Here is a 54685-nt window from a genome sequence, read left to right on the forward strand (position 1 = left end):
ATGCCCATCTCATTGCAGGCGTTGAACATGTCCTTCAGCCGCGCGGCACCGTCCAGCAGCGAGTACTGGGTGTGGACGTGCAGGTGCGTGAACGGATCTCGCACTACCGCCCCGATTCAGGAGTCGGCGTCGAGGGTCTGGGCGATTGCCCTGAGCCCTGCCGCCACCTCGGGCGCGGAAGGGGCCCGTTCGGGATCGATCAGCCACTGCTGTGTCAGGCCGGCCACCAGGGCCATATGTACCGACCCAACTGCGCGGGCCAGTTCGACGTTCTTTACACCGTCGATGCCGTGCAGATCCGCCGCCATTTCGGTGCGGGACTGCTCGAATGCGTCGGCGATCTGCTGCCGGATCTCGGGGGAGCGCTCGGCCTGGACGAGCGCCTCGGTACTGGCCACCAGTAGCGGCCGATCGGTGACCTGGGACTCGATAACCCGTGCCCACAACGCCTCTGGTCGTGCCACCGTCTGACTCTCGGGGGATTCTTCCGGGCGGGCGAGGACCTTGTCACCCCACTCCCGCAGTGTCTCCAAGAGCGCCGCATTGAGCAGCGCTTCCTTTGACCCGTAGTGGTAGTTGATCGTTCCGAGAGGAGCCTTGGCCGCAGCAGCGATGTCCCGGGAGGTGGTACGGGCGTACCCCCGCTCCTCCAGGCACTGCTTCGCCCCTGCCATCAGCTGTTCGCGGTGTCCCATGACGTGCAGGGTACGCCCATCTGAACCGATGTTCAAGACGTTCGTTCAGAACACTTGTTCAAAAGTGAACCTCGGTTGTGGTGTCGTATTGGGGGTGTGTCGGCTGTTCCCAGAGCTGCGCGGCCATGCACGAGGTGGACGGGAGCGTCCCGCATGGGGTATCAACCGTGACTTTGTCGATCAGCCGGTTCAGCCAGTCGCGCCCGGAGCTGATGCGGGGCGCCGTGACGGATAGTCCACCCAGGTTCATCGGGCGAGCCACTCGTGCTCGGTCGGGACACCGTGCGCCGTATGGTCCGGCTTCAACAAAGCGTCATCAAGGCGAAGGTTGTCCGCGTCAGGAGAGATGGGTAGGAAGGGGCGCATGACTGGACTTGGCGCTGTGTTCCGGCCTCAACTCCCTTCCGAGTGGCTGCCGGCGGTGGCCCGCACGGCGGACGACGCCGGCCTGGAAGAGCTGTGGCCGTGGGAGGACTGCTTCCTGGAGAGCGGGATCGCCGCGGCGTCGGCCGTGCCGGCACGGACGGAGCGGGTGCGTGTGGGGGCGGGTCACGCTCGGGGTCGGACACGGGGTTCGGGTATGGATGGGGCAGGCAGGCACACAGGTGGAGTCGCCGGTCACGCTGCTGCGCGAGTACCTCGCGGCGCTGCGGGCGCCGCTGCGCGGTGAGACGGTTACCACCAAGGGGCAGTACGTAAAGCTCGACGATGTGACCTGGGGGTGGCCGCCGGCGTCGGCCCGGCGGTGTTCGCAGGGGCGGGCGGCCCTCGGACGCTGCTGCTGTCCGGCGAGGCCGCGGACGGCACCATGCTCACCTGGAGCACCCTGCCGGAGGAAGTGCGGCGGGCCCGCGCGCTCCTGGACCAAGGTCGCGCGGCCGCCGGGCGCACCGAACCACCACGTGACCGTCCACCTCCTCACGGCAACAGGCATCGACGCCGCCGCGTACATTCGGTCCGAACTCGCCCGAACCAACAGGGGCTTCGGAGCTGCAGGGGACGCGGACGCCGTCGCGTAGGCCGAGCGCGTACTTCAGGTCCATGCCGTACCGCACCCGATGCGCCACCGCCCGGTCGGTGAGGTTCTCGGCGAACTGCAACACCGTCACCAGCGCCAGCTGGCCCGGTGACCAGCCCGGCCGCCCTCTGGATCCGAACGCCTCGGCGAACTCGGCGTCCGCGAACAACTCGCCCAGCTCGTCACGGACCCGCATCGCCAACGGGTACGGGCCCCGCGCCGCCACCGCCCGCGCCACCTGCGCGGTCAGCTCAGGCACCTTCGGCCACGGCCTCGGCCGCATCGACATTCCACACACCACCCGCGACCGGGATCGCCAAGACGGCCGCTGCTGTCCCGACCAACGAACTGCCAGCCCCGCCGGGCACGGAATAAGCCAGCAGAATCGTCACCAGCCGCAAACGGCGATGATCTTGCGACGGTGTCATCCGTGTGGGTGAGTCCGAGGCTGTATGGCTGCGGTGGGTGAAGCCTCGCGAGGTACGTACGGACGCGTGAGGCTGCTCAGTCCCGTCACCGACGCAGTGCCGGTGACGGGCTACCAGCCAACTTTCCAAAAGAATTTCTGCAAAAATACTTTTGGAAAGCCTCTGGGTCGTTCTACCCTCCCGTCATGGTCAGCGAAGAACAGAAGCGCGTGCTCGATCCCGAGCAGGATGCAGCAGCCCTGAAGGCCCTTACGCACCCTCTGCGCATCCGGCTGCTGGGGATGCTGCGGCAGGACGGCCCGGCCACCGCGAGTGAACTCGCGGTCAGGACCGGGGAGTCGTCCGCTTCCACCAGTTATCACTTGCGGGTTCTGGCGAAGTACGCGTTCGTTGCCGAGGCCGAGCACCGTGACGGGCGGGAGCGCCGCTGGCAGGCGGTGCACTTCGTGACCTCCTGGAGTAACAAGGCAATGGCAGCCGCGTCGGGCAGCCAGGCCCTGGTCAGCCTGTCACGCAAGGCCCAGATCGAGAACCTGGAGGCGTCTCTCGCCCGGCACGAGGCCGACATCGCCGACGGGCGGCTGGGCCAGGAGTGGGTGGAGCCGTCCGGAATCAACGACCTGATGCCCCGACTGACCCCCGAGTCGCTCACCGAACTCTGGGACGTGCTCGACCGGAAGCTGGAGGAACTGACCGCCCGCGATGCAGAAGATCCGCGCGCCGCGCAAGTCGTATTCCTCACCGCCGGGCTACCCCTGGCACCGCGCGACCCCGGCGCTGAGGCAGAGACCTCTGCCCCTGCGGGCACAGGTGCCGAGAACGCGTCATGACCGGGCCGCTGGACATACGCACCACACGCCGCCGCTACATCACCGTCTGCGTTCTGTTCTGGCTGCCACTGGGACTGAGCATCGCTCCCCTGATCCTGCTGTTCACCGAGCGCGGCATGGCCATGGCGACCATCGCGGGCTTCTTCGCCGCGCACTCCCTCACCGCCGCCGCACTGGAACTGCCCACCGGAGGACTGTCCGACGTCCTCGGACGCCGCGCTGTTCTGGTCTCCGCCGGCCTGCTGAACCTGGCCGCCTTGACCCTCGTGGGCCTGGGCACTGCTCCTTGGCTGCTCGGCCTCGGCATGGCCCTGATGGGCGCGGGCCGTGCCCTGTCCAGCGGCCCGGCCGAAGCCTGGTACGTTGACACCGTCCAGGCGCACTCGGGCCCCGACGCCGAACTGCGCACCGGGCTGGCCCGCGGCGGCTCCGCGACATCTGCCGCGCTCGCCACGGGCACCCTGCTCGGCGGTGCCCTTCCTTGGCTGCTCGGACTCGGCCCCGACCTCGGCGCCCGACTGAGCGAGACAACGTCCGAGCTGGTGCTGCCCCTTTCTGTTCCGATGCTGCTGGGTGCAGCGGTCGAGATCACCTTCGTGCTGTATGTCCTGACCGCTTTGCGGGAGCCGCCCCGGCCGGCAGCTACCCTGCCCGACGTACTCCGAGGCATCCCGGCCACTGTCATGGGCGGACTGCGTCTGGGGGGCCACGACGCGTTGATCCGCCGGGTGCTCCTCAGCGCAGGGGCCGCCGGCAGCGCCCTGGCCGCGATCGAACTGCTCACGCCGGGCCGTGCCGCGGCCCTCACGGGCGCGCCGGAGTCGGGGGCGGTGCTTTTTGCCGCACTCGCCTGCGCCGGATTCATCTGCGCGGGTATCGGCAGCCACCTCGCACCGCTGACCGCCCGGCTTGCGGGCAGTGGCGAGCGTGCGGTCATGGTAAGCCTCGGCGCGAGCGCGAGCGGCCTGCTTCTGCTCGGCGCCACCGCAGCGTTCGCAGGAGTAGGCTCCATGGTCCTCGCTGCCATCGGCTACGGCCTGGTCTACCTCGGGCTTGGCGCGGCAGGGCCGAGCGAGAACGACCTCTTGCATCGCCGTGTCGCAAGTTCGGGCCGGGCCACCGCGCTGTCCGTCCAGTCTCTCGCCCAGCAACTGGTGGGAGCTCTCACCGGCTTGATCATTGGTGTCCTTCCGTCAGGCCCGCTGCCCTGGCTGTTGGGAGGCACCGTGCTGCTTGCAGGAGCTCTCCTGTGGATTCACCGCAGCGGGACCACACCCCGGACTCCGGCGGCAACACCTCAGCCACACACCGTGTCGTCCTCTCCGAGCACCGCTGGCTCCGACCACCATCAGCAGCATGCCGATCAGTAGCGCTGGGACCAACAACCCGAAGATTGCACAAACACACGAGTGACCGAAAGGGTGCCGTGCATGTTCGCGAACGCACAATTCGTTCGCGTGGCGCTCATCTGTCGACCGATTGATGAGCAAGATCAGTAAGCGGCCGCGCGCGGCCGGATCGGTACCGGATCATGCCCATAAAGCGGTGTCAAAAAGCCGACGTACTCAAGAACTTGAGGGGCACCCTTTTCTGTACGATCTGGCGGGTGCAGCCACCCCAGGGCGACGACACCGCCGATCTCCTCGCCCCCGTACCGGCCCCGTAGTCCTAGCTCGGACACCGGGGAGCAACTAACCGACCGGTAGCTTTCAGTGGGTCAGATCTCCCGTTTCTCGTCGTCGTGCGCCTCGTTGGGCTGAACGAGCGAATCCCAGGGTGGGACGACGAAATGGGGCGGGTGTGCGGCAGGAGTGGTCGCCGGAAGACGTGGTGGCGTGCTGGACGCTGGTGGACGGCGACTGGGACCTGGTGGCGAACAAGACCGGTCCGACCCGGCTCGGCTGTGGCTCCGCCCTGAGTGCCAGCGGCGCCGGTCACGAGAACGGTGATCATGTTTCCTCCCGATGGCGGTGTCGAGAAGGGGGTCAGGTGTTGGGCTGGTGGTGGGTACGGCGGGTGGCCGGGTCGTCGGCTAGAAACGGCCCACGGCGATCAAGACCGCGATCGCGAGGTAGACGACGTTGACCGCGACGAGCTTGTACTGGCCGAGGCGGCCGTGGGTGACCATCGCGCCGATCATCAGGGCGATCCAGCAGGTTGCGGTCACTGGGACCATGACCGGTGCTATGCCGAGCGCCTTGGGCAGGACCAGGCCGGCCGCGGCAAGGAGTTCGAGGGCTCCCAGGGCTCTGATGGCGCTGGCGCCGAATCCTGCGGTCCATTCGGCGCCGTGGACGGTGGCGAGCTTCGCCTTCGGGATGAAGGATTTCGTGAGGCCCCCGGTGAGCGCGACCAGGGCGAGCAAGCCGGCGGCGATCCAGAATGCGAGGTTCATGACTCTCCTTGGCTGCGGTCGTTGATGCCGGCCCGGGGTGGATGATCCCGGGCCGGGTGGTGGTGAGCGTGCTGGTCAGTTGGCCATGCCGGCGAACTGGCCGGGCTGGTAGGAGCCTCCGGGGTTGCGCACGATCACGTTGAGCCGGTTGTTGGCGTTGATCATGGCGATCAGGGAGACCAGCGCGGCGATCTGGTCGTCGTCGTAGTGCTTGCGCACCTTGGCCCACGTCTCGTCCGACACCGCCTTGTGGGCGTCGGCGATCCGGGTGCCCTCCTCGGTGAGCGCCAGCGCCGCGCGTTCGGCGTCGGTGAACACCGTGGACTCGCGCCAGGCGGCGACCAGGCTGAGGCGGACCGCGGTCTCGCCGACGGCCGTGGCGTCCTTGGCGTGGTAGTCGACGCAGAAGCCGCAGCCGTTGATCTGGCTGGCGCGCAGCATCACCAGATTCTGGGTGGCCCGGGGCAGCGGCGAGTCGACGATCGCCAGGGCGACGTTGTAGATCCGCTTGGCGATCTTGGCGCCGAGGTCGTTGGCCAACAGATCGAATCGGGGTTCCATGATGTGGGTCCTTACTCGTGAGTCTGGGTATCGCGCGGATCCTTCACGCGGCGTATTGCGGATCGCGGACAACGACCGCCGGCTAGCCGAGGCGGCCAGGCTCGTAGTCGCCGCCGCGCTGCCGGACGATGACGCTCATGCGGTTGGTCGCGTTGATCAGGGCGACGAGCATCACCAGATCGGACAGTTGGTCCTCGTCGTAGTGTTTGACGGCGTCCGCCCAGGCGTCGTCGCTGACGCCGCCGGCGGCGTAGGCGATGTCAGTGCCCTGCTCCGCGAGCTCCAAGGCGGCGCGCTCGGCGTCGGTGAACACCGTGGACTCGCGCCAGGCGGCGACCAGGTTGAGGCGGGTGGCGCTCTCCCCGGCGGCCGCGGCGTTCTTGGTCCACACGTCGGTGGCGTAGCCGTCGCCGTTGATCTGGCTGGCGCGCAGCAGCACCAGCTTCTGGGTCGCGGCGGGCAGGGCCGACTCCTGAAGGATCGTCTTGCTCGCCGCGCCGAACTGGGTGGCGGCTTTGGCTGCGGTCGCGTCCGGGTTGCCGAACAAGCTCAAGCGAGCGGTCATGATGTGTACTCCTTGCATGTTGTCGTGGCGCAATCGACCAGGAGATGCCGGTGGCCCAAGCGGCGTGACAGCGCAGCCGTGTGACCCATGTCACTGTCGGCAGGTGTCACACGACCTGCAGGGCCGGCATCTCGTGTGCGGCAATAGGAAGATCCGGAACGGATGGAGCCGGTGATGAGCGAGCACAGTGACCGAACCATGGGCGGCGACGAGCCGCAGTTGGAAGGCGGGCGTGCCGATCAGGCCACCGAGTCGTTCATCGCCCATCGGAACCTGTTGTTCACCGTCGCCTACGAGATGCTTGGCTCGGCCGCCGACGCCGAGGACGTCCTGCAGGAGACCTGGATGCGGTGGGTGAAGGTCGACCAGGACGCCGTGCAAGACCCGCGCGCGTATCTGGTCCGGGTCACCACCCGCCAGGCACTGATGCGGCTGCGTTCGCTGCGCCGGCGCAAGGAGTCCTACGTCGGTCCCTGGCTGCCCGAGCCGCTGTTGACCGCGCCGGACGTGGCCGAGGATGTCGAGCTGGCCGAGGGCGTCTCGATGGCGATGCTGCTGGTGATGGAGACGCTCAATCCGACCGAGCGCGCGGTGTTCGTGCTGCGGGAGGTGTTCGGTCTGGACTACGACGAGATCGCCGAGACCGTGGACAAGAACACGGTCACCGTCCGGCAGATCGCGCACCGGGCCCGGAACCATGTCGCGGCTCGGCGACCACGTGCTGCCGTGTCCCAGGCCCAGAACCGCGCGGCGCTGCTGGCCTTCCAACGAGCGGTCGAAACAGGTGACCTGCAGAGTCTGCTCGATCAGCTCGCCCCGGATGTGGTGTTCTTGAGCGACGGCGGCGGAGTCGTCCAGGCCGCGCTGGAGCCGATCGTGGGGGCCGATCCGGTCGCTGCCTTGTTGACGGCGGGGCTGGGCAGGATCGCGGGCACCGCGTCGGTGGAGTCGGCGCAGATCAACGGCCACCCGGCACTGATCATGCGGATCGGCGGGCAGGTCGAGGGCGTCCTGGCGGTGCGGACCGAGGGCGGCCTGATCACCGGGCTGTATTTCGTGCGCAATCCCGAGAAGTTGTCGCGTCTGGAGCAGGAGACCGCGCTGCGCCGCTGAACTCGCACCTCAAGTGGTGGGGAGCCCCGCTGCCCGAAGTACACCTTGTGGAAAATGAGGGATTTGATGATCGACGTGATCGTTGCCGGCGCCGGACCGACCGGCTTGATGCTGGCCGCCGAGTTGCGGCTGCACGGCGTGCATGTGCTCCTGTTGGAGAAGGACGCGGAGCCGACCAGGCAGGTCCGTGCGCTCGGTCTGCACGTGCGCAGCATCGAGGTGATGGACCAGCGCGGTCTGCTGGACCGGTTCCTCGCACTCGGCAAGCAGTACCCGATTGGTGGTCTTTTCGCCGGCATCCGAAAGTCGCCGCCGGAGCGGCTGGACACCGCACACCCCTACATCCTCGGCATCCCGCAGACCGCCACCGAGCGCCTGCTGACCGAGCACGCCACCGAGCTCGGCACCGAGATGCAGCGCGGCTGCGAACTGGTCGGGTTGAGCCAGGACGACCACGGGGTGACCGCCGAGCTGGCCGACGGCACCCGGTTGCGCGCGCGTTACCTCGTCGGCTGCGACGGCGGCCGCAGCACCGTGCGCAAGCTGCTCGGGGTCGGCTTCCCCGGTGAGCCTGCCGAAGCCGAGTGGCTGCTGGGCGAAGTAGAGGTGGCCGCCCCGCAGGAGACGCTGACTGCCGTGGCGGCCGAACTCGGCACGGCGGACCTGCGGTTCGGCCCTGCACCCCACGAGGAAGGGGTGTACCGCTTCGTCGTGCGCGCCGAGGAGGTGGCCGAGGACCGCCGCGTCCCGCCGACCCTCGATGAGTTGACCGGGCGGCTACGGGAGATCGCCGGAACCGACTTCGGGGTGCACTCGCCGCGCTTCCTGTCCCGCTTCGGCGACGCCACCCGGCTGGCCGAGCGTTACCGGGTCGGCCGGGTCCTGCTGGCCGGCGACGCGGCGCACATCCACCCACCGCTGGGCGGGCAGGGCCTCAACCTCGGCCTCCAGGACGCGTTCAACCTGGGCTGGAAACTGGCCGCCGAGGTGGACGGCTGGGCGCCCGAAGGGCTGTTGGACAGCTACCACCCCGAACGGCACCCGGTAGCCGCCGCCGTGCTCGACAACACCCGCGCGCAGAGCGAACTGCTCTCCCCCGAGCCGGGCCCCCAGGCCGCGCGCCGCCTGGTGTCGGAACTGATGGACTTCGAGGACGTGAACCGGTACCTGATCGAGAAGATCACCGCGATCGGGGTCCGCTACGACTTCGGCGACGGCCACCCACTGCTCGGCCGCCGGCTGCGCGACGTGCAGTTGAAGCAAGGCCGCCTCTACCAGCTGATGTGCAGTGGCCGAGGGCTGTTGCTCGACCAGACCGGCCGCCTCTCGGTAGCGGGCTGGGCAGACCGGGTCGACCACGTCGCCGACGTCAGCGAGGAACTCGACGTGCCCGCCGTGCTGCTGCGGCCGGACGGCCACGTGGCATGGATCGGGGAAGACCAGCAGGACCTGCTCAGCCGGCTACCCACGTGGTTCGGCGCTGCCGTCAGATGAGCACGCACATCGGGCCCGAAGCCTCCCGAAAGCCCACCAGGCCCGCTGCCGACGGGGCTCAGTCGACCAAATCCAGGTGCGAGACGAGCCGGGCGGCAGATAGCTTCGCCCGAATGACAGCCATGCTGAACGATTCCGTCCGGGCGCTGCTCGATGCGCCGATTCCGGCCGTCCTCGCCACGGTCAACCCGGACGGAAGCCCGCAGACGTCGGTGGTCTGGGTCGGCCGCGACGGAGATGACCTGCTCGTACGGGGCCGTGACGAAGCCGGACCGGCCGGCCCGGCTTCGTCACACTGCTGCGGCCTGCGGCATCTCGTCCCCAGGTCCGGCCGTCCAGTTCGCGGCCGCCTGCCTTCGGGGTGCGGCCGCCCCACTGCTTGAAGAAGAACGCCACCTCAGCCTGCTGGCAGGCATCCCGGATCTGCGTCACCCACGCCTCGTCCAGCGGCCGGTGCCCAGGCCCGACTCGCCGCCCGCGATGACCCAGTCGATGCTGGACAGCTCCAAGCCGTCCAGCGGCCCGAGCAACGGCTCGCACGACAAGAACCGCACCGCGGCCGGCACCTGCCGCAGATCGTCCACGCGCGGCAGCTCCCGCCCGCTCTCCACAGAGACACCCATCCACAGGTTCTCCGGCCACTCAAGCCGGTCCGTGACCTGCCGCAGACGCCGCGCCCGCTTGGTGAGCACCTGGTAGGTGTGCTGCGGGGTCTCGGCGATCACCTCGAAAACGCGGCGCACGTACTCGAGCGGCACCCGGGCATGGAACAGGCCGGACATCGAGTTCACGAACACCACGCGCGGGCTTCTCCACCCATACGGCACCTGAAGCGCGTCCGGGTGCAGCGTCAGCCCGAAACCCGGACCCGACGTGCGCGCATCACCATCCACCCGGTATTTCGGCGACCCCATCGCCTTCAATCGCTTCGCCAGCGCCAGCGCGTAGCAGTTGTCGCAGCCGCTGGAGACGCGGTCGCAGCCCGTGGTCGGGTTCCACGTGGCCTCAGTCCACTCGATCGCGCTGCGATCACCCACAGCTGGCCCTCCATCCCCTCGAACCGAGCCCCATCACCGCCGGCACCCGCGGCGGCCCTCCAGTTGCCTTCTCCGAACTACTGGGGTCGTCCCGTACTCAGGTGATGGGATCAGCCCGAGGGGCGGTATGGTGCCGGAGAACGGCCGTGAACGGCAAGGGTGTTAGTTTCTTCCCCGTGGCGGGACACCGGGACGAGACGAGGGCGGCCTACGACGGGGTCGTCGAGCTCTATGCGTCGTTGTTCGCTAATCGGTTGGAGACGCACCCGTTCTCGCGGAACATGATCGGCACCTTCGCCGAGCTGGTGCGCGGTACGGGGAACCCGCGGGCAGCCGACGTCGGGTGCGGGCCTGGACATCTGACGGCCATGCTGCACGACCTGGGGCTGGACGCCTTCGGGCTCGACCTCTCCCCGGGCATGGTCGACCACGCCCGCCGGGCCCATCCGGCGCTGCGGTTCGACGAGGCGCGGATGGAGGCCCTGCCGGTCGAGGACGGCGCGCTCGGCGGCGTGCTGGCCCACTACTCGATGATCCATACCCCGCCTGAGGAATTGCCCCCGCTGCTCGCCGAGCAGGTACGTGTTCTGGCACCAGGGGGCCTGCTCCTGGTCTCGTTCTTCGCGACCGACAAACCGGAGCCGGTCCGCTTCGACCACAAGGTGACACCCGCCTATAGCTGGCCGGTGGACCAGTTCGCCGAGTTGCTGGCCAGGGCCGGGCTCGTCACGTTCGCCCGGCTGCTCCACGACCCGGCCTCCGAGCGAGGCTTCCTCGACGCCCACTTGCTGGCTCGCCGCCGCTAGGGCCTGTGTGATGTCGTGATCAGTCTTGCCGATCCGGGTCCGTACGGAAGGCGGATCCGGATCGGCAAGCTGTCAGAACGGCACGGCGGGGCAGCTGGTGCCCCGTGGTGGGACTGCCAGGTCGGTGAGATAGCTGTCCACGGCGTCCTCCATACACGGGCCGCTGGTGACGCTGCCGTGGCCGTGGCCCTCGTAGGTGAGGAGCACGCCGCTGCGGCCGAGCTGTCGGGCCACCGAGACCGCCCACGGGTAGCCGGTGGCGGGGTCGTGCAGCGCGTTGGACACCAGGATCGGCGGGGCACCGTGTGCGTCCAGGCGGTGCTGCGGGTTGGCGGTCGGCGCGCCCAGACACGCCGCTGCCATGTGTATCGGCAGCAGGTAAGGCAGGTCAGGCGCGGTCGTGTTCATCATGGTGACGAGCGAGGCGTACTCTCGGTAGTCGCGCACTGGCAGGTGCCAGTCCGAACAGAAGACTGGGGTGGCCGGAGGAAGCGGCGCTATCGACGTGGGCGACGCGGGCAGAGGCTTGCTCGCGTCCATCCCCGCGATCACCGTTGCCAGGCCCGCGTATTCGGCCTCGTAGAACTTCCGGAACGCGATCTTGTTGACCAGGTCCGAAGACGACAGCGAGGTGCCCGGCTTCGCCGGGTCCTCCAGCTCGCCGCGCCCGGCCTGGGCCAACAGGCCCTGCCAGACGGCGCGGACGTCGCGGCCGTGCAGCGCGCAGTCCGCGGCACCATCGCACCACTTCACGAACTCCTGGAACGAATCCTCTGCCGTGGCCGCCTCGGACTGCAGGAAGTCACGGGTGGTCGGGACGCTGTGGTCCATGACGCTCTCCAACACCATCGCGCGCACGCGGCGCGGGTAGGTCTCGGCGTACTGCGCCCCGAGCAGCGTGCCGTACGAGCTGCCGTGGAAGGTCAGTTTCCGCTCGCCAAGGGCGGCCCGGAGGGCGTCCAGGTCCCGGACCGTCTGGGCGGTGTCAAGGTGGTCGAACACCGGGCCGGTACGGGCCCGGCAGTCGGCACGGAGCCGCCTGTTGTACGCCATGGTGGCGTCGAAGTCCGCCTGGCTCTTCAGCTCCGGTGACGGCCGCTTGGCAAGCAGGTCACCGGAGCAGGTCACCGGGTTGCTGCCGCCCACGCCGCGCGGGTCGAAGCTGACTATGTCGAACCTGCGGCGGACCTCGGGGCTGAATCGGCTGATACGGCCCACCACCATCTCCACACCCGAGTCGCCCGGCCCGCCGGGGCCGAACACCATCGAGCCGACGCGTGCGCCGGGGTCGGTGGCCTTGCGGCGGGCCACAGCCAGGTCGAGTCTGGGCCCGTTCGGGTGGGCCCAGTCGACCGGCACCGAAAGAGTGGCGCACTCGGCTCCCGGCTTCTCCGGGTCGTCACACGGTGCCCACCGCAGGGCCCCGGTGGCAGACGGCGACGCGTGGACCGCAGGAGCGGCGGCGAGGCCGGTAGTGACGGCCATGGCGGCTCCCACGGCCATGGCCGTGCCCCGCGCGGCGATCCGCCGCAGTGCGGATCTGCCCCTTAACGGCATGGATCCTCCTCGTGAAGAGAGCGGTTGTGTCAGGCGTGCAGACCCGGCCGGGGCACCGTCGTCACGTTAGGTGCACTGTCGCCCCTGTGGCGCCCGTATCAGGGGCTTTTCCGGGTCGGATCGGGGACCGATCAGGGGCGACCGGGGCGCAGAGCGAAAAACGGTCACGCCGACCTCTACAAGGAGAGAAACACCGTCGAACGGCTGATCAACAAGCCATGGCCGCGGCATCGCCACCCGGACGACAAGACCCCAGACAGCTACCTCGCCGACCTACTCCTACGCGCCTCGATGATCTGGATCAAAGTCCTCGCCGGGACCACCCATTGATCACGACTCGATGCGCGCCCCAGAGCGTAGTCCGTGGCCTGGGACAGGGGTGGTGTAAATCATCCGCGCGGATGAAGATCGTCTGAAGCGCCACGTTCCGGTCGAGCGGGAGTAGGTGCTGTTTCGATGGGTGCCTGCGTCCTCTGATCATCGCCAGGCGACAACGGTCCAGGTCACGAAGGCTCCGGCGGTTCGGCAACCGCAGTAGTGCGAGCAACGATCTTCCGGAGCGCCTCCCAGACCACATGCTTCGAGATCTCGAACGACTTCGACCCGCTCACCCAGCTCCTCCCGGCACAGCCGGTTGACCGCCAAGCAGGCCCAGATGATCCCTCCCCTTCGCTCCGCCCGCATTACCGGGCTTCCTCGCTACTACGAGACGGTCCGCCCCCGTGCCCCGCTTCGGTACTCGGCCCCTTGCACTGCTGGGCGCTTGGGATTCTCCCTCCCGCCTCCGCTCGGAGCACGGCCCGGGAACATTCCGGCGGGCCGCCTCGTTGACCCGGGGCCACTGCTTCGATCATGAAACGAGGGAGTACCTTTCCCGTGCCCGAAACCGTTTCCGGTGACGCTGTGACTCCGCTTCCGCCGCTCGCCGCCCAGGCCGAGCGCCTGATCGAACTCGGGGTGCCCGAGCTCGCCGGGATATCCGCCGCCGAGCTGCGGGCCTTCTCCGAGAGCGCCGAGGTCGGGGACGGCGGCGTCCTGCTCGCCGTCCACCCGGACCGGGCCCCCGCCTCCGCCCTCGCACCGCTGCTCCGCCGCGAAGGCAAGCCCGGCTTCGTCGTCCTCGACATGTCCGACGTCGACCAGTTCGTGCCCCACCACGCCGAGTTGCCCGACGCGCCCCTCTACCTCGTCACCGGCCTCGACCGCGGCGACCACATGGCCAACTGGAGCCCGGACGAGGCCCTGCCCGCCCTCACCAAGGAGGACCGCACCCCGCTCGTGCTCACCGAGGGCATCCACTGGCTGCTGCAGCAGCCCGAGGTGCTGGAGCGCAACCACTGCTTCATGACCATCGGTTCGCGGCTGCGCAAGGCCAACGGCACCCTGGACGCCCGCACCCCGGCGATCTGGATCAGCAACGGCACCGGGCGGGACGGCCGCGAGCGGCGTGACGCCCCCAAGGTGGGCTGGTGCTGGTGGAACAACCGGCACACCTGGCTGGGCTTCGGCTCGGCCACCGGCCGCCGCCCCTAGGCCCAAGCCTGTCGCCCTGAGTCCGCCGCACGTCCCGGCCGCAGACAGGCCCTGGCCGTGGACGACACGGACATCTTTTAGCCCGGCTCGGAGCACGGAGGCCCCGCCGACGCCCACGACACCTTCGAGGGCGCCACGATCCCCCGCCGACCGTCAGCCGGCGGGGGACCGTGGCGCCGTATCAGGTGCTGTGCCTGGACATCCGCTTCGCCCAGAGCAGGAGGGAAGGGAGTGCTGATGTCAGTACCAGGCGCTGCATTTCCGGTCAGCGCCAGCCTTGCTCGTACACAGCCTGAGCTTTGTGTCCGACGCTGCGGCGGCGTCGTCCCCCACCCGTAGCCGGCCAGACTGACCTGGGTGCCAGCGCCGGTGGTGACGTTGGACCTGAGTACGGTTCCCGACCAGGCGTCGTTAGAGAACAGCTCCGCTCGGCGGCCGTCTGCTGCTGTGTCCGTCAAGTAGGAGTCGCTGACCACCGCAAAGTAGACCCTGCTTTTGTTGTTTTCCCAGCACAGGGAGCCGCGCAGGCGTCCTTCCGTCGGCCCCGGCAGCAAGATCCGAATCCTCAGCCGGCCGCGGGCCTGTGTCAGTGCATCGCTCCTTCAACGCGACGACGGTCAGCAACGACGACGACCCAGTCCTTGCCAAGGCGCGCGATGAGCCTGTGCCGCAGGCCGGTGCGCTCGCTGGCAGTGGTTGCCGCCCAGATGCCTTCCGGGGTGAGCTCGGGGTGAACCAGCGCCCATTGCAGGCAGGCTGCGGCTATAGGGCGGCGCCGGCAGGTGGCCTTGGCTCGAGCGATCGGGCCCGTACTTCGGGGTCGCTGCTGGTGCCGCGTTCGTAGGCGAAGGTCTGCGGCTGGGTGCGGCATGCGGTCGGGGGCGAGGTCGGCGAGTAGGGGAACAGGATGCGGGCGTCGGCCTGCACCGTCAGGCCGAACCGGCTGTTGCGCGAGATGTTCTCTGTTCCGCAGTCGGTGGTGTAGCGCGCGGACCCGTGCCGTCATCGAGAACAAGGGTGCCTGCCGTCGCCGCCGCGCTCAACGGCCGCCCACGCAAAGCGCTCGGCTGGGAAAGCCCAGCCGAGCGCCTGCATGCATTGCTTGCGGCCTGGTCAACGTGTCGTGACGACTCCTGGAATCCGCCGACGCCGACCAGGTGACCCCTGACGCGATCAGCCTACGTCAGCCGTCGGACTCCGCCGACGGGATGTAGGCGCCCGGCACGTCCTCCGGCGCGAAGATCTTGTCCTCGCCGGGGTACGGCTTCTTCCACCCGTGCGCCTCGTACCACGTGAAGTGGTTCATCTGAGCGGGGTTCGCGAAGTCGGGCACGGCGTTGGGTCCGGTCAGCCGCTGCTTCGACTTCCAGTTGTCCCACTTCGTCGCGACCGCCTGCTTGTCAGCCGGCACCTTCGCCGACGGCGCCGCCGCCGCATCCGGATTCTGCGGCGCCGGGGTGTCCAGGCCGCAGGAAGGCGGGGTCTTCAGACCATCGGTCAGCGAGGTCCGGTTGGGCAGCGCCTTGAAGGGCGTGAAGTCCGCGTTCTGGGTGAACGCCCCACGCATCGGGCTGGCCGCGCTGTCCTTTTGGTTCATCGGGCGGATCCCGAGGATCTGCTCGATGGTGCGGATCATCGTGATCTGCGAGTAGTAGCGGCTGTCGACCTTGCCGTGCTGGGCCCAGGGGCTGATGATCTGGATCGGGGCACGGTGGCCGTCGACGTGGTCGAGGCCGGCCTGGGAGTCGTCCTCGACGACGAAGATCGCCGAGTCCTTCCAGTACTTGCTGTGCGAGATCGTGTCGACGATCTCGCCGACCGCGAGGTCGTTGTCCGCGACCTGAGCGGCCGCGCTCGCCGGACCGCCGGTGTGGTCGCTGGAGAGCCAGAGCATGTTCAGGTTCGCCGGCCCGTTCTTCTCGAAGTCCTGCTTGAAGATCTGGGCCCGGTAGATGTCCGGGACACTGAGGTCGTACTTCGGGAAGCCCGGCACCGACACGTCGTTGAGCGACGGGATCGGCGAGGACGAGACCATGCGGTAGGCGGTGTCCTGCCCGGTTGCCGCCATGTTCTTGGTGTCGCAGTACAGGTTCTGCCAGCTCGCGCCGGACGGCTTGGTCAGGAACTTGTGGAACTGGCCGAAGTCCCGCACGGTCTTGCCCGCCGCCTGCGCACCGCTCCAGATGAAGCCGGTCCGCTGGTGGCCGAGAGCGTCGTCCTGGGTGTCGTAGCTGCGCTTGTACTCACCGGCGGAGGACTCGGTGTACTCCGGGTTGTCGGCCTGCATCAGCCAGTTGTGGCCCTCGGCGGAGTTCGTGCCGATGTCGTACGTGTTGTCGTACAGCCCGAACTGCTTGGCCAGCGCGTGCTGGTTCGGCGTCACGTTCTCGCCGAACTGTGCCAGCTTCGGGTCGCCGTTGCCGCGCGGGTCGTCACCGAAGACCTGGTCGTAGGTCCGGTTCTCCTTGACGATCAGGAAGACGTGCTTGATCGTCGAGGGGTCGCCGAGCCGCAGCGGGACCGGCACCGGCTTCACGTCGCCCTTGCCCTCGGACAGCGTGACCGAGCCGCCGTGCCAGCCGTTCTGGCTGAAGACCTTGCCGGTCTGGGACTTGATGACATCGTCGCTTGGCAGCGTGAACCGCTGCAGGCTCGAGGTCGTGTCGTGGGTGCCGTGCCCGGCGGGGTTGTTGGGGCGACGGGCGTCGATACCGCGGGTGTTGGAGACCACCACCTCGTTGCCGACGGTGGTGATCTCCGCGGGGAAGTAGTCCGTCGGGAGCAGGCCGACGTAGCTGACCGGCTCCTGCGGGGACGTGTACCGGTAGACGGCGACCGCGTTGGCCCGGCCGAGCGTCACCAGCAGGTGACCGTCGTCGGTGAGCGTCACCGCGTTGGGCTCGTAGCCCACCGACGCCTCCGGCCACGGGCGGGTGGCGATGGTCTGCACGACCTTGTTGCTGGCCGTGTCGATGACCGACAGGTCGTCGGTGGCGGTGTTGGTGACGAACAGCGCCCCGTTCTTGGCGTACAGGGCGGTCGGGTGCAGACCGACGTCGATGCTCGTGACGTCGCCATCCGGGTTCGCCAGATCGATGACGCTGACCGTGCCGGTGGTGGTGGCACCGGTGGAGTGATCGGCCGGCACCTGGGTGCCGTACGAGTTGAGCGTGGTGTCGCCGGGCTTCGCCGGACGCCCGCCCTCGTTGCTGACGTAGAGCTTGGTGCCGACCTGGACCATGTCACGCGGGGCGTTGCCCACGGCCCAGCTCTGCTCGATCTCCCCGGTCGTCGCGTTGATGGCGACCACCCGGTTCTGGCCGTTGACCGCGGAGTACACGGTGGAGCCGTCAGGCGAGAACACCGCCTCGCCCACCAGCGCCCGCTTGGGCCCGTCCGCCGGGATCCGGATGAACACCGGGTTGGCGAGGGTGCCGTCCGGGTTCACGGTGAACTTGGTGTAGCCGTCAGTCTGGCCCAGCCACAGCTGCGAACCGTCGGGCGAGTACGTGGGGCCTTCCTGGCCCACGTCGTTGCCGCTGATGCGCAGATCCGCCGACGCGTTGTTGCCGACGAGCTGCTGCACCTTCCAGTTCTTCAGGTTCACGATGGCCAGAGCCATTCCACCGTCGGTGACCGAGGCCGCGACGTGGGTGCCGTCCGGGCTGACCGAGGACGACATGATCTTGCCGTTGTTGATGACGAGGCGCTCGCCGTACGGGGCGATGTACTGGTCGCTGGAGACGACCTGGCCCTGAGCGGTGGTCTGGCCGACCTGGTCGGTGCCGAACTGGTGCGTCTGGGCGAAAGCGGTGCCGGCGGCGGCCACGGCGACAGCGGTGATGCCTGCCGTTGCCAGAGGTATCCGGCGGCCGATGCGTCTACCGAGAAAGTCGAAATGGTCCTTCTCGACACGCTGACGACGGCGTGTTACCTGCATTGAGTTATCCCTTCGGGGTGGTGGGGAGCAGCTCGACGTTGCCGTCGAACTGCCAGAGCGGGTTCGGTGCGTCGCCGGTCGGGGTCCGCACCAGGAAGTAGCCGTTCACTTCCTTCGGTCCGTCGCCATCGGCCACGAACCGCCCGTCTGCGGTGACGTCGAGCTGGTAGATGGGCGACCCTGCGGCCTCGACGCCGGGGAGATGCCAGGAGACGACGCAGCGCCAGTCGTTGCCCGGCCCCTGGGCCGCGACCATGGCGCCGCCCTTGGTGCACGTCGCCGTGGCCTTCAGCTGCTCTTCGGTAACGTCGGGGCGGTCGAGCTGCTTGGTCTGTATGCGATAGAGGTGGGCGAATGCCGTGGCGACCGACCGCTGCACCTTGTCCTGCTCGATCCCGGAGCCGTTGGCCCCGGTCGCCGGGGCGACGACCGCGACCGTCACGGCGACCAACCCGACGAGCGGCAGTACTCCGGCGGTGACCGCACGGCGCCCCGAGAGGGTGTCGGAGGGGAGCGTGCTCTGCAGGCTCACCGCGGCGACGAAGAGCGCCGGCACGATCCAGCAGGCGAGGACCAGCAGGCGGATCCGCCATTGCGAGACCAGCTTGACCAGTTCGAAGCGGTAGCCGCGCGCCACCGGGACGCGGCGGGCGCCGACGGCGTGCTCGTGCGCGGTGGTCGCGGTCATCGGCCGGCCTCCCGCTGTTCGGTGAGGGCGAGGAACGCGGCCTCCAACGGCGATACGAGGGGAGCGAGTTCGCGCAACGCGATGCCCGCGTCCACGAGCCGCACCACCAGTTCGTCGAGGGCGGGCACCGGCGCGCGCTGGACGAGCGCCTCGGCGCCGTGCCGTGCCCCCTGCGTCGTCGACGACCCGGATCCCGGCCGTGCCGTCGGCCAGCCGGCGGGCGGTCTGGGGATCGGAGGTCAGCAACCGGTAGTCGAGTTCACGGTTCTCGACGGCCAGCTTGCTCAGCGGGCCGGAGAAGACGACCCGTCCGGTGGCGAGGATGGTGACCTCGGAGCACAGCGCCTCCAGGTCCTCCATGCGGTGGCTCGACAGCACGACGCAGGTGCCGCCGGTCGCGAGCCGGGTGAGGACACCGTGCACGTGCTTCTTGCCGGCCGGGTCGAGGCCGTTGGCGGGTTCGTCGAGCACGAGCAGCCGGGGCCTGGTGATCAAGGCCGCGGCGAGTCCCAGCCGCTGACGCATCCCGAGGGAGAAGCCGCGGGCCGGTTCGTCGGCGACATCAGTGAGCCCGACCTGGTCAAGTACGTCGTCGATCCCCGTTGTCCGCGCGTCGAGGCCGCGCAGAGCGGCCAGCGCGGCCAGGTTCTGCCTGGCGGTGAGCGAGGGATAGAGACCGGGCCCGTCCACGAACCTGGCCACACCGTCGGGAGCGGCGAGCGCCCGCCCGACCGGCGTCCCCAGAATCTCGAGGGACCCGCTGTCGGGAACGGCCAGGCCCAGCAGGAGACCGAGCAACGTCGTCTTCCCGGCGCCGTTCGGTCCGACCAAGCCGTGGATCTGCCCCAGCGCCACATCCAGATCGACGCCGTCAAGTGCGACGACGTCGCCGAAACACTTGGTGATCCCGCGCGCCCGGATTACGCGGATTGCTTCCATAAGCCCCTTCCTCGAAGCCCTCAAGGAGGTTAGGAAGGCCACACAACACAGGCAGGGACAATCGGTTGACATACATGGAACGGAAGACGGATATCGTGTTCACGCCAAGGCGTCGGCCACTACGAGTGAACGGAGTGGCCGACATCGAGCCTGACTTGGGCAAACGCCTGGACGGTACCGAGTGCGTACGAAGTTCCGTTGGTCCGCCGCGCGCGACAACCGGGCACGCCGGGCTGGCACGGGCTTGTGTCCAGTTCACTCCCTGTCAGACCCATGGATGCGCAACGCAACAGAACTGACGAGACGTCACCACGAGCTCGAGCGTGTGCGGGGCACGGCGCCGGGCCGCAGAGTGCGGGGAACCCCACCTCAGGGTTCCCGCGCTCCGACTGAGGAACGACACCATCCACCAGCACGTGCTGAAGATCCCCAAGGCGGCCTGGGCGCCGGACCGTCGAGTCAGACCGGCATCGTTGTCGGCGGCAAGACCGGCACCGCGCAGCGAGGCGTGAACGTCGCCGACGAAGTGCCGTACGGCTGGTTCGTCTCCTGCGGCAAAAAGCCCGACGGCGCCTCGGTCGCCGTCGCCGTGTTCATCGGCCCCACCGACATGGACATCTACCGCCAGGACATCTCAGGCGGCCGACTCGGCGCTCCCATCGCCCGCAGCGTCATGAAGGCAGTACTGCAGCAGTAGTAGAGGGCTCGCACCAGGCCGGGCATCCAAGGAGGGGGGTGTCTCGTTCCGAGCTCCCCCCAGGGTCCGCGGGCTTTCCTCAGCGCGTGCCTGTCGTCGCAGTGCTGTAGGCGTATAGGGCGACGACGCCGACCACGCAGGCGAGGATCGTCCAGGAGGCGAGGCTCATCCGTTTTCCTTTCTGCCCGGGCCGTTTCGGCTTCTCGGATCGCTTGGTGCGGCCGGGAGCCGCTGGGGCGGGCGGTGCGACGTCGGCGGCGGTCTCGGCGAGCAGGCGGCGGCAGGCCGTGGCGAGCTCGCCGGTGCCGGTACAGAGCGGTACGACAGTCTCCGAACGCGCCGGAGCGGTGGTTCCGCCGTCGAGGATACGGCCCGCACGGAGCAGGATTTCGTCCCTGCGACCCGAGGGGGCGAGACTGATCCAGCGCTGCACATGCTCTCCCCGGATGACCACACCCCCGGCCCGGTCCCGGTATACGGTGTGCTGACGCCAGAGCATGTCTGCTAACTGCGCTGCGATGTGTCTTAGTTGGGCGCTCAAGGCCCGTCCTTCCAGAGCCGTACGTTCAATCGAACGGAAATCGTACTTCGGCCTCTCTGTTTCGCTCGGGCGGCCCAGGGGGGTGATGCGGTCTGCGGCATCTGCCTGCCCCTGCGGCGCAGGAGCCCGCACTGGGGGGAGCAGGCACCCGCGGGAGGTAGGTCCCACGCTTACAGCGCACCGAGGGTCCCTGGCGTCACACATCCAGCCGATCACCGCGAGCACGGCACACGGCGACTCGAGTTCAAAAGCTTGGTGATCTTGTAAGGTCAGGTCGCCACCTGTGACACGCAGGACCCCCGCGCTGGGCGGCGTCCTGCTGCTCACCGGCCCGACACGTGACCCACATCCGCCGTTATCTTGGACAGGTCAGCGACCGGATGGCAGAACACTACGTCCATCTGACCAGCTCCGATCTGGAGAACGTGCTCCAGCATCTGGCACGACCAGACCAAGGTCGGCAACTACGACGCCGCGATCCGCATACCCGAACGCCTCTACGAGAAGCTCGCCGAACGCCGACCGAAGCCGCCCTTGAGCGCGTCCACGAGGCCGTCGCCCGGCTCCGACGCGAGAAAACCCAGGTCAGCGTCGCCGCCGTCGCCCGCCGAGCGGACGTCTCACGCACCTTCCTCTACGACAACGTCGAGGCGAGAGCAGCGGTCGCCGCAGCGATGGCTCAGGTCGGCGAACACCGGTCCCGCACGCTCGCTGAACAGGACGACGAGCGCGAGGCCACCTGGCGCGAACGCGCACTGAACGCCGAGAACGCCCTCAAGACCGCCCACACCGAGATCCTCACCCAAGGCAACCCGGATCGGCGAACTCCTCGGTCGAATACGCGACTTGCAAGCCGAACGGACCGAGGGTGCCATCCAGCGGATCACCACCGAGAACACCACCCTCAAGCAAAGGGTCCGCCAACTGACTGCCGACAACCGCACCCTCGACGAGCGGCTCAAGGCCGCCCGCTCCAACCTCCGCTTCCAGGACCGACGCGTCGCCGACCTCGAAGCCCGCCTCACCGGACCGGAACCACCGGCCTGATCACATCCCGCCGCACCTCATGGCCCGTCCACCGTCCCGGTGGACGGGCCATTCCTGGAGCACAGTCACGCTGTCCCGCAGCGACCGCGGAGGAGTTCCACACCGTCGCCTTCGAGGTCGTTGCAGTACGTCGCGCGTCCGGTCATGGCCATCACCAAGGCCAAGGTGGGGCCGGACACGAGCGGCCCGGAACCGGTCGTGAAGGGGCCGTCATCCGCGACGAGTTTCAGACCACCGATGCGTCCCTTGGCAACGACCACGAGGTCAGAGCCCCGGTAGTACTCGGCCACCTGCGTGAGGACCTCGATCGGGTAGTCGCGACGGATGCCCAGCGGGCTCCGGATGTCTTCTCCGTGCACGATCGTCTCGCCCAGCATGGCGATGGCAGGCAAGGGAGGCTTGGTTCGGCTCGGGACGATACGACGGAATCGCTCAAGGGCCTCGGCCGGAGTTGTGCCCACCTGCTCGGCCAGCCGCATGGCCACCTGCTTGTCGAAGTCGAACCGGCAGCGGATCACCCCCGCCAGCCAGCGCACGGCGTTAAGGCTCGCGCCCGCGGTGAGGTGCGCCAACACCTCACGCACCGTCAAACCGGTGCACAACGACGGCGTCGCCCACTGCTCGTCCGTCAGATCTTCGAGATCGGCCGCCAGCGCCGCTCGCTCAGTGCGGATCAAGGGCCAGACCCCGATCCCGCGGCTGCGGTCTGCTGTCAGTTCCGGATCAGTCATAGGGGAGGGTCTCCTGTCACGGGTCGTGCTCTACATCGCCCCCGGGCCGGAACAGGCGGCCGTCCGGCAGGGACGTTCCTGAAGGAGACTCTTGCTCCGGAGCAAAGTCATCGCCCGCGAGCGACCTTTCCTCCGGCAATCAACCATCGACAAACGTTACTCGCCCACGCTTACGAACCAGACGACCCCGACCCGTTCATGAACCTGGTCGCCCAGGTCATGAGGCAAGAACCCTACGCCAGCGCCAAGCGGGTGTTCTGGATCGTCGACAACGGCTCCTCCCACCGCGGCCAGAAGGCCGCCGACCGGCTGGCCGCTGCGTTCCCGAACGCCGTCATGGTCCACACCCCGGTCCACGCCTCCTGGCTCAACCAGGAGGCGATCTACTTCTCCGTCGTCCAGCGCAAGTTCGTCTCACCCAACGACTTCACCGACCTCACCGAGATCGGGGACCGGCTCCGAGCCTTCGAAGACCGCTACAACGCCACGGCACAGAGCCGTTCCAGTGGAAGTTCACCGCCTCCGACCTGGACGATCTGCTGGCCAGGCTCGACCGGCACAACGCCGATCAACAGGAAGAATCCTCCGCCGCCCAAGCAGCATGATCAACCCCCGAAGGACTTCCAGCGCCGACCACTGAGGCTTCTGAAGGCAGGCGCGGCTCCCGAGCACGGGATGCTCAGGAAGCAACAAAAGCGCTTGCCCTGTCCGCGCTGGTAGCGAACGATCGCATGCTGTGACGATCACTGGAGAAGAGCATGGCTTTGACGGGCCCCGGCCGCTGGCGCTGGTGACTGGCGTCGGCCGCACGGTCGGCATCGGCGCCGGCATTGCCTGCCAACTTGCAGCGTCGGGCTGGAACATCGCCTTCACGTACTGGACCCCCTATGACCAGCGCATGGCCTGGGGAGCCGAACACGGAGCGACTGAGGCAATCACCCAGGAGCTCACCAAGCACGGCGCGGACACTGCGGCTATCGAGGCTGACCTCACAGACCCGAACACACCCACCCGCATCTTCGACGAGGCCGAGCGCCGCCTTGGCGGGATCACAGCCCTTGTGATGTGTCATTGCGAATCGGTCGACTCTGGCCTGCTCGACACCACGGTCGAGAGCTTCGACCGCCACTTCGCCGTCAACGCGCGCGCCACCTGGCTACTGATCCGCGAGTACGGTCGACGTTTCACCGGCGTTCCTGGAACCGGACGCGTCATCAGCCTCACCAGCGACCACACCGTGGGCAATCTTCCCTATGGAGCGAGTAAGGGAGCCTTGGACCGCATCACCATGGCCGCCGCTCGCGAGCTCGCTCACCTCGGCGTCACCGCCAACGTCATCAATCCAGGGCCGGTGGACACCGGCTGGATGTCCGACGAGGTGCGCGAGCATGCACTTCGCCAGACACCGCTCAACCGCATCGGTACCCCGCGAGACACCGCACACCTCGTGGACTTCCTCTGCTCGCCAAAGGGCCAGTGGGTCAACGGACAGCTACTGATGAGCAACGGTGGTTTCGCCTAGGACACCTGCTGATCTCCGTCCAGGTCTCGACGGTGCCGCATCCCGCCTGGAGTGTCGGTGAAGACCGGAACGCCCAGGTCGACCAGCTGGGGACGGCCGTCGACGGGCGCACTCTTGAGGCTGGAGAGCTTGGCCACCGCGGCGTCGAGGCTGACCTGGAGTCCCTCGACTTCGCCGAGCCAGCCGTTGCCGCGGGCCTCGCTGATGCGCTCGCGGAGGTTCTGGATGATCTCGATGAGGCGGGGCCGTTGGCGGGGGTCGATCTGGAGGACCGGGCAGCGGATGCCTGTGTCCGCTGCCCCATGCTGCGTCCCGAGCCCAGCCGGCTTCCGTTGCTGCGCGAGCTGGAGACGAATTTGACTGAGCGCATCGCCGCAGCACGCCAGCAGGTTTGGCTCGGCGAGGTCGCCGGCCTGCAAGAAACTTTGGTCGCACTGCGCGCCAAGACCCAGCATGCCGAACGCCTGGCCGCTGCCGGCATCGCCCACACTCCCGAGCAGCCGGCTTGAGCCGAAAATTCAGGAACCCCACTCAGCGAGTGGCACGAACCACCAGCGACGCGAGCTGCTGGCCCGCTGCCTCGTCCAGCGGTGCGTGGTCGAGCAGCAGTCGGTACCAAAGAACGCCGTAAACGACGTCGACGAGGAGCTCGGGGTCGATGTCGGCGGCGATCTCGCCGCGCGATCGCCCGGTCGAGGAGTTCGCGCAGCGCAGCGCGACGGCTGAAGAGGAAACGGCCCCGGAACGCGACAGCGAGGACCGGATCGAGCAGGGCCTGGGCCATCAGCCCGATCAGGACCGGACGTTGGTCGCGTTGGTGGAACGTGGCGCGCAGGAATGCCGCCAGGTCGGTGGGCAGTGAACCCTGCGGGACCGTGATCCTTGTCTCTGCCAGGTCAAGCATGGCGTCGAGCACGACATCACCCTGGAGGGCCAGCAGAGCGCCGCCGCCAAGGGCAACCACGGCGGTCGGCCGAAGGTCATCGACGACGACATGCTTACCTTCGCCATCGCGCTCAAGGACAAGGGCATCCCCGTCCCAGAGATCGCCCAGAAGCTGGAGATCAAGACCGGCAAGAACGTCGGCAAGCACCCCTCGGTCGCCTCGGTGTACCGGGCGCTCGCCGAAGCCGAGCAGACCGCGCCCGACGTCTCGGCCGACGACGACCTGCCCCGGCGCCCAGCGCGAGTTCGCATCCGCCGCCCCGGCGAACCGGTCACCCCGGAGGAGATCGAGCTGCGCGAACGTCTCATCGCCCAGCGCGCCGAGCTCTACGCCGACGATCTCGAAGAGGCCGGCCGGTGATCCCCGCCCCGCATCGGATGAAGGGCGGCGCGCTGTTGCTCGGTGCCGAAGAATCCGGTCTGCCTGGTCCATTCGGCATCTGGTGCGGCGAGGCCGAAGGGGAGCCGGACGGGTCCGAGTCAGCTGACGCAGGCGATGCCGCGCTGCGGTGCTGAGGTCGAGATTAACCTCACGGTGACCGCTGTACCGATCGTCCTGCGCCGGGCTCAGGCGAGGTGCGGCACGAGCAGGTCGTCGAGGCCGATGCGGTGGTAGAAGGCGGTACGCACCATGTCACCGACGCGGTTGACAGTCTCGGCGCCGTCGTCCACGGGGTCGATGTGGACACGGAAGGGGCGCTGCCCCTTGGGGGTGTCGACGACGCGCACGATCGCGGCGGCGACCTCAGCCGGGTCCGCGTCGGGCGGGGTGATCTCCGCCAGGCGTGCGCCGACCTGCTCCGACAGTCCCGCGTAGCGGGCCTCGTAGGCGTCGGCGACGGTGGTGTCGGCGGGGCGGCCGGAGTGGGCGAAGTGGTTGGTGCCGGAGGTGAATGCACCGGGTACCACAATCGTGGTGTCGATGCCGAAGCGGGCGACCTCGGCGGCGTAGGTGACGGCGAGGGAGTCCATGGCGGCCTTGGCGGCGAAGTAGGGGCCGAGGTAGGGCGGGGTTCCGCCGCTGGTGCTGGTCGAGCCGACCCACACCAGCAGGCCGTCGCCCTGCCGACGCAGGTGGGGCAGTACGGCGCGGTTGACGCGCTGGGTGGAGGCCGCGTTGACGTCGAACACCTCGTGCAGCTGTTCCGGTGTGAATGCCTCCAGCGGGCCCAGGACCATGTGGCCAGCGTTGTGCACGACCACGTCGATCCGGCTCGACTCGGCGACGATCGCGGCGATGGCTGCGTCCACGGACGCCTGGTCGCTGACGTCGAGTTCGACGCTGCGCAGGTCGACGCCGTGTTCGTGGGCGTAGCGGGCGGCCTCGGCGACGGCGGGGCGGTTGCGGCCGGTGGTGTGGCGGATGCCGGCGTAGACGAGGTGGCCGGCGTCGGCGAGGGCGCGTGCGGTCATGGCGCCGAAGCCGCTGGACGCACCGGTGATGAGCACGGTCTTGGACATGCTGTTCACGTTCCTTTCGAGTGTTTGGGAAGGGGTTGGTTGACGGGTGCTCAGATGACGCCGCCGTTGGCGTAGAGGACCTGGCCGTTGACCCAGCGGGCCGGGCCGGCCAGGAAGGAGACGACCTCGGCAATGTCGTCGGGGGTGCCCAGTCGCTCCAGGGGCGACATCTTCGTCAGGTGCTCGACGACAGCGTCCGGCTTGCCGTCCAGGAACAAGGCGGTCGCGGTCGGGCCGGGGGCGACGGCGTTGACGGTGATGTCGCGGCCGCGCAGTTCCTTGGCGAGGATCAGCGTCATGGCGTCGACGGCGCCCTTGGTGGCGGCGTAGGCGGCGTAGTTCGGCAGAGCGATCTTCGTGACCGAGCTGGAGAAGTTGACGATCGCACCGCCGGGGCGGACGCGGCGGGCGGCCTGCTGGCCGACGACGAAGGTGCCGCGCACGTTGATGCGGTGCATCCGGTCGAAGTCGGCGAGGTCGAGTTCGACCATCGGCGCGAGCAGCATGATCCCGGCCGCATGCACCACGACGTCGACGCCGCCGAAGCGCTCCTCGGCCGCGTCGAACAGGGCGGTCACCTCGGTCTCGTCGGCGACGTCTGCCTTGACGGCGATGGCGGTGCCGCCCGCCTTCTCGATCGCCTGCGCCGCCTCCTCGGCGGGGGCCGGGTTGCCTGAGTAGGAGACGACGACGGCCAGGCCGTCGTCGGCCAGGCGCTCGGCGGCAACCCGGCCGATGCCGCCGGACCCACCGGTGACGACGGCGACGCGCGGGGTGACGGTCCTGGTGTTGGTGCTGGTCATGGCAGGACTCCTTTCGGCGGCCGGAGGCGTCCGGCCGGTAATGGACGATGCGTCCATATTAGCGAGATGTAGACGCTGCGTCCATATAAACTGGAGAAGACGCATCGGACCGACCCGAGGAGGCCGCGGTGGCCAGGGCATCGACAGCAAGTTCAAGCACCAGCTCTACCCCGGAGGGCGGCGCACCCGTACGGCGCGGCCGGGGCAGGCGACCGGCCGACGAGGTGCGCCGCGACATCCTCTCCGCCGCCGGCACACTGCTGTTCGACGAAGGCATGACAGGCTTCACCATCGAGCGGGTCGCCACGACGGCGGGCGTCAGCAAGATGTCGATCTACAAGTGGTGGCCCTCAAAGGGCGCGCTCGCCCTCGACGGATACTTCACCGCGGTCGAGAACACGCTCGCTTTCCCCGACACTGGCGACATCGAGGCCGACCTGCTCACCCAGCTGCGCGCTTTCGTCCACCTCACCGCGGACACCCCAGCCGGCCGCATCGTCACCGAACTGGTCGGCGCGGCGCAGACTGACCCAGACCTCGCCACCGCCTTCCGCGAGCACTACTCCGGTCCGCGCCGCCGCCTGGCCGTCGACGTCCTACAACGCGCCCAGCAACGCGGCCAACTGCGGGCCGACGTGGACCCACGCATCGTCGTCGACCAACTCTGGGGCGCCTGCTACCACCGGCTGCTGATCCCCGACGAGCCCGTCACCGAGGAATTCGTGGCCGGACTCATCTCCAACCTGATGCACGGCCTACGACCATAGGCGGGTGGGACTGGGGCGCTTGCGCAAGCCGTTCACCGTGATCAATCTTCGCGCCAACGGCTGTTTGGTGGTCCCCAAGGACCCAAGGCCGTGGTCCGGCACCTTAACGACTCGGTCGGCGATTGAGGTTGGGGCGTGCCGGCCTGGCGGTTCGGCTGGCGGGTGATCAGCAGGCAGACTGCCGGGCGAGCACCAGTTCGGTGCTGTGTGCGGGCCGGGTGGGGCGCCGGGCGGCGCGGTCGGAGACCAGGCCGGCGATGGCCCGGTGGGTTTCGGCGTAGGTCTCGCGGTGTCCGGTGTAGCGCTGCAGTGGCCGCCAGTGGCGCATCTCGGCGTGGGCGTGCTCGGACGACGATGCGGCGGGAGGACTGGCGGCGCCGCATCTCGCGCCAGGCCCGCTTCTCCCCGTCGGGGGCGTCGTCCTTGGGCTTCTTCGGCGGGGCGGTGACCTGGCCGGGGAACTCGCCTGCCAGGCCCCGGTACCCCTCGTCGACCTCGGCTTGCACGCCCGGGTGCAGGCGCAACTGCTCGGCGATGCCTTCGGTGCGCATGGCGGTCTGGTCGTGCATGCGTCCCGGCCGGTCTGCGCCGTTCCACAGGGTGCGGCCCTGGCCGTCGCTGATGGTGGTGGTCTTGATGGTGTTCTGCTTCGCCTTGCCGGAGACGAACGCGCGGCGTCCGGGCCGGTGCGCCCTCGGGCGGCGGACCTGGCTCTCCATGCCGTCGATGCGCAGGGTGACGCCTTCGGCGGCGGCGTAGGCGAACACGTCGGCCAGGGTGCGCAGCCGCAGCCCGGGCCGGTCAGGGACGGCGAAGCCACGCCGGGCGAGCAGGGGGCGGATCTGGCCGATCGCCTCGCTGACGGTGGAGCGGCCGACGCCGTACAGCTCGGCCGGTGCGGCATGCGGCAGGTGCGTGCGCAGGTGGACCAGGGTGAGCACGACGCGGTCGGTGAAGGCCGGCTCCTGTTTCGGGCCGGCCCCCGCCGCCCTCAGCCGCTTACCGCCGCGTCGTTCATGCAGTGCCGCTTCGCGCAAAGAGCGCCACGGATCGGCCAACTCCTCGATCAGATCGCCGAGATGTTGGCGCGAGACGCCGGTGAAGGCAGGATGGGACAAGGCCGCGCGGGCCCACTTCTTGGTCACACTCGAAGAACCCGCGCGGCCGTCCTCATGTCACGGCCGGCCCGCGATCAACTATCGCCGACCGAGTCGTTACGTCACGACGATCTCGTTCACCCTCTACGTCGTCTGCCGACTGGCAGGCAGTTACCGCGCCCGGCGGTGGGGAGCCAGGAGGCCGGCGCCGCAATCCGCCTGACCGACGGGAGCGCCCGCCAGCCGACGGGTGTGCGCGTCCGCACGCACGCGCTGCCGCCCACTCCCCCGAGCTCGTCAGCCGGCCAGCCAATTAGTAATGAGATTCGTTTTCATGTAACGTCCTGCGTGCTCACCGATTCAGGAGGACCCCATGGCCGTGCCCAAGCGCAAGATGTCCCGGAGCAACACCCGCCACCGCCGCGCCCAGTGGAAGGCGGCCACGCCGACGCTCGTGCCGGTCACCGTCGACGGCGTCCCCTACCTGGTGCCCCAGCGGCTGGTGAAGGCGTACGAGCGCGGCCTGCTGCGCCCCGAGGGCTGACCGTTCATGCGCTACGACCGACTGCCCGTCACCGTCCTGTCCGGATTCCTCGGCGCGGGCAAGACAACCCTCCTCAACCACGTGCTCGGCAACCGCGAGGGACTGCGCGTCGCGGTCATCGTCAACGACATGAGCGAGGTCAACATCGACGCCGCCCTGGTGCGCGGCGGCGAAGCCGCACTGTCGCGCACCGAGGAACGCCTGGTCGAGATGACCAACGGCTGCATCTGCTGCACCCTGCGCGACGACCTGCTTCAGGAGGTGGATCGGCTGGCCCGCGAGGGCCGCTTCGACTACCTGCTCATCGAGTCGTCCGGCATCTCCGAACCCATGCCCGTGGCCGCGACCTTCGCCTTCGCCCGCGACGATGGCGCCACCCTCGGCGAGATCGCCCGCCTGGACACCATGGTCACGGTCGTCGACGCCGCGAACTTCCTGCCCGAACTGACAAGCGGCGACGAACTCGTCGAGCGCGGCCTGGACCAGTACGAGGACGACGAACGCACCGTCAGCGACCTGCTGATGGACCAGATCGAGTTCGCCGACGTCATCGTGCTCAACAAACTCGACCTCGTCGACGAGGAGTCGGCGGACCGGCTACGGGCGACGCTCACCCGCCTCAATCCGGTCGCGCGCGTCGTCCCGGCCGTCCACGGCCGCGTGCAGGCCGCAGACGTACTGGGCACTGGGCTGTTCGACCTGGAACGCGCCCAACAGGCCCCCGGCTGGGTGCGGGAGCTCAACGGCGACCACGTCCCCGAGACGGAGGAGTACGGGATCTCCTCGACCGTCTTCCGCTCCGAACTGCCGTTCCACCCCGGCCGACTGTGGACGTTCGTGACCGAGGAACTCGACAGCGGCGCGTACGGGCAGATCCTGCGCTCCAAGGGGTTCTTCACGCTGGCCAGCCGGCCACAGGTGACGGGCCTGTGGTCACAGGCCGGCTCCGTCGCACGCTTCGAGCCCTCCGCCGCCCGCGACACCGACAGCCCGGAAGGCCAGGAACTGGTCTTCATCGGCACTCATCTGCACGCGGACGCACTGCACACGGCACTGGGCGACTGCCTCATGGCCGACGGCGAGAACCTGCCGCCCGTCGACCCGTTCCCCGCCTGGGACACCTACGGCATCGACGACACCTGCGAGCACGAGCATCCCGAGCCCGTGGCGGGCGTCTGAAGACCCCGGGTCGGGCGGCGAACGCAGCCACGGCGCCGCCCGACCCGGTACGGACACCGATCCGCCAGACCGCCATGGGAGAGGACCGGCACGCCCGGAGCCCCGAAGAGACCGGCGCACGGCCTCCGTCGCTACTATGCGGCGCGTCCGTGGTGTCGTACGGCCAAGCGAGTGACGTGAGCGATCAGGAGTACATCGAGAACCGGTACGGGTTCTTCGACACCGTCCGCCTCGCCGTCAGGACGCTCGTGTAGGTCGTCGTCGGCGGTGTCGCGCTCGCCACGATCCTCGCGGTCGTGCTGATCCTCGGCCCGGTGATCGCACTCGACCTCTACACCCCGCCCGTCGCCGCCTGGTGGACGGTGTTCACCGCCGTCGTCGTCCAGGGAGTTCCCTTCCTGCTGCTGGGCACGCTGGTCTCCGCCATCGGCGCCTTCGTGCCCGAGCGCGTCTTCAGCCGTCTGCTGCCGCGCAGGACTGCGCTCGCCGTGCCCGTCGCGGGCGCGGCCGGCGCCGTGCTGCCCGGGTGCGAGTGCGCGTCCGTACCGGTGGCCAGAAGCCTGATGCGGCGCGGGGTAGCCCCGGCCGCAGCGCTCGCGTTCCTGCTGTCCGCGCCCGCGATCAACCCCGTCGTGCTGGTCGCCACGTCCATCGCCTTCCCCGGCCAGCCGCTGATGGTGGCGGCCCGGCACGACCGGCCCGCGCCTCGCCTGGCTGCTCGCCCTCCCCGCCACCGCGCTGCTGCTCTTCCCGCCGCCCGCGCTCGGCTCCTACAGCGCGGGCGGGAGGACGCGCGGCGCGCGGCCCAGGGCGTCGGGACGTTCCCGCCACTGCCGTCCGGCGACCCGGTGGACCTGAGCGTCGCCGCCTTCACCTCCCGGGCGGTCTACGACAGCGATCGCTCGTTGAAGGGCCGTACGGTCCGGCTGACCGGCTTCGTCACGCACGGGGACGACGGCGCGTGGTACATCACCCGGCTCCTGGTCTCGTGCTGCGCGGCCGACGCGACCACGAGCAAGGTGGAGCTCCGCGGCGCGGACGCCCCGGCGACGGACGCGTGGGTGACGGTCACGGGCATCTGGCGCCCCAAGGGCAGGCTGGGCTCCTCGGCGGCCTGGCCCCCGCTGCTGGACGCGAAGGAGGTCAGAGGGGTCGAGGAGCCGTCAAACCCGTACGAGCAGCGTTGACTCAACGCTGTCCCGGCTATCGGGAACTGTAGGGAAGGAGTGCCATCTCGCGTGCGTTCTTGATGGCCTGCCCTATCTGCCGCTGCTGCTGACGCGTCACGCGCGTCACCCGACGGCTGCGGATCTTCCCGCGGTCGGAGATGAACTTCCGCAGCAGTTCGGTGTCCTTGTAGTCGACGTATGTGATGCCAGCGGCGTCCAGCGGGTTGGCTCGCTGCGGCTTGGCGGTCTGCCGCCGGGTGCTTGGGCGACGGGGCATGGTCGGATCCTCTCTCAAGGGGGTGCGGTGGAATGCGCGGACGGTCGCGGTTCAGGACACTGGGTCGAGCAAGTCGTCGAACGCGTGCGGAAGTTGCTTCCAACGATCGGTGCCGGCCGCGTACTCGTCGTCGGTGAGCAGACACGAGTCGAGCAGCGCCTGCAGACCGTCACTGTCCAGACCGGGCGAGGTGAAGGTGAAGTACTGGCAGCGGTCGCCGTGTTCGGGGTGCCAGTCCACCGAGGCGGCCAGGCGGCGTTCGGCGGATACCATCTCCCAGGCGGCATCGGGCAGGGCCGCCAGCCAGGGTCCGGCCGACTCCACGCACAGCGCGCCGCCGGCGGCGTCCCACGACAGCAGGGTGTCGGGGCGGTCCGCCAGCCAGAACCGCCCACGGCTGCGGGCGGCGGCACAGGTCAGGTCCTCCAGCGCCGCGTAGAGGCGCTGCGGGTGGAAGGGGCGTGTCCGCCGCCAGACGAAGGTGCTCACGCCGTGCTCGTCGCACTCCTGCGGCAACAGCGCGCACGCGGGATGCAGGCGAGCGGCGGCCGCGTCCACGTCGAAGCCCGCCAGCAGAGCGGTCTGCAGGGCAGCGCTTCCCACGCGTACCTTTCGTGCGCCCGGCGTGAGCTGGGCGAGCAGCGCGTGGTCGGTCTCGTCGGCGGGCTCGCCGCCCGCAGCGCCCGAGCCGTCCTCGGCGAGTGCGATCACCGTGGGGTATTCCAGTTGCCGGGCGAAGGTGTCGGCGATGGTGCGCTGGTCGGTCGGGGCGGCGGCGAGGCCGACGTCGGCCAGGTCGTCGCCGTTGGACAGGTAGGGCAGGACGAGTGCCGGGTCGACCGCGGTGGCGACCCCGGTCAGCGCCAGCGGTACGCCCGCGGCGGCGATGACCGCGGCCATGCCCTGGGGTTCGACGGAGTCCCACAGTTCCACGACGGCCAGCCGGTGCGTTCCCTCCTCGGCCAGCCGCAGCAGTTCAGGGACGAGGTCCTCGCGCAGCGCGCAGCACGCGCAGTCGTTCACCAGGGGCGCGTCACCGCTGCCCAGCAGGCCGCCGGCATCGCGTACGGTGCGGTGCACCGTACTGTCGACGGCGGACGTCAGGTCGTGGTGCAGCGCGACCGAGCGGGGCACCGTGCGCAGGATTTCCTGGACAGCGGCCCTGCGGGCGTCGGCGTGCAACCCGGCGACGATCGCGACCGGCAGCCGCGCCTGGTCCCTGCTCACTGCCGGCCCTGTCCGCGTCCGTAGCGCCGCTCGAAGCGCTCGACGCGCCCCGCGGTGTCCAGGACCCGCTGGGTGCCGGTGTAGAAGGGATGGCTCGCCGAGGAGATCTCGACGTCGATGACCGGGTAGGTGTTGCCGTCCTCCCACTCGACGGTCTTGTCACTGGTGGCCGTCGACCGGGTGAGGAAGGCGAAGTCGGCGACCCGGTCACGGAAGACGACCGAGCGGTACTCGGGGTGGATTCCGGGCTTCACGGTACTCAGCGCTCCTCACGAAAGTCGACGTGGCGGCCGACGACCGGGTCGTACTTGCGCAACGTCAGCCGGTCGGGGTCGTTACGGCGGTTCTTGCGGGTCACATAGGTGTAGCCGGTGCCAGCGGTGGACCTGAGCTTGATGATCGGACGCAGTTCGTTTCTGGACATGGACACGCACTATACAAGAGATTGGTTTTCATTTTCATCTAGCTGCTACTGTGCTGCCCCGTACCAGGTCGCAATCGCCCGCCCCCCCAAGAAACCGCACACGGGACCACGATCCACACACGAGGAGGAAACATGTCCGCCCACTGCCAACTCACCGATCGACAGCCCGGCTTCGGCCATCACATCTCCCACTCCCACCGGCGCAGCAAGCGCCGCTTCGACCCCAACATCCAGCGCAAGCGCTACTGGCTGCCGAGCGAAGGCCGCCACGTCCTGCTCACCCTCTCCGCCAAGGGCATCAAGACGGTCGACACGATCGGCATCGAAGCCGCGGTGGCCCGCATCCGCGCCCGGGGCGGGAGGGTCTGATGGCGAAGAAGAGCAAGATCGCTAAGAACGAGCAGCGGCGCCTCATCGTGGCCCGCCATGCCGCGCGCCGCGCCGAGCTGAAGGCGATCATCTCGTCACCCCGGGCATCCGACGACGAACGCGCCGCCGCCCAGAGGGAACTGCGCCGGCAGCCCCGCGACGCCAGCGCCACCCGCCTGCGCAACCGTGACTCCGTGGACGGGCGCCCCCGCGGCCACCTGCGCGCCTTCGGCCTGTCCCGCATCCGCGTACGCGAGATGGCCCACGCGGGCGAGCTCCCCGGCGTGACCAAGAGCAGTTGGTGACCCACACCGCTTCCTCGGCCGTCCGGGCACGCCTGGCGTGCCCGGACGCCCATCCCAGAGCGACGGCGAACCGTGCGCACCCCCGAGCAGCGAAGCACCCGACGGAAGCGCTCGCCCGGCGGAGCGCGGGAAGAGCGCTCCTGCCCGCACCAGACCCCGCGTCGCCGCACGTCCCCATCGGCCGCCGCCACCAGTCCGGCGGCCTCCGCGCCGCCCAGCACCCACGCCACCCGCGCCGTGCCGCGGCTCGGCCTGTGCGACCACATCGAAAATGCGACACGAGGGTCCCTACACCTTTATTCCTCGCCTTCCCCACCGCCAGCCGGTAACTGAAACGGTGGAGCACTACGGAGGAAGTGACAGACGATGTACGACGTGATCGTGATCGGCGGGGGGCCCGCGGGTCTCAACGCCGCGCTGGTGTCAGGGCGTCAGCGCAGGCGGGTCCTCCTGCTGGACTCGGGCCGCCCGCGCAACGCGCCCGCGGCGCAGATGCACATGTTTCTCAGCCGTGACGGGTTCCCGCCCGCAGAACTGCGCCGCATAGGCCGGGAGCAGCTCACCGCCTACCCGAACGTGGAACTGCGTGAGGCGACCGTCACGGCCGCCGTGTCCGAGCCGCCGGGGTTCGCCCTGACACTGACGGACGGCGCGGTGGAGCGGACCCGCAAACTGGTCCTCGCCACGGGGCAGGTCGACGTGCTCGACGAGCAACTGGAAGGGCTGTCCGCGCTGTTCGGCCGGGGGGTGTACCACTGCCCGTTCTGCCACGGCTGGGAGACCAGCGGGATGAGCCTGGCCGTCCTGGGGCATGAACTGCCGCAGGTCATGCAGGCCCTGTACGTGGCCGACCGCTTCAGTGACGACGTGGTCGTGTGCACCAACGGACACCCGGTGCCCGAACAGGCCACGGGCAAGCTCGCCGATGCCGGTATCACCGTGGAGGAGACGGCCGTGACCCGGATCGAGGGCGAGGCAGGTGCACTCCGCCTGGTCCTCGCCGACGGCCGGGTCCTCGAACGGCAAGGCGTCTACCATCGGGCGCCCACCCACCAGCACTCCCTGCTGGCCCAGCAGTTGGGGTGCCGGATCCTGCCGGACGGCTGTGTGCGGGTGGACGAGTTTCAGCGCACGTCCGTGCCGGGTGTGTACGCGGCCGGGGACACCGCCCGTCTGGAGGCGTTGCCGGACGCTCTCACCTTCGTGATCACGGGGGCCGCCGACGGCGCCCGTGCCGCGGTCTGGCTGGACCAGGAACTCTTCCGCGAGGACGCCGGCCTGGGCGGCTGACCCCGGAGTGGGGGGGGGGCGGCCCCCCCCCCCCCCCCACTCCACTCACCGTTCGTCCGGTTCCCGCAACGCGGCGGCGAGTCCCGCCACCGTCGGCTGCCGGAGGAAGCGGCGCGGTGTCACCCGCCCCAGTCCCTCCCGGGCGAGTGATGCGAGCATCCGCACGGCGAGCAGCGAGTCGCCGCCGAGCGCGAAGAAGTCGGCGGTGCGCTCGTCTACCGCACAGTCCAGCAGCTTCTGCCAGTGCGCGGCGACGGCCCGTTCCACCTCGTCCCGGGGCGGTCCCGGCTCCGCTCCGTCGGCCGCCGTCGCGGGTACGGACAGGCGTCGTCCGGGTGCCAGCCGGGTCGTCTCCGCCTGCTCACCGTCGACCGCCTCGGGCAGTCCGACCAGGGCGGACCAGCCTCCGTCTGGCCAGCGACTCCACGGTGGCCATGAGATCGCCGAACATACGGTCGACGTCCTTGCCCGCGAACAGTTCCTCCACCAGCCAGAAGGCGACGACGAGTTCGCCACGCAGCTCGAACAGCCGGACCTCCAGGGCCACCTGAGGCGTGCGCAGCTGCTGGTGGTGGCTCAGCAGGTCGATCACTCCGAGCGGTCCGGCCTCCTGCGGCACCTCGCTGCCCAGTGCCGCGTCCACGCCCAGGGTCGACTGGAAGACGACGGGGCCACCGGGCGGTGGGTGCCTCGCCGACGGCCCAGTTCGCGGGAGACCTCCACCCCGGTGATCAGATTGTGGGCGAGCGCGTCGCCGATGTCCTGCTGGGCCCGGGTGGCGAGGTCGGCGAAGACCGGGGCCGGCGGAAGGTCGACGGGCAGCAGCATGGTGGAGGAGAAGGCCCCAACCAGCCTGGACACGTCGGGATGGAGCGGAAGCCGGTTCAGCTGCAGGGTGTTGAGCAGGAAGCGGCGGTGGCCGCAGGCCCGGGCGACGGCCGCGGCGAACGCGGCGAACGCGGCGAACATCGCCGCGGGGTCACGCCGTGTTCGGTGCACAGACGGCGCAGCGCCGACCAGCACTGCGGGTCCAGTACCGCCTGCCGGGTGCCCATCAGGGTGGGGCGCACCCCCCGGGGTCGGCCACCAGCGGCAGGGCCGGCGGCAGGGGGAAGCCGTCGAGCCGGTCCCACCACCAGTCGCGGTCCTGCTCCCACGCCTGTGTGCCGGGCAGGTCCCGCAGGGTCGTCACGTAGTCGCCGTAGTCGATGTCCAGGGGCGCGAGAACGGCGTTGTAGTCGGAGACCAGGGCGAACGCTGGAGGACCAGCCGTCGATGATGAACAGGCTGGTGGAGGAGTGCAGCCGCGCGCGACCGCCAGGCATAAGGGTCAGGCTTATGTCCAGGCCGCAGCTCTGGGACGGGTCGGGGCCCTGGGTGCTCATCTCGTGCCGGATCTCGGCGAGCCGTGCGGCGGCCGTCTCCTCGTCGGCGTCGCGCAGGTCGGTGACCCGCAGGTGCGGTATCGCCTGCGGATCGTCCAGGGGCAGGATGTGCTGCCGGCCGTCGGGCAGGATGCGGGCCCGCAGGACGGCCTGGTGCTCGGCCAGTCTCTCCAGGGCATCCTGCAGCGCTTCGGGGGCTCCTTCAGGCGGCGGATCTCGTCGCGGCCGTGGACGGCGGCCCAGGTGCGGTCCATCAGCGGCACCATTTTCCAGGGAAGATCCTTCACCAGCGCCTGCAGGGTCGGGTGGTTGCCCTTGAGCACGGCGATGTAGTGCGCGTCTTTCTCCTCGACCAGGAACTTCGCGTGGTCGGTCTGGGTGAGCAGGGCGTCGAAGGTCACCACCGCGCCGGTCAGGTCCAGCGGGTCCAGCAGCGGCCGGAACGCGGTGATCTCATTGCTCTTCGCGTCGACCTCGCGCTGGGCGAGCACGATGCCATCGTCGCGCAGAGCGGACAGCAGGTGGACGCAGCGGCCGTCGGCGCAGATCGCGCCGCGCACGGATTTGCCGTCCACCGCGACCGCCGCCCGCACCGGGCGGGACGGCAGGTGTCTGTCCTCGCCGACGGCGCGGCAGGCGTCCGCACTAGCAGTGAGCCAGCCGCCGATCGCCGCGTCGAGCGTGTCGCCGTCGATGCGCTGCAGTACCCGGCGCACGGTCGCCTCGCTGGGCGCCCGGTAGGGCCGGTCCGGATCGCGCAGCGTGGCCCCGCAGCGGAGAAGGAGCCGGTCAGGGGCGTCGGCGGCCCACACTCGGCGATTGCGGTGAGGGACTTTGCTCCGGCCAGGACCGAGCAGGCAGCCAGGGCCAGGACGTACGACAGCGGGTGGCGTCGGCCCCGCGGGCGGCGCGGGTCGGGCAGGCGGCGCAGCTGGTCCAGCAGGTCGGGCAGTTCATCGGAGCGGGCCGGATCGGAACCGGCGAGTTGGCCCAGCCCGGCAGGGATGGGCGATGATGACGCAGCAGGCACGGTCTTCCGTCGTGGTGATCAGCGAACTCGACACTCCATGATCACCGGGAGCCGTGCCTGCGCGTGTGCCTGCCGGTCCATCACGAATCATCACCACGGCCAAGCCTGCATATCAGGCCCATACCGGCCACGTCGGGCCGACCGCGAGAACGACGCAGCCCTGCCCAGGGGACCGCGCCGCTTCGGGAGCCGCGGGCACAAGACAGGGCGTCCGCGAGATCGACAGCGTCACTTCACCTGGGCGACCCCTCCGTGCGCTGTCGATGAGGTCCGCTCGTACTTCCGAGAGAGGCTGCTCCTGGCGCTAGCGCCTGGCGAGGATTCAGCGGAATATCCCTTCTTCAGCGGGTCGGAGTCCTGACCCCAGGGGTGGCACTGAAATCCGGGTACCCCGTCGCGTGGCTGCGCAGGGTGTCCTCACGGGACATCCTCACCCCTGCTCCACCGCCGCAGGGACTGTAGGCCTATCGCGGTCCCGACGATCGCTCGGCGCTGCGACAGGGTGAGCCGGCGGTCGAAGACGATGTGGTAGCTCTGACGCCGGCTTGTCCCTATCGGGGAGACCTTCACCCGCCCCAGTTCGGCCTCCGACTCGTCCCTGATCAGCCACGTCCGCCCGGCCAGTGCCGTCCGATCCAGGCACAGCAGCTCATCCGAACCGGCCACGCGCAACTGCAGCCCCAGGGTGGTCACCAGGGCGTTGCGCGCTTCTGCCGAGCCCACTTCGCGATCGCGGTTGTCCGTGAACAGGAACCGGGTCTTGCCAAAAAGGCGGGCATGGATCGCCACGCGGAGAGCCGTTCGCCACGCCGGATCGACGAGGGTGTACACGGCCCCGCGCCGTCCACTGGTGGAGTACACGTCGGCGAGCCGCGTGTTACCGGTGCCGACAAGGATCCCCACCGCCGGAGCGCCGTGCAGCGGGCCCATGAACGTGGGCGCCGTCTCCTCCGGCTCCAGCAGCACCAACTCAGGCATGTTGAACATGTCCAGCAGCCGATCCGGTCTGCCCTCGTCGGACATCGCCAGCGCCCCCCGTCCCATGCCGCAACTCGGCTGATGTCGCGGATTCGCTACCCGGTCGACCGGGTCACCAACCCCTGTGGCGGTCAGAAGAGGGCCCTGCCGCCCTCGAAGTCCAGCAGGCGTCAGCTGTTCGGGAGAGTGGCGGTGCACCACTATGTGACGCCAAGCGCGATCACGTGGACCCGCACCCCCGAGCCAGCAGGCTCAGCAACACCGCTCCTGCGGCGTGCCCGGGTCCGCCGCACCGCACCACCGCGCTCCAGGCGGTCACCTCCTCCAGCACGACCACCACCGTGCGGTCGTCGCTCTCGGCCGCATTGGTGCTCGGCTCCTTCCGCCGCAGGTCGAACGGGGACTGGGGCTTCGTCCTGGGCGGCAGGGGCTACACGGGCGGCCTGGAGGAGCTCGTCCTCCAGGAGGTCGCCCATGTCTCGTTGCATCGCGTCGGTGACGGCGTCGACCAAGAGCTCCCTGAACACCTGGCGCGCGGGGTTGTGCCCCGGTGCGGCTGCCACGGCGGCGTCGCGTGCCGTGGCGACTGCCTCGCCGGACAGGTGAACCAGTTCCTGTCCGACCCGTACGGTGAAGTCACCGGCGGGGGCTTGGTGGACGCGCAGCAGGCCGGCCAAGGCGTCGGCGAGGTCGGAGCTGCCCTTGAGACGCGCCGTATCGAACGGGTCCACCGTGTCCGTGGATACTCCGGCCAGTTCCGGCAGGTCGCCAGAACGACGTCGTTCTCTCCGAGCGAGGGAAGGACCTGGGAGATGTAGTCGAGGAACGGGGCGTTCTGGCCCACCACCAGGACACCCTCCTCCGCGGCGCGCGGGAACGCGTACAGGACATAGGCCGCCCGGTGCAGGGCGACCACCGTCTTGCCGGTGCCGGGCCCGCCCTGCACCAGGTCACCCCGCGGTGGGCGGAGCGGACGATCTCGTCCTGCTCGGCCTGCAGCGTCGCGACGGCCGCGTGCATCCTGCCCGTACGCCGTGCCGACAGAGCCTCGGTCAACGGGCCGTCCCCCACGACGTCCTCGTCGGTCGGGGCGGTCCCGTCCAGCAGTTCGTCGCTCACCGAGATGACCGTGCGCTCCTCGAGGCGCAGGTGCCGGCGCCGCCGCAGGTCCATCGGGTGGACCGGTGTCGCCTCGTAGAAGGGCCGCGCCGCGTTCGCGCGCCAGTCCACGAGCAGAGGCAGGTCATCCTCCTCCGTATGCAGTCCGATCCGCCCGATGCGCAGGGCCGTGCCATCCGTCCAGTCGATGCGCCCGAAGACCAGCCCCTTTTCGGCGCCCTCCAGCCGGCCGATTTCCTTGGCCAGACTCTCGGCGGCGATTTCTCTCTCGTATGCCTCACCGGCGCTGTCCGCCGGGGCCTTCAGCAGACTCGCTCGGTGTACTCGCGCCTCGGAAAGCCGCTCGGTGAGCAACTCATACAAGGAGGACACATAATCCTGCTCCGATTCAACCGCACGCACAGCGGGATCATTCATTTTCGACAACAGGGGGGCTCCCTCGATTCGAGCCACACCATATGGTCAAAGTTCCCTAAAGATAAGTCTTGACTTGCTTGGTGAAGCTATGCCCCTACGACTGAATCCATGACGGCTGACCGTATGACGTATCATGCATTCCGCCGTTCCGTATATCGCTAATTGCGCTCCCGATGTCTGCCTGCCTTATGGGCGAGCCCGCCCTTGGATGCCGGCGATGTTTTGCCGCGCTCGGGAAAAGGTGCCTCTATGGGCTTCGTCAAGCCGTGACGGGGGCCGGGGACTCGTAGAACGTGCCGTCTCGGAGCATGGCGAAGAGTACATCGATGCGGCGTCGGGCGAGGGCGATCAGGGCTGCGACGTGGTGCTTTCCCTCACGGCGTTTCCTGTCGTAGTAGGCCCGTGACTCCGGTTGTGAGAGTGAGGCGAACGCAGCGAGGTAGAAGGCACGTTTGAGCTGCTTATTGCCTCGCCGGGCGGGGTGTTCGCCGCGGATGGAGGGGCCGGAGGTGCGAGTGACCGGGGCCAGGCCGGCGTAAGCGGCCAGGTGTCCGCAGGAGTTCCTCGATCCGGGTCGCGAGGAGTCTGCGTTGGTCCAACACGGAGCCGAGTGTGGAGACGAGACTGGGGATGATCAGTGCGGCCGCCTCGGTGCCCGGGACGACCACGCTCCCTTGCCACGTCGATGTCGCCGTCACCGGTCACGTACTTGCTCCTGTACTCGCGCTCTTCCCGGCCTCACCTGTGGCATCAGCGTGCCGGCATCCACGTTACGAAGAGACTGCCTCACCCGGTCCGGGATCGGTGCTCGGGCCTCTAATCAGCGGTCTGCCAATGCCTCCGACGCCCGGTGACACCACCTTTTCGATCATCATCGACCGGGGATTCAAGTCATGCCGGGGTCGAAGGCCGGGGGCCTCGTTGCGAGGCCAGGAAGAAGGTAACGGGCTTCTCCAAAGGGGCAAAACGACCAGCTAGCCGACCGGGGCGAGGCGCCCGACGAGGACCGTGAGGAGCGCCGGCGCCGGCGCCGCCGTCGCAAGGCCCGTCTCCGCGCCGCCGAACTGGGCCCCTCCCGCGGCGGGTTGACCAGCAAGGTACACCTGTCGGCGGACCACCGTTGCCGTCCGCTGTCCTTCGTCCTCACGCCCGGCCAAGCCGCCGACAGTCCCCGCTTCACCGCTGTCCTGGAACGCATCAAGGTGCGCGGGCCGGTAGGCCGCCCGCGCACTCGCCCCGACGCGGTCGCCGCGGATAAGGCGCACTCGTCCCGCGCCAACCGCAGGAGCGGACGAAGACCCCGGGTGAGTTCGCAAAACCTCATGAGACGGCCCGATGGCCGCGCTCGATGACCTGACTGAGCAGCCCAGACCCCCGAACCACGGCCATGGCGCCGACCTTTCCGGCCGGGCATCGAATGGGTGGTTGTGAGCGACTCCGCCGACCACGAGCACATCGGGGACGTCAACGACCATAGCTCTGAACATCCGTGAGGCTTCCTCACCCCCAATCTCCACCGCCGCTCGTCGGGTGACGAGATCGAACTCGCGTTCTCGGCTTGGGAATCGGATTGATCACGGTGGTGAGTGATCGTGCTACCTGGCTGTCGCGCACGGAAGGGATCAGTCGACGTCATGCAACAGGCCAGCAACAGGCCGCCGTTGAACCCCGCGACGCTCCCATCGGGCACGGGTCGGGCACGGCGAGGCAGGAAAGGAAGTTCCGGCTCCTGGCGCTCGTATGTCACCCAAAGTTCGCATCTCGACAGAACACTCACGGCGGCCGTTAGCTCGGTGTCGCGTTGCCTGGATGTGGGCATGACGAGTCCTCAGTGGCCACTTACCTCTCACAAGGAGCCGTAGCACGATGTCCAACGCCCGCTTGCGGATCAGTCGCCCTCGGTGGCGTCGACTGGCCACCGCGATCGCCGCAGGCCTCGTCCTGACTTTGGCGTCGCCCGCTGCCGTCATGGCGGATGACACCGCCGCCGAAGCGACTGACCCCGTCCCGGTGCAGCTACTGTCGATCACCGACCTCCACGGCTACTTCGGCGACTACACCACGACGGTGCCGGGCGCCCACGCCGGTGAGGCGACCCAGACCGTCGGCGGCGGCGCCTACCTGGCAGCCCACCTGGACCGTCTCCGCGACCAGGCCGCCCTGCCCGAGAAGAACTCGATCCTGTTCTCGGCTGGGGACGACTTCTCCGGCTGGCCGTTTGAGACTGCCTTCTTCTGGAACGAGCCGACGATCGAGTACCTCAACCACATTGGTCTGCAGTTCTCGACGATCGGGAACCACGAGCTGGACCGCAACCTCGACTACCTCCGCCACATGATGGAGGGCACCTGCAAGGGCCGCCCCGACGGCGACCTGTGCTTCACCGACTCCACCGGGCAGCGGTTCCACGGCGCCGACTACGACTACTACTCGGCCAACGTCGTCGACGGCGCGACCGACAAACTAGTGGTGAGGCCCTATCACATCGAGCAGGTCGGCGACGGCCATGGCGGCACGCTGCCTGTGGGCTTCATCCACGCCACCACGACCACCACGCCCGACGGAGGGCTCTCGTACTGGCCCTCTAACCAGTTGCGGGTTCTGCCGGAGGCGCAGGAGATCAACCGCTACGCGGCTGAGCTGCAGGCCCAGGGCGTGGAGGCCATCGTCGCGGTGGTGCACGAGGGATTCGCGCAGGCCGGCGACTTCTACAACGACTGCACGAACCCTTCTGGACCGATGGTCGAGATGAACAAGCAAATCGCGCCCGCCGTCGACGCCGTCGTCACCGGGCACTGGCATGCCCTCGGCAACTGCATGCTGCCCGACCCGGCAGGCAACCCCCGCCCGGTCGTCGAGGCTGCCAACCACGGCCGCCTCATCAGCGAGATCAACCTGCAGCTGGACCCCGAGACCGGCGACGTCCTGCGCGACCGCACCGTGGCCATCAATCACGCCAACACCCGCACCGTGACGCCGGACCCCGAGGTTCTGCGGATGGCGAAGTACTGGCGCGACCGGCTCGCTGAGCGACGCAACGAACCTGTCGCCGACATCGCTGGCGACCTCGCCCGTACGTCTGCGGACGCGGAGGAGTCGACCCTGGGCAATGCCACCGCCGACGCGTTCCGGTGGGCAGCGCAGAAGGACGGCGGTGCCGACGTCGGGCTCGTGTTGCCGAACACCCTGCTGCGCGACCTTACCTACGCGCCGACGGCGAACCGACCCGCCGACGCCCCGGGCCGCGTCCTCTTCGATGAGATCATGGCCGGGGTGATCCACGAGACCGGTGGTTTCGGCGCGGCACTCACCAGCGGCAAGGTGACCGGCCGCGAACTCAACCAGCTGCTGGAGAGCCAGTGGCAGCAGGGCGCTGGCGGAACCGTCACCTTCCGACCGCTTAGTGTCTCGAACAACGTCAGCTACAGCTACGACCCAAAGGCGCCCGTCGGTCAGCGCGTCAAGCTCCAAGACATCCGTATCGACGGCAAGCGGCTCACACCCAACGCCACCTACCGCGTCGCGGCGCTGTCCAAGGAGTTCGTGCCCAACCAAGCCGCTCCCGGGTTCACCACCCTGCTCGGCGCCCGCAACCAGCACCGGACCGTCTACTCCGGCCCCGACGCGCTGGCCGGCTACCTGCGCGCGCAGGCGCCGCTCACCCCGCCGGCGCTCGACCGGGTCCAGACGAAGCCGTAGCTCGCTCGTGCCGCGCGGGCGTCCAACGCCCGCGCGGCACGGCTCTACGAGCCCCAGTAGGACCAGGCCACTCTTGCATCAGATCGGTTGACCCGCCGGAATGCGCGGGGTCGGATACTTCGTCCGGACGAACGGGGTAAAGGCGCGGCAACTCGTCGAACGGCCTGCCGCCGACCCCGCCCACACCACAGCCCCCCGACGCGGAACCGGCACAGGCAGAGACGTAGGCGACTTTGCGGAGAGCCTCGGTGAGGGGCCCGGTGGACTGGCCGGACGAAGTCGAAGAAACCACAGAGATCCACGACGGGACACTGGCCACATTCCACCGGAAGGCGGGCTAGCGCCCCTGCCACTTCGCTGCTAGTAACTGGTCTGACACGTAAGGCCAGGGACGGGGAGGCGCGCGCACCAGTGAGTCTGCACCGGCGCGTCGCCGACTGCGCGCCCTGATCGAGCGAGGATAGCCATGGCCGATGTTGATCCGCTGGACCCGGTCGCCGCCGACGGCTCGCCCGCGAACGCCTTCGCCACGCACAAGGCGAGAGCGGACGGCATCGCCAGGTTTTTCGCGCTGACCCGGCGCCTCAAGGACATCAAGGCCGAGCAGGCCGGCGAGGACAACACGACGACCCTCATCGCGCACTGCCACATGCTCGCGCTGGATCCGGGTTTCACGCCGCCCGGCGAGGAGCCCAGCGCCACGGCCATGCCCGCCGCGCTGCGTCGGCTCAACCGGGGAAACGGCCTGGTCGGAACCAAGGGCGCCAGCACCGAGCGCGACTACGACATGGCCGTCAAAGGTCTGATAGTGCTGCTCTACCGCTATTCGGCGCAGCTGGGGCCGGACCTGGTGAAGTTCATCATGGACGATCTGCTGCCGGACTATCTGGTCGGTGGGCACCCGCCCGCGATCGAGGTCGTGGAGTTCTCGTTCCTCAACATCGCCGGGTCGGAGACCGAGAACCACCTGCTCATGATCGAGAGCAGCCGGTACCTCATCAACCAGCTCCGGTTCGACGAGACCCCGGACCCGAAGTTCGACAACCGCGGGCTGAAGACCTACCTGCTCGACTCGATGCAGCGGTTCCTGCGCCACGACTTCCTCGAGTTCAACTCGCGGCCGTACCAGCGTCTGGCGCTACACCCCATACTCAACTTGCATGAGTTCGCGCGTGACCCGGTGGTGCAGGACGCCGCGCGGATGGTCCTCGACTACGTGATGATGAAGTTCGCGCTGTCGAGCAATCGCGGCCGGCGGGTCACGCCGTTCCGGCGGCAGCAGCACCGGATCAACCATCAGGCCAACCTTCGCAACAATCTCTATTCGGACCAGGCCGACCAGGTAGCCGGCTTCTTCCTCGCCTGTACCGGGCTGCTCGACGCGGCAGGCAAGCCGACCCGCTTCCCGGACACCCAGTCCTTCACCGGCCTGCTGGGTGCCCTGGCCGCGTACCGGCCGCCGCCCACCGTCTACACGCTAGCGCTGAGGCAGGACAACCCGCCGTCGCTGCACCGCTTCTACCACGGCAACCGGCCCCGGCTGACGGCCTCGCCAGATGACGCGGAGGGCGGTTTGGAGATCTACCACCACTCGCCGTCGTTCCTGATCTCGGCGGGCGGGTCCTTCCTGAACAGCGGATACGGCCACGACGAGGTCGACCTGTTCAAACAGGCATGGGAGCAGACCTCCCGCGCACAGGCGACGACCGTCATACCCACTCGGGCGGAGACCGCGTTCCACGACCTGCTGCGCTTCGAGGCCTATCCGGATCCGCGCATCGACCCTTACAACGACGACCCGGAGGATCCGGATGCCTTTCGCGCGCAGAGCGTGAACTACGGCGTCGTGCCCGGCTTCGCCGCCGGGGCGAACATGCGTCCGGCCGAACGGAAGACCGTCGAGGAGCAGTCGACGTCGGCGACGCCGGCGCTGGCACTGCACCGCGACCAGCTCTGCATCGCCTGGAAGGGATCCGGCAACGACAACCTGAACATCGGCAAGGTCCAGGCCACGACGGTCATGGGCATCGACGGTGTCGAGGGCATCGAGCAGGTATCGGTGCTCGCCGAGACCAGTGACACGTCACCGGCCATCGCCTCGAACGGCGGACGCCTCTATCTCGCCTGGAAGGGATCCGGCAACGACAGCCTCAACATCGCGTTCTGCGACGACTGGTGGCCGGCCGATGTCGCGTCCAGGCAGTTCCCGCTTCCGCCCACCTGGAAGGGCAAGACCACGCTGAACGAGACGAGCGAGTACGCACCGGCGCTCGCGTCTCATGACGGCAGGCTCTATCTGGCGTGGGTCGGCCTCGACGAACACCTGAACGTGGCCAGGGTGACCTTGATCGGCAACACTGCCGGCGCGTTCACCATGGCGCTTGAGAACAAGGTCACGCTGGGTGAGACGAGCGAGGCGGCGCCGGCGCTGGCGTCACACGGCGGGCGGCTCTTCCTGGCTTGGAAGGGCTCGGGGAACGACGCCGTCAACCTCGCGTTCTCCGCCGACGGCGTCAGCTTCACCACGAAGACGTTCAACGAGACCAGCAGCCACGGGCCCTCCCTTGCCGCACATGGCGGACGCCTGTTCTTCTCCTGGAAGGGATCGGGCAACGAGAACCTCAACATCGCGCAGGTCGTCCTGATCGGCAACACGGCCGGCGGCTTCGGCGTCGAAGGCCTCGAATCGAAGGTCGTCCTCAGCGACATCAGCGAACAGCCACCGACGATCGGCTCGGGGAACGGGCTGCTGTGCGTGGCGTGGAAGGGCGAAGCCGACGACAACATTGACCTCGCGATCTCGCGGGACGGCAGGTTCGGTCCCGTCGGCCCGTGGATCTTCGCCGACCGCTCCCCACTCGGCTTCTACCTGGCCGCCTATCGGACGGCGCCAGCCCGCCCCGACCAGTTGATCGAGCCCTTGGACAGTCTCGGCTTCGCGTACCTCATGGAGACCAGCGCAGCGGCCGGTCTCGGTTTCGAGCAGTTCCAGGAGCGGGTGAAGGCAGGCAACGTCCATCTGCCGGCGCAGCTCGAGTACGGCGGCCGCTACGTGTTCAACGCTCCCGACGGCCGCAAGATCGCCATGTGGCTGGACCTCACCCAGATGAAGTACACCCCCCGCGTCGTCGACCTCGCCGAGCCGATCGGGGACTTCACTACGCTGCCGCTCGTGTCAGGTCAGTTCATGCGCGCGCCCGGCGGCCACGACGGCTTGATCGAGATACGGCACCCTGGCTGCGAGCAGACGGCTATCACCCTCGACTTCCGCACCGCCGCAAGCCCGAGCCGCAAGGAGAACAGGACCGGCTGCCCGGGCCCCTGGCTGGACCGCGTGTTCGCCATGTTCGCCGTGTCACGGCAGTTCGATGCGCTCGGCCGCGCACACGATGCGAACGTGGCCCGCGCTGACGCCGCAGTGCTCTACGACGAGATGCTGCGGATCGACACCGACCGCTTCGGGCCGCCACTCGCCCCTGCCGTTATCGAGGCGCTCGCGGCGATGGGGGTCGATTTCAGCGTTCCCGAGCAGGACCTCAGAGGCTGGCTGGCCAACCCCGAGTTCACGCCTTACCCGGCCATCGCGCAGGCGTTGCTCGGCCTCGGTCGGAAGTTGAAGGCGCCGGTGTTCATCGACGTGATCTCGTTCAACTACGAGAACAGGCCTGGTGTGGCTTCCCCGCGAGTGGTGGGTGACGTGCGCGGCGACCTACTGCGGGTGGCGATCGTCGAAGGATGGAACGTTCGCTACGGGGCAAGCATCCCGATCACCGGTTTCGAGCAGTTGTTGGTTCCGTAACCCGACCCTCGACGACCACCGCGACGGATTTCAGATCGACCTTCGGGAAGCCGCTGAGCGCGAAGGAGCGGGTATGCCAGGGGCCGCCAGGACGCACCGTCAATCCGACCCGTCGGCCGGCTCGGTCGTGGCCTTCATCCCGACGCCCAGTGAGTAGCGGGAGGGCCGCTTCGGGGGCAGTCCTCCCTCACATCTGTGCATACGAGGGGTGTCTCCGAGGTGAGCCCGGCCGAGATCGTCTGTCCGAGGGACCATCCCCGCGGGCGCGGGGAGCACCGCGAGTCTGTGGCCGACGTGGGGAACGTGCAGGGACCATCCCCGCGGGCGCGGGGAGCACGTGCGGTACCAGGGCGAGGCCTGCCACGGTTCCTCGCGCAGCGCGTCCTGCAGACAGGCGTGGTCGTGGAGGCACTGGTGCGGGGTACGTCCTCGGGAAAGTAGGGAAAGAGGTCGGGATTGCTGGCGATCCAGTCGGAGACGATGACCAGCGCGGACAGCAGCACCTGCACCGGCTGCGGCAGTTTCACCGCCCGCCAGGCCGCCAGGTGCTCCCGTACGCCGAACTCGTTGGCGCAGGCGTCGAGCAGTTCCTCCTGCGCCCGCTTCCACAGCGTCCGGCTCGGGCCGTGCGTGCGCAGCAGATGGGGGTGGCGGTCGAGTGCCTGGATCTGGCCGTGCTCAGGCGGCACCCCGTGATGGCCGCCCACCGCCACCGTGAACTGCCCGGTCTGCTTGACCGTCCAGCCGTGCCGCTCCTCCAGCCACTCCCCCAGCTGGAGCTCGATGGGGAGGGAGGGCGGGCAGGAGCGGCGGCCGAGGAACGGCGCGACGGGCAGGTCCCGCCGCCCCGGGTGCCGTTGCCCGGCGACCCGGAGGACGCCGCGATCGACGAAGCCTGCCGGGATCTGCGGCTGCCCGCTTTCCGTGAGCGGTTCGTGGAGCTGGCCGCGACCGCCCGGCGTGAGCAGCTGACCTACAAGCAATTCCTGCTGGACCTTCTGCAGAAGGAACGCGCCGACCGTGACGTCCGCCGCCAGCAGCGGCTGATCCGCTCGGCGAAGTTCCCCCGTCCCAAGCGGATCGAGGATTTCCGGTTCGACAAGAACCCCAACGTTCCCGTCGAGGTCGTCGCCGATCTGAAGGCGACGGGCTGGGTCCGTGAGGGCCCGCCCGCTGGTGATGATCGGTGACTCCGGCACCGGCAAGTCGCATCTGCTCATCGGGATCGGCACCGCGATCGCCGAAGCCGGGCTGGCGGTCCGCTACACCACTACGCAGGCCCTGGTGAACGAGCTCGCCGAGGCGAAAGCGGCCAAGCGCCTGTCCTCCGTGATCGCCCGCTACAGCAAGGTCGACCTGCTGTGTCTGGACGAATTCGGCTACGCGAACCTGGACAAGAAGGGCTCCAAACTGCTGTTCCAGATCTTCACCGAGAGGGAAGAACGCAAGGCCATCGCGGTCGCGACGAACTCCCCGTTCGCCGAATGGGAGAAGACCTTCGGCGACCGCCGGCTCTGCGCGGCCATCGCCGACCGTCTCACCTTCCGCTGCACCCTGATCCAGACCGGCACCGAGTCCTATCGCCTCCAGGCCACCCGCGACGAACGCGAGATGCGCTGATGCAGGCCCCTTCACCATCGGCCTGACCACCTGCCACCACCTGGACGACCTGGCGATCCGCACCCACAACGGAGGGCATTAGCCACCTCGCTGCGGCAGCCCTGACCGAACACATCAAGGGCCTGCAGGGCAAGACAGATGCGCCTTCGCGCCCCATCTGGGTTGGCCCTAACGTTGGTTCAGCGGCTCCGGTATGTTGGCTTCCAGCGGCCCAGCGGTGAAGATTCTGGGGCCCTTGGACGTCTTCAAGTTGGCCCCGGGGATTGGCTTGCGCTGGGACCACTTGAGGCAATGTGCCTTGATCAACTACTTCGTTTCGTCGGTCATCGGCGTCGTGGGATCTTCCTCGGTGAGCTGGCTGGCGAGCCGCTGTATTGCCGATCGGGTGCCCTGGCCGTAGGCGTCATCGTTGAGCGCATCGAGGTACTCCTGGGCCTGGGCGAGGTGCGTGCGTGCCCGTGTGGTGTCTCCGAGTTTGTGGAAGTCCGCGGCGAGGTTGAGGTGCAGGGACGGGTAGAACCCGCGGATGGCCAAGGACGAGTCGTGCTGCTTGGCCCGGTCGTCGGTGACCGACGCGGCGGCGTCCAGGGCGCGCAGATCCCAGGCCAGTTCGTCGTGCGGGTCCTGCTGGAGATCGGCCATGTAGTGGGCGAGGACGCAGCGGTGGAACGGGTCGCCGTCCGAGGCGATCTCCTCCCAGATCTCAGTGAACCGCTGCCGAGCACCGTCGAGGTCGCCTGCGTGCTGCAGCGCCATGGCTTCCTCAATGTGCTTCATGGTCTTGTCCTCGGTGGTCACGGCAGCCTCACAGTCGCTCGTCGGTGATCGCGAGGAAGCGTAAGGGCAGCCACTGACAATGGACCGGGACCAGCGTCCTTATCCGTCCGCCGCGGATCCTTCGAGCCTGTGGGTAAGCGGCTCAGCCGGCGGTGTCCCGCGTGGCGGCCCAGGCGGGGGTCCAAGATCCATTCCGATGCTGCCGACAACGGAAACGGGCCCTGCCGGCCCGCGCCTGTCAGGGGCGCGGACCGGCAGGGCCCGGTGACAAGCACGCTATCGCCGCCTGGCTCTACCTTCCACGCGGACACTCAACCGGCATAGACCCGATCAAGAAGTCACCCGATAGAGGTGGCTCCCATTCACTTTGACGATCACGGACCTGTGCCACGTCCATCTGCTTCACGGACGGAGCAGCCTGGCTCTCAAAATCGCCGAGACAGTGGCTCTGGTTCACCCCGATAAAAACAGTCCCCTCGGCGCCGGGCCGCCCCGGGCACGAGCGAGCTGCTCCCCGCACCCGCGGCGATGGTCCCGTCCTTGCGGCCAGCTTGCGGCACACGGATGCCTGCTCCCCGCACCCGCGGGGATGGTCCCCGATCGTTGGCCCACCCGGAGGTTTCAACCCCGACGCCTGGCCCGCGAGCACGGCGGTGTCCCCCGCAGCTGGCAGCGCGCCGTGAACGAAGCCCGCCAGCGATAACGAAGCCGAGCAGGGTCAGGGAACCTCGAGCACGGGCAGCATTGTCAGCGGTGATCGATATGGTCGGCGCACCTGATCGGATGAGGAGCGCAGACCATGAAATCTCCGGACGAACTGGATAACGTCCAGTGGCACGTCCTGACCCACGCCTATGGCTCTGCGGAGGACGTGCCCGAGCTGATCAGGGCGCTCTACCGGGGCGACGAGGAGACGGCCGGCGAGGCGATCTACGAGCTCTACGGCAACATCTACCACCAGGGCACGGTCTACCCGGCTTCGGCACCCGCCGTTCCCTTCCTCGCCCACGCCGTCCGGCACGCCCCGGGCAAGCGCGACGAGTTGCTGATGCTGCTCGCCGTCCTCGCCGACCACGACCCGGCGGACATCGAATCACCGCACTGGCCCGGCAGTTCGGTCGCCGCGATCTGCGCCGAGCTCTGCCGGGTGCTCCCGGACCTGCTGCCCTGCCTGAAGGATGCTGAACGGGGGGTGCGCCGGGCAGCGCTCCGGGTGGTCGCAGCCGTGGCCGAGCTGCTCCCGGCTGAGCTGCGGGCCTTTGTCGTGGCGCAGCTCGAAAGGCTGTACGCCACCGATCCCGTCCCGGTGGTGCGGGCGGACGCGGTGGTCGTCCTGGCGCGGTTCGGCCGGGAGTTGCCGGCACTCGACAGCCCACTGCCCGAGGTCAGGCTGGCCGCGGCCCTGCTCGCCGCCGAGCGGTCCGGGCCGCCGTACCCGGCCGAGCTGGTGGAGGTCATCGCCGAGGACGGTGCCGAACCCGATCCGGGGGACGACGGCTTCCCCTGGTCGGACACCACCACCCAGGAGGAGCAGCTCACCCGCCTGCTCACCCAGGATCCGGACGCCGGCCTCGCCGTGGCCGCCCGCTGGATCGCCACCGGAGACATCGGCTCGCGCGGCTCCTGGCTGGCCCAGGAGATCGCCGAGACCTGGCGTGGCCGGGAGCCCGAGGTCCTGGACCTGCTGCTGGCCGCCCTGCCCCACCAGAAGGACGCCCGCGCCCTCGCCGGCCGCCTGCGCACCATCGGCCACTGGGTCGAGCACCTGCCCGAGCCGGGCGCCGATCTCCGGGACGCGCTGCACCGGTACGCGGGTGCCGACGACGAGACCGCCGAGCCGGCGCTCCTCGCCCTGGTGCGCTCCCGCGACCCCCGCGCCCCGGAACTGGTGCTGCGCCGCCCCAGTGCCCAGCTGCTCAAAGCGGCGGCGCAGCACTTCCCCGATGCGGCCGACCAGCTGATACCCGTGATCCGCCGCGAACTGGCAGCGGACGCCACCGGCAACACAGGCATCGCCCTTGTCGGGGCCCTGGAGCCGTTCGGTACCGCCGCCCGCCACGCCCAGCCCGAACTGGTCGACTGCCTCAAGACCGGCCGCGCGGCCATCGTTGCCGCCCGCCAAATCGGGCTCAACGGCATACAGACACAGGAGATCACCGACCTGCTGCGCAACGCCGCCCAGAGCTCCGACCCCTCGCTCAGTGCCGCGGCAGCCGTGGCCCACTACCAGGTGACCGGTGACGCCGGTGTGGCGCTTCGCGTCTACGAGGGGCTGCTCTCGGGCCGGGGCCAGACCCACTGGTGCTTGAGCAGCCTGCAGCCGCTGGGCAGCGCCGCCGCTCCGCTGCTGCCGTTCATCGAGCCTCTGCTGGGGGCGGGCGAGTGGACTCGGATGGCGGCCGCCGAGGCCCACCACTGGATCACCGGATCCCCGGACCGCGCCGTCCCCGTCCTTGTCGAGCTGGTCGGCCCCACCCCGGTCGGCCTCCGCGCCCTCAAGGCTCTCGCCGCCACCGGCCAGGTCCCAGAGGAGCTCCGCCCCACCCTCCGTGCCTTCTTCTTCTCCCCGCTCCGCCTGCTCAATGACTCGCCCCTCTCCGGACAAGGCCATCCGGACGAAGAACTCCGCACCCTGGCCCGAACGTTGCTCGCTGTCGGCTAGCCGGCTGTCACTTCGACGGCTGGCGATCTGCCGCTGTCTGTGCACGCATAGCCGCCTGGTGAGCAGGCAGTTCCTTCGGATTGCCCACGAAGGCAGGACCGCAGCCGGATGGGAGGCGCTCCACCACCATGGCGACGGCGTGTGCCGCCGTTGCCGCTGGGCCCACCGTCTCGTCCCGAAGCGGACCGGAGACCTGGTAGCCGCCTCCCAAGGCGGGCTGGATGTAGGGGATGTCGCACGTCCACGGGTGGCCGGTACAGCGGCTGACGTGCAGCTCCGCCGTGCCCGTCCAGGGGAACAGCTGTCGTAGGCGCGGCTTAGCGTACGCCGCATCGATCAGCTCCACATCCACGCGGCCGTCGACGCGAACCGCTCGCCAGCCTGCTTCGACGGTGGCCTCGCCCTGTCCACTCGCGTCCATGGCGGCATCATGCACACCGGCGTTCACGCAAGCGAGGTCTCGGCGGGGACATGGTGGATGCCAGGCGACCGGCTTGGTGAACCCTGGGGTTGGGGCCGATGCTGCTGTAACCCGTGAACACCACCAATCCCGGCCGGCCGACAACTTCCGCCGGAACTGCCGGACATCCGCTGTCGCTGCGCCCTTGCCCCGCTTCTTGCCGTGTCTGCCGGTGTGCCGAGCTCGCCCGGCACGGAGCGCGGCTGCCCCGCCGACGCGCAACGACACACCGAGGCGCCCGATCCCCCGCCGCGCCGACCGCCAGCCGCAGCCCGCCCCACCTCTTCTCTTTTTCTGTTCCGGGGGTCGGCTGCGAGAGGCGCATAGGGGGATGTCGGGCTCCCGACCACGACCGTGCAGGCGTGGTGACCTGCGGTGCTGCGCGGTCGGCGGGAAGGTTCGTGCAAGAGATGGCGCAAGAGATCTGCAGGAGATGCCGCAGGGAATGGTGCAAGAGATGTTGCCGATGATCTTCGTCGGCCCTCCAATCAGCGGAAGTGGTCTGACCTGCGTGGATGGTTGATTTTCAAATCAGATTCCAGGTGCACGCGGGATCCGACGTGGTGCTGACCCACTCCGCCCTGACCCACTCGGGGAGCAGGGCGCCTCGCTACTGATGCTCATGGCCAACTCCCGGCGCAAAAAGCCGGAGGACGTTCGCCGCTACTTCAAGCCGTCGCGGAGGCGGTCGCCGAGGTCACCAGCCTGCTCGCACCAGGCGACGCCCGGCGCTGACCGCTCTCCC

General features: G+C 68.9%; 52 protein-coding genes and 12 pseudogenes. 30 read left to right on the top strand and 34 right to left on the bottom strand.

Annotated features, from left to right (window positions below):
• Positions 1–104: PHP domain-containing protein (locus ACFY4A_RS33785; protein WP_390833198.1), on the bottom strand; the 104-nt coding region annotated here is incomplete at its 3' end.
• A gap of 12 nt (positions 105–116) precedes the next feature.
• Complete coding sequence (locus ACFY4A_RS33790; RefSeq protein WP_390833143.1) at positions 117–695, bottom strand: TetR/AcrR family transcriptional regulator; 579 nt, start codon at positions 693–695, stop codon at positions 117–119.
• Between the two features lie 364 nt (positions 696–1059).
• On the opposite strand from ACFY4A_RS33790, the pseudogene ACFY4A_RS33795 reads away from it, so the two are divergent.
• Positions 1060–1711 (top strand): annotated as a pseudogene (locus ACFY4A_RS33795) (LLM class flavin-dependent oxidoreductase); the annotation flags it as partial.
• Between the two features lie 54 nt (positions 1712–1765).
• Here ACFY4A_RS33795 and ACFY4A_RS33800 read toward each other — a convergent pair.
• Positions 1766–2002: pseudogene (locus tag ACFY4A_RS33800) on the bottom strand (IS1182 family transposase); the annotation flags it as partial.
• Complete coding sequence (locus ACFY4A_RS33805) at positions 1965–2114, bottom strand: hypothetical protein (protein WP_390833144.1); 150 nt, start codon at positions 2112–2114, stop codon at positions 1965–1967. The gene ACFY4A_RS33805 and the pseudogene ACFY4A_RS33800, both read right to left, overlap by 38 nt.
• 212 nt (positions 2115–2326) lie before the next feature.
• Between ACFY4A_RS33805 and ACFY4A_RS33810 the strand changes: the two genes are divergently transcribed.
• Both ACFY4A_RS33810 and ACFY4A_RS33815 read left to right on the top strand, forming a co-directional pair.
• Positions 2327–2971, top strand: coding sequence for an ArsR/SmtB family transcription factor (locus ACFY4A_RS33810; protein ID WP_390833145.1), 645 nt, complete (start codon positions 2327–2329; stop codon positions 2969–2971).
• Complete coding sequence (locus ACFY4A_RS33815) at positions 2968–4341, top strand: MFS transporter (protein ID WP_390833146.1); 1374 nt, start codon at positions 2968–2970, stop codon at positions 4339–4341. The genes ACFY4A_RS33810 and ACFY4A_RS33815 overlap by 4 nt, the downstream gene beginning before the upstream one ends.
• 662 nt (positions 4342–5003) lie before the next feature.
• Here ACFY4A_RS33815 and ACFY4A_RS33820 read toward each other — a convergent pair.
• The 3 genes from ACFY4A_RS33820 to ACFY4A_RS33830 form a co-directional block, all read right to left on the bottom strand.
• Entirely contained in the window at positions 5004–5366 is a 363-nt protein-coding gene (locus ACFY4A_RS33820) for a DoxX family protein (protein ID WP_390833147.1), read from the bottom strand.
• Between the two features lie 75 nt (positions 5367–5441).
• Positions 5442–5927 carry a carboxymuconolactone decarboxylase family protein gene (locus ACFY4A_RS33825; RefSeq protein ID WP_390833148.1) on the bottom strand — a complete coding sequence of 162 codons (486 nt, stop codon included), beginning with the start codon at positions 5925–5927 and terminating at the stop codon, positions 5442–5444.
• Positions 5928–6009: 82 nt separating this feature from the next.
• Positions 6010–6492 (bottom strand): carboxymuconolactone decarboxylase family protein, encoded by a 483-nt coding sequence (locus ACFY4A_RS33830; protein ID WP_390833149.1) that lies wholly within the window; start codon positions 6490–6492, stop codon positions 6010–6012.
• Positions 6493–6666: 174 nt separating this feature from the next.
• On the opposite strand from ACFY4A_RS33830, the gene ACFY4A_RS33835 reads away from it, so the two are divergent.
• The 3 genes from ACFY4A_RS33835 to ACFY4A_RS33845 all read left to right on the top strand — a co-directional run bounded on the left by ACFY4A_RS33835 (position 6667) and on the right by ACFY4A_RS33845 (position 9482).
• Entirely contained in the window at positions 6667–7605 is a 939-nt protein-coding gene (locus ACFY4A_RS33835; protein ID WP_390833150.1) for an RNA polymerase sigma-70 factor, read from the top strand.
• A gap of 66 nt (positions 7606–7671) precedes the next feature.
• Positions 7672–9099 (top strand): rifampin monooxygenase, encoded by a 1428-nt coding sequence (gene rox, locus ACFY4A_RS33840; protein ID WP_390833151.1) that lies wholly within the window; start codon positions 7672–7674, stop codon positions 9097–9099.
• Between the two features lie 122 nt (positions 9100–9221).
• Entirely contained in the window at positions 9222–9482 is a 261-nt protein-coding gene (locus ACFY4A_RS33845; RefSeq protein ID WP_390833199.1) for a pyridoxamine 5'-phosphate oxidase family protein, read from the top strand.
• On the opposite strand, the pseudogene ACFY4A_RS33850 reads toward ACFY4A_RS33845, so the two are convergent.
• Positions 9481–10136, bottom strand: a pseudogene (locus tag ACFY4A_RS33850) (DUF5131 family protein); the annotation flags it as partial. The gene ACFY4A_RS33845 and the pseudogene ACFY4A_RS33850 sit on opposite strands and share 2 nt — an antisense overlap.
• A gap of 176 nt (positions 10137–10312) precedes the next feature.
• On the opposite strand from ACFY4A_RS33850, the gene ACFY4A_RS33855 reads away from it, so the two are divergent.
• Entirely contained in the window at positions 10313–10942 is a 630-nt protein-coding gene (locus ACFY4A_RS33855) for a class I SAM-dependent methyltransferase (RefSeq protein WP_390833200.1), read from the top strand.
• A gap of 72 nt (positions 10943–11014) precedes the next feature.
• Here the strand turns inward: ACFY4A_RS33855 and ACFY4A_RS33860 are convergent, their stop codons facing one another.
• Positions 11015–12499: an alpha/beta hydrolase gene (locus ACFY4A_RS33860; protein WP_390833152.1), complete on the bottom strand. Its 1485-nt coding sequence runs from the start codon at positions 12497–12499 to the stop codon at positions 11015–11017.
• A gap of 132 nt (positions 12500–12631) precedes the next feature.
• On the opposite strand from ACFY4A_RS33860, the pseudogene ACFY4A_RS33865 reads away from it, so the two are divergent.
• Positions 12632–12829: pseudogene (locus ACFY4A_RS33865) on the top strand (hypothetical protein); the annotation flags it as partial.
• Between the two features lie 522 nt (positions 12830–13351).
• Entirely contained in the window at positions 13352–14032 is a 681-nt protein-coding gene (locus ACFY4A_RS33870; RefSeq protein WP_390833153.1) for a DUF5701 family protein, read from the top strand.
• Positions 14033–14618: 586 nt separating this feature from the next.
• Here ACFY4A_RS33870 and ACFY4A_RS33875 read toward each other — a convergent pair.
• The 3 genes from ACFY4A_RS33875 to ACFY4A_RS33885 form a co-directional block, all read right to left on the bottom strand.
• Positions 14619–15038, bottom strand: a complete 420-nt coding sequence (locus ACFY4A_RS33875; RefSeq protein WP_390833154.1) for a WhiB family transcriptional regulator — start codon at positions 15036–15038, stop codon at positions 14619–14621.
• 177 nt (positions 15039–15215) lie between these two features.
• Positions 15216–17972 carry an alkaline phosphatase family protein gene (locus ACFY4A_RS33880; protein ID WP_390833155.1) on the bottom strand — a complete coding sequence of 919 codons (2757 nt, stop codon included), beginning with the start codon at positions 17970–17972 and terminating at the stop codon, positions 15216–15218.
• A gap of 4 nt (positions 17973–17976) precedes the next feature.
• On the bottom strand, positions 17977–19599 hold the full coding sequence (locus ACFY4A_RS33885; protein WP_390833156.1) for an ABC transporter ATP-binding protein: 1623 nt from the start codon (positions 19597–19599) through the stop codon (positions 17977–17979).
• Between the two features lie 277 nt (positions 19600–19876).
• Here ACFY4A_RS33885 and ACFY4A_RS33890 point away from each other — a divergent pair, with 277 nt between their 5' ends.
• Entirely contained in the window at positions 19877–20296 is a 420-nt protein-coding gene (locus ACFY4A_RS33890; RefSeq protein WP_390833157.1) for a penicillin-binding transpeptidase domain-containing protein, read from the top strand.
• 79 nt (positions 20297–20375) lie between these two features.
• On the opposite strand, the gene ACFY4A_RS33895 is transcribed toward ACFY4A_RS33890, so the two are convergent.
• On the bottom strand, positions 20376–20795 hold the full coding sequence (locus ACFY4A_RS33895; RefSeq protein WP_390833158.1) for a hypothetical protein: 420 nt from the start codon (positions 20793–20795) through the stop codon (positions 20376–20378).
• 422 nt (positions 20796–21217) lie between these two features.
• Between ACFY4A_RS33895 and ACFY4A_RS33900 the strand changes: the two are divergent.
• Both ACFY4A_RS33900 and ACFY4A_RS33905 read left to right on the top strand, forming a co-directional pair.
• A pseudogene (locus ACFY4A_RS33900) lies at positions 21218–21556 on the top strand (DUF6262 family protein); the annotation flags it as partial.
• 127 nt (positions 21557–21683) lie between these two features.
• Positions 21684–21884, top strand: coding sequence for a hypothetical protein (locus ACFY4A_RS33905; RefSeq protein WP_390833159.1), 201 nt, complete (start codon positions 21684–21686; stop codon positions 21882–21884).
• Between the two features lie 65 nt (positions 21885–21949).
• On the opposite strand, the gene ACFY4A_RS33910 is transcribed toward ACFY4A_RS33905, so the two are convergent.
• Positions 21950–22615 carry a maleylpyruvate isomerase family mycothiol-dependent enzyme gene (locus tag ACFY4A_RS33910; protein ID WP_390833160.1) on the bottom strand — a complete coding sequence of 222 codons (666 nt, stop codon included), beginning with the start codon at positions 22613–22615 and terminating at the stop codon, positions 21950–21952.
• Between the two features lie 219 nt (positions 22616–22834).
• Here ACFY4A_RS33910 and ACFY4A_RS33915 point away from each other — a divergent pair, with 219 nt between their 5' ends.
• From ACFY4A_RS33915 to ACFY4A_RS33925, 3 genes are read left to right on the top strand one after another with little or no spacing between them, the layout of a single operon-like run.
• Positions 22835–23335 (top strand): hypothetical protein, encoded by a 501-nt coding sequence (locus tag ACFY4A_RS33915; RefSeq protein ID WP_390833204.1) that lies wholly within the window; start codon positions 22835–22837, stop codon positions 23333–23335.
• Between the two features lie 16 nt (positions 23336–23351).
• Positions 23352–24137 (top strand): SDR family oxidoreductase, encoded by a 786-nt coding sequence (locus tag ACFY4A_RS33920; RefSeq protein WP_390833161.1) that lies wholly within the window; start codon positions 23352–23354, stop codon positions 24135–24137.
• Positions 24138–24169: 32 nt separating this feature from the next.
• Positions 24170–24646, top strand: coding sequence for a hypothetical protein (locus ACFY4A_RS33925; RefSeq protein WP_390833162.1), 477 nt, complete (start codon positions 24170–24172; stop codon positions 24644–24646).
• Between the two features lie 22 nt (positions 24647–24668).
• Here ACFY4A_RS33925 and ACFY4A_RS33930 read toward each other — a convergent pair.
• Positions 24669–25041: pseudogene (locus ACFY4A_RS33930) on the bottom strand (TetR-like C-terminal domain-containing protein).
• Between the two features lie 90 nt (positions 25042–25131).
• On the opposite strand from ACFY4A_RS33930, the gene ACFY4A_RS33935 reads away from it, so the two are divergent.
• Complete coding sequence (locus ACFY4A_RS33935) at positions 25132–25443, top strand: hypothetical protein (RefSeq protein ID WP_390833163.1); 312 nt, start codon at positions 25132–25134, stop codon at positions 25441–25443.
• A 206-nt stretch (positions 25444–25649) separates the two neighbouring features.
• Here the strand turns inward: ACFY4A_RS33935 and ACFY4A_RS33940 are convergent, their stop codons facing one another.
• Both ACFY4A_RS33940 and ACFY4A_RS33945 read right to left on the bottom strand, forming a co-directional pair.
• Positions 25650–26543 (bottom strand): SDR family oxidoreductase, encoded by an 894-nt coding sequence (locus ACFY4A_RS33940; RefSeq protein ID WP_390833164.1) that lies wholly within the window; start codon positions 26541–26543, stop codon positions 25650–25652.
• Between the two features lie 50 nt (positions 26544–26593).
• On the bottom strand, positions 26594–27346 hold the full coding sequence (locus ACFY4A_RS33945) for an SDR family oxidoreductase (protein ID WP_390833165.1): 753 nt from the start codon (positions 27344–27346) through the stop codon (positions 26594–26596).
• A gap of 128 nt (positions 27347–27474) precedes the next feature.
• On the opposite strand from ACFY4A_RS33945, the gene ACFY4A_RS33950 reads away from it, so the two are divergent.
• A complete protein-coding gene (locus ACFY4A_RS33950) occupies positions 27475–28113 on the top strand; it encodes a TetR/AcrR family transcriptional regulator (protein WP_390833166.1) in 639 nt (212 codons plus the stop codon).
• A 166-nt stretch (positions 28114–28279) separates the two neighbouring features.
• On the opposite strand, the pseudogene ACFY4A_RS33955 reads toward ACFY4A_RS33950, so the two are convergent.
• Positions 28280–29258, bottom strand: a pseudogene (locus ACFY4A_RS33955) (transposase family protein).
• Positions 29259–29583: 325 nt separating this feature from the next.
• On the opposite strand from ACFY4A_RS33955, the gene rpmF reads away from it, so the two are divergent.
• From rpmF to ACFY4A_RS33975, 4 genes and pseudogenes are all read left to right on the top strand, one after another.
• The gene (gene rpmF, locus ACFY4A_RS33960; protein ID WP_390833167.1) at positions 29584–29754 is read left to right on the top strand and encodes a 50S ribosomal protein L32; all 171 of its coding nucleotides are present in this window, start codon (positions 29584–29586) and stop codon (positions 29752–29754) included.
• Between the two features lie 6 nt (positions 29755–29760).
• Positions 29761–30933: a GTP-binding protein gene (locus ACFY4A_RS33965; RefSeq protein WP_390833168.1), complete on the top strand. Its 1173-nt coding sequence runs from the start codon at positions 29761–29763 to the stop codon at positions 30931–30933.
• 194 nt (positions 30934–31127) lie between these two features.
• A pseudogene (locus ACFY4A_RS33970) lies at positions 31128–31622 on the top strand (permease); the annotation flags it as partial.
• Positions 31608–32120: a hypothetical protein gene (locus tag ACFY4A_RS33975; RefSeq protein WP_390833201.1), complete on the top strand. Its 513-nt coding sequence runs from the start codon at positions 31608–31610 to the stop codon at positions 32118–32120. The pseudogene ACFY4A_RS33970 and the gene ACFY4A_RS33975, both read left to right, overlap by 15 nt.
• A 16-nt stretch (positions 32121–32136) precedes the next feature.
• Here the strand turns inward: ACFY4A_RS33975 and rpsR are convergent, their stop codons facing one another.
• Genes rpsR through rpmG form a run of 4 tightly spaced genes read right to left on the bottom strand, consistent with a single transcriptional unit; the run spans position 32137 to position 34030 of the window.
• A complete protein-coding gene (rpsR, locus tag ACFY4A_RS33980; RefSeq protein ID WP_390833170.1) occupies positions 32137–32379 on the bottom strand; it encodes a 30S ribosomal protein S18 in 243 nt (80 codons plus the stop codon).
• 51 nt (positions 32380–32430) lie between these two features.
• Positions 32431–33606, bottom strand: coding sequence for a CobW family GTP-binding protein (locus ACFY4A_RS33985; protein ID WP_390833171.1), 1176 nt, complete (start codon positions 33604–33606; stop codon positions 32431–32433).
• On the bottom strand, positions 33603–33860 hold the full coding sequence (locus tag ACFY4A_RS33990) for a type B 50S ribosomal protein L31 (protein ID WP_390833172.1): 258 nt from the start codon (positions 33858–33860) through the stop codon (positions 33603–33605). The genes ACFY4A_RS33985 and ACFY4A_RS33990 overlap by 4 nt, the downstream gene beginning before the upstream one ends.
• A 5-nt stretch (positions 33861–33865) precedes the next feature.
• Entirely contained in the window at positions 33866–34030 is a 165-nt protein-coding gene (rpmG, locus tag ACFY4A_RS33995) for a 50S ribosomal protein L33 (protein ID WP_225077651.1), read from the bottom strand.
• 132 nt (positions 34031–34162) lie between these two features.
• Here rpmG and rpmB point away from each other — a divergent pair, with 132 nt between their 5' ends.
• The 3 genes from rpmB (at position 34163) to ACFY4A_RS34010 (ending at position 35994) form a co-directional block, all read left to right on the top strand.
• Positions 34163–34399: a 50S ribosomal protein L28 gene (gene rpmB / locus ACFY4A_RS34000; protein WP_390833173.1), complete on the top strand. Its 237-nt coding sequence runs from the start codon at positions 34163–34165 to the stop codon at positions 34397–34399.
• A complete protein-coding gene (gene rpsN, locus ACFY4A_RS34005) occupies positions 34399–34704 on the top strand; it encodes a 30S ribosomal protein S14 (RefSeq protein ID WP_390833174.1) in 306 nt (101 codons plus the stop codon). Before rpmB ends, rpsN begins: the two co-directional genes overlap by 1 nt.
• A gap of 366 nt (positions 34705–35070) precedes the next feature.
• Positions 35071–35994, top strand: a complete 924-nt coding sequence (locus ACFY4A_RS34010; protein WP_390833175.1) for an NAD(P)/FAD-dependent oxidoreductase — start codon at positions 35071–35073, stop codon at positions 35992–35994.
• A 45-nt stretch (positions 35995–36039) separates the two neighbouring features.
• On the opposite strand, the gene ACFY4A_RS34015 is transcribed toward ACFY4A_RS34010, so the two are convergent.
• From ACFY4A_RS34015 to ACFY4A_RS34055, 9 genes and pseudogenes are all read right to left on the bottom strand, one after another.
• Positions 36040–36261: a phosphopantetheine-binding protein gene (locus ACFY4A_RS34015; RefSeq protein WP_390833176.1), complete on the bottom strand. Its 222-nt coding sequence runs from the start codon at positions 36259–36261 to the stop codon at positions 36040–36042.
• Between the two features lie 94 nt (positions 36262–36355).
• The gene (locus tag ACFY4A_RS34020; RefSeq protein WP_390833177.1) at positions 36356–36586 is read right to left on the bottom strand and encodes a hypothetical protein; all 231 of its coding nucleotides are present in this window, start codon (positions 36584–36586) and stop codon (positions 36356–36358) included.
• A complete protein-coding gene (locus ACFY4A_RS34025; RefSeq protein WP_390833178.1) occupies positions 36583–36963 on the bottom strand; it encodes a hypothetical protein in 381 nt (126 codons plus the stop codon). The genes ACFY4A_RS34020 and ACFY4A_RS34025 overlap by 4 nt, the downstream gene beginning before the upstream one ends.
• An 85-nt stretch (positions 36964–37048) precedes the next feature.
• Positions 37049–37186 carry a hypothetical protein gene (locus tag ACFY4A_RS34030; RefSeq protein WP_390833179.1) on the bottom strand — a complete coding sequence of 46 codons (138 nt, stop codon included), beginning with the start codon at positions 37184–37186 and terminating at the stop codon, positions 37049–37051.
• Positions 37187–37375: 189 nt separating this feature from the next.
• Positions 37376–38191, bottom strand: a complete 816-nt coding sequence (locus tag ACFY4A_RS34035) for an ISAs1 family transposase (RefSeq protein WP_390833180.1) — start codon at positions 38189–38191, stop codon at positions 37376–37378.
• Positions 38192–38244: 53 nt separating this feature from the next.
• Positions 38245–38409, bottom strand: a pseudogene (locus tag ACFY4A_RS34040) (ISAs1 family transposase); the annotation flags it as partial.
• 417 nt (positions 38410–38826) lie between these two features.
• Positions 38827–39378, bottom strand: a complete 552-nt coding sequence (locus ACFY4A_RS34045; protein ID WP_390833181.1) for a hypothetical protein — start codon at positions 39376–39378, stop codon at positions 38827–38829.
• Positions 39379–39844: 466 nt separating this feature from the next.
• A pseudogene (locus tag ACFY4A_RS34050) lies at positions 39845–40923 on the bottom strand (ATP-dependent DNA helicase); the annotation flags it as partial.
• 259 nt (positions 40924–41182) lie between these two features.
• Positions 41183–41594, bottom strand: a pseudogene (locus ACFY4A_RS34055) (transposase); the annotation flags it as partial.
• A 312-nt stretch (positions 41595–41906) separates the two neighbouring features.
• Here ACFY4A_RS34055 and ACFY4A_RS34060 point away from each other — a divergent pair.
• From ACFY4A_RS34060 to ACFY4A_RS34070, 3 genes and pseudogenes are all read left to right on the top strand, one after another.
• A pseudogene (locus tag ACFY4A_RS34060) lies at positions 41907–42221 on the top strand (transposase); the annotation flags it as partial.
• Between the two features lie 670 nt (positions 42222–42891).
• Positions 42892–44622, top strand: coding sequence for a bifunctional metallophosphatase/5'-nucleotidase (locus tag ACFY4A_RS34065; RefSeq protein WP_390833182.1), 1731 nt, complete (start codon positions 42892–42894; stop codon positions 44620–44622).
• A gap of 466 nt (positions 44623–45088) precedes the next feature.
• Positions 45089–48421, top strand: a complete 3333-nt coding sequence (locus ACFY4A_RS34070; RefSeq protein WP_390833183.1) for a hypothetical protein — start codon at positions 45089–45091, stop codon at positions 48419–48421.
• Between the two features lie 134 nt (positions 48422–48555).
• Here the strand turns inward: ACFY4A_RS34070 and ACFY4A_RS34075 are convergent, their stop codons facing one another.
• Entirely contained in the window at positions 48556–49134 is a 579-nt protein-coding gene (locus ACFY4A_RS34075) for an HD domain-containing protein (protein WP_390833184.1), read from the bottom strand.
• Between ACFY4A_RS34075 and ACFY4A_RS34080 the strand changes: the two genes are divergently transcribed.
• Together ACFY4A_RS34080 and ACFY4A_RS34085 are read left to right on the top strand one after the other, a co-directional pair.
• Positions 49048–49611 carry an ATP-binding protein gene (locus ACFY4A_RS34080; RefSeq protein ID WP_390833185.1) on the top strand — a complete coding sequence of 188 codons (564 nt, stop codon included), beginning with the start codon at positions 49048–49050 and terminating at the stop codon, positions 49609–49611. The genes ACFY4A_RS34075 and ACFY4A_RS34080 overlap by 87 nt on opposite strands.
• Positions 49580–50041, top strand: a complete 462-nt coding sequence (locus ACFY4A_RS34085) for an ATP-binding protein (protein WP_390833186.1) — start codon at positions 49580–49582, stop codon at positions 50039–50041. Before ACFY4A_RS34080 ends, ACFY4A_RS34085 begins: the two co-directional genes overlap by 32 nt.
• Positions 50042–50347: 306 nt before the next feature.
• On the opposite strand, the gene ACFY4A_RS34090 is transcribed toward ACFY4A_RS34085, so the two are convergent.
• Positions 50348–50839, bottom strand: a complete 492-nt coding sequence (locus ACFY4A_RS34090) for a hypothetical protein (RefSeq protein ID WP_390833187.1) — start codon at positions 50837–50839, stop codon at positions 50348–50350.
• Between the two features lie 778 nt (positions 50840–51617).
• Between ACFY4A_RS34090 and ACFY4A_RS34095 the strand changes: the two genes are divergently transcribed.
• Positions 51618–53480 carry a hypothetical protein gene (locus ACFY4A_RS34095; RefSeq protein ID WP_390833188.1) on the top strand — a complete coding sequence of 621 codons (1863 nt, stop codon included), beginning with the start codon at positions 51618–51620 and terminating at the stop codon, positions 53478–53480.
• Between the two features lie 7 nt (positions 53481–53487).
• Here ACFY4A_RS34095 and ACFY4A_RS34100 read toward each other — a convergent pair whose 3' ends face one another.
• Entirely contained in the window at positions 53488–53901 is a 414-nt protein-coding gene (locus tag ACFY4A_RS34100; protein WP_390833189.1) for a DUF6193 family natural product biosynthesis protein, read from the bottom strand.
• Between the last annotated feature and the right edge of the window lie 784 nt (positions 53902–54685).

It is taken from the genome of Streptomyces sp. NPDC001292, assembly GCF_042896465.1.
In the GTDB taxonomy this organism is placed as follows: domain Bacteria; phylum Actinomycetota; class Actinomycetes; order Streptomycetales; family Streptomycetaceae; genus Streptomyces.

Coding starts and splice junctions, on each gene's coding strand:
- ACFY4A_RS33890 (WP_390833157.1), top strand. CDS start 19,877: ATGCGCAACGCAACAGAACTGACGAGACGTCACCACGAGCTCGAGCGT.
- ACFY4A_RS34070 (WP_390833183.1), top strand. CDS start 45,089: ATGGCCGATGTTGATCCGCTGGACCCGGTCGCCGCCGACGGCTCGCCC.
- ACFY4A_RS33820 (WP_390833147.1), bottom strand. CDS start 5,366: ATGAACCTCGCATTCTGGATCGCCGCCGGCTTGCTCGCCCTGGTCGCG.
- ACFY4A_RS33815 (WP_390833146.1), top strand. CDS start 2,968: ATGACCGGGCCGCTGGACATACGCACCACACGCCGCCGCTACATCACC.
- ACFY4A_RS33945 (WP_390833165.1), bottom strand. CDS start 27,346: ATGACCAGCACCAACACCAGGACCGTCACCCCGCGCGTCGCCGTCGTC.
- rox (WP_390833151.1), top strand. CDS start 7,672: ATGATCGACGTGATCGTTGCCGGCGCCGGACCGACCGGCTTGATGCTG.
- ACFY4A_RS33810 (WP_390833145.1), top strand. CDS start 2,327: ATGGTCAGCGAAGAACAGAAGCGCGTGCTCGATCCCGAGCAGGATGCA.
- ACFY4A_RS33915 (WP_390833204.1), top strand. CDS start 22,835: ATGAGGCAAGAACCCTACGCCAGCGCCAAGCGGGTGTTCTGGATCGTC.
- rpsR (WP_390833170.1), bottom strand. CDS start 32,379: ATGCCCCGTCGCCCAAGCACCCGGCGGCAGACCGCCAAGCCGCAGCGA.
- rpmB (WP_390833173.1), top strand. CDS start 34,163: ATGTCCGCCCACTGCCAACTCACCGATCGACAGCCCGGCTTCGGCCAT.
- ACFY4A_RS33825 (WP_390833148.1), bottom strand. CDS start 5,927: ATGGAACCCCGATTCGATCTGTTGGCCAACGACCTCGGCGCCAAGATC.
- ACFY4A_RS33790 (WP_390833143.1), bottom strand. CDS start 695: ATGGGACACCGCGAACAGCTGATGGCAGGGGCGAAGCAGTGCCTGGAG.
- rpsN (WP_390833174.1), top strand. CDS start 34,399: ATGGCGAAGAAGAGCAAGATCGCTAAGAACGAGCAGCGGCGCCTCATC.
- ACFY4A_RS34095 (WP_390833188.1), top strand. CDS start 51,618: ATGAAATCTCCGGACGAACTGGATAACGTCCAGTGGCACGTCCTGACC.
- ACFY4A_RS34025 (WP_390833178.1), bottom strand. CDS start 36,963: ATGTTCGCCGCGTTCGCCGCGTTCGCCGCGGCCGTCGCCCGGGCCTGC.
- ACFY4A_RS33910 (WP_390833160.1), bottom strand. CDS start 22,615: ATGACTGATCCGGAACTGACAGCAGACCGCAGCCGCGGGATCGGGGTC.
- ACFY4A_RS33965 (WP_390833168.1), top strand. CDS start 29,761: ATGCGCTACGACCGACTGCCCGTCACCGTCCTGTCCGGATTCCTCGGC.
- rpmG (WP_225077651.1), bottom strand. CDS start 34,030: ATGTCCAGAAACGAACTGCGTCCGATCATCAAGCTCAGGTCCACCGCT.
- ACFY4A_RS33845 (WP_390833199.1), top strand. CDS start 9,222: ATGCTGAACGATTCCGTCCGGGCGCTGCTCGATGCGCCGATTCCGGCC.
- ACFY4A_RS34100 (WP_390833189.1), bottom strand. CDS start 53,901: ATGGACGCGAGTGGACAGGGCGAGGCCACCGTCGAAGCAGGCTGGCGA.
- ACFY4A_RS34010 (WP_390833175.1), top strand. CDS start 35,071: ATGTACGACGTGATCGTGATCGGCGGGGGGCCCGCGGGTCTCAACGCC.
- ACFY4A_RS33835 (WP_390833150.1), top strand. CDS start 6,667: ATGAGCGAGCACAGTGACCGAACCATGGGCGGCGACGAGCCGCAGTTG.
- ACFY4A_RS33870 (WP_390833153.1), top strand. CDS start 13,352: ATGAAACGAGGGAGTACCTTTCCCGTGCCCGAAACCGTTTCCGGTGAC.
- ACFY4A_RS33885 (WP_390833156.1), bottom strand. CDS start 19,599: ATGGAAGCAATCCGCGTAATCCGGGCGCGCGGGATCACCAAGTGTTTC.
- ACFY4A_RS33975 (WP_390833201.1), top strand. CDS start 31,608: ATGGTGGCGGCCCGGCACGACCGGCCCGCGCCTCGCCTGGCTGCTCGC.
- rpmF (WP_390833167.1), top strand. CDS start 29,584: ATGGCCGTGCCCAAGCGCAAGATGTCCCGGAGCAACACCCGCCACCGC.
- ACFY4A_RS34065 (WP_390833182.1), top strand. CDS start 42,892: ATGGCGGATGACACCGCCGCCGAAGCGACTGACCCCGTCCCGGTGCAG.
- ACFY4A_RS33880 (WP_390833155.1), bottom strand. CDS start 17,972: ATGCAGGTAACACGCCGTCGTCAGCGTGTCGAGAAGGACCATTTCGAC.
- ACFY4A_RS33895 (WP_390833158.1), bottom strand. CDS start 20,795: ATGCTCTGGCGTCAGCACACCGTATACCGGGACCGGGCCGGGGGTGTG.
- ACFY4A_RS33830 (WP_390833149.1), bottom strand. CDS start 6,492: ATGACCGCTCGCTTGAGCTTGTTCGGCAACCCGGACGCGACCGCAGCC.
- ACFY4A_RS33860 (WP_390833152.1), bottom strand. CDS start 12,499: ATGCCGTTAAGGGGCAGATCCGCACTGCGGCGGATCGCCGCGCGGGGC.
- ACFY4A_RS33940 (WP_390833164.1), bottom strand. CDS start 26,543: ATGTCCAAGACCGTGCTCATCACCGGTGCGTCCAGCGGCTTCGGCGCC.
- ACFY4A_RS33875 (WP_390833154.1), bottom strand. CDS start 15,038: ATGACGGCACGGGTCCGCGCGCTACACCACCGACTGCGGAACAGAGAA.
- ACFY4A_RS33935 (WP_390833163.1), top strand. CDS start 25,132: ATGCTTACCTTCGCCATCGCGCTCAAGGACAAGGGCATCCCCGTCCCA.